The organism is Gemmatimonadota bacterium (assembly GCA_009692115.1).
Taxonomy (GTDB): domain Bacteria; phylum Gemmatimonadota; class Gemmatimonadetes; order Gemmatimonadales; family GWC2-71-9; genus SHZU01.
This window is the reverse complement of record SHZU01000014.1, coordinates 1-57,671: the sequence shown is the minus strand read 5'-3', so window position 1 is coordinate 57,671 and position 57,671 is coordinate 1. Positions and strand designations below refer to the sequence as shown.

Annotated in this window: 50 protein-coding genes and 2 pseudogenes (1 of these 52 running past the window's edge); 32 read left to right on the top strand and 20 right to left on the bottom strand. The window is 65.6% G+C overall.

Translation table 11 applies throughout. The annotated features are described in order from the left end of the window. Positions 1-2,158, bottom strand: the 5' portion of a protein-coding gene (locus EXR94_13940; GenBank protein ID MSR03816.1) for a S9 family peptidase. Its footprint begins 65 nt before the window's first position; the window shows 2,158 of its 2,223 coding nt (coding positions 1-2,158); its start codon is at positions 2,156-2,158; the stop codon falls past the left edge of the window. 75 nt (positions 2,159-2,233) lie between these two features. Between EXR94_13940 and EXR94_13935 the strand changes: the two genes are divergently transcribed. Continuing rightward, complete coding sequence (locus tag EXR94_13935) at positions 2,234-2,461, top strand: hypothetical protein (protein MSR03815.1); 228 nt, start codon at positions 2,234-2,236, stop codon at positions 2,459-2,461. Between the two features lie 37 nt (positions 2,462-2,498). On the opposite strand, the gene EXR94_13930 is transcribed toward EXR94_13935, so the two are convergent. After that, positions 2,499-3,884, bottom strand: coding sequence for a class A beta-lactamase-related serine hydrolase (locus EXR94_13930; GenBank protein MSR03814.1), 1,386 nt, complete (start codon positions 3,882-3,884; stop codon positions 2,499-2,501). Positions 3,885-3,973: 89 nt separating this feature from the next. Between EXR94_13930 and EXR94_13925 the strand changes: the two genes are divergently transcribed. Continuing rightward, positions 3,974-4,180 (top strand): hypothetical protein, encoded by a 207-nt coding sequence (locus EXR94_13925; GenBank protein ID MSR03813.1) that lies wholly within the window; start codon positions 3,974-3,976, stop codon positions 4,178-4,180. A 13-nt stretch (positions 4,181-4,193) separates the two neighbouring features. Here EXR94_13925 and EXR94_13920 read toward each other — a convergent pair. From EXR94_13920 to EXR94_13900, 5 genes and pseudogenes are all read right to left on the bottom strand, one after another. Further along, positions 4,194-4,608 (bottom strand): annotated as a pseudogene (locus EXR94_13920) (uracil-DNA glycosylase family protein). Positions 4,609-4,654: 46 nt separating this feature from the next. Continuing rightward, a complete protein-coding gene (locus EXR94_13915) occupies positions 4,655-5,848 on the bottom strand; it encodes a class C beta-lactamase-related serine hydrolase (protein MSR03812.1) in 1,194 nt (397 codons plus the stop codon). Positions 5,849-5,936: 88 nt separating this feature from the next. After that, on the bottom strand, positions 5,937-6,365 hold the full coding sequence (locus EXR94_13910; GenBank protein MSR03811.1) for a hypothetical protein: 429 nt from the start codon (positions 6,363-6,365) through the stop codon (positions 5,937-5,939). Positions 6,366-6,717: 352 nt separating this feature from the next. Beyond that, positions 6,718-8,124 (bottom strand): serine hydrolase, encoded by a 1,407-nt coding sequence (locus tag EXR94_13905; protein MSR03810.1) that lies wholly within the window; start codon positions 8,122-8,124, stop codon positions 6,718-6,720. An 8-nt stretch (positions 8,125-8,132) separates the two neighbouring features. Next, positions 8,133-9,590 carry a class A beta-lactamase-related serine hydrolase gene (locus tag EXR94_13900; GenBank protein ID MSR03809.1) on the bottom strand — a complete coding sequence of 486 codons (1,458 nt, stop codon included), beginning with the start codon at positions 9,588-9,590 and terminating at the stop codon, positions 8,133-8,135. Positions 9,591-9,611: 21 nt separating this feature from the next. On the opposite strand from EXR94_13900, the gene EXR94_13895 reads away from it, so the two are divergent. From EXR94_13895 to EXR94_13880, 4 genes are read left to right on the top strand one after another with little or no spacing between them, the layout of a single operon-like run. Next, complete coding sequence (locus EXR94_13895) at positions 9,612-11,015, top strand: APC family permease (protein MSR03808.1); 1,404 nt, start codon at positions 9,612-9,614, stop codon at positions 11,013-11,015. After that, positions 11,012-12,958, top strand: a complete 1,947-nt coding sequence (locus EXR94_13890) for a hypothetical protein (protein MSR03807.1) — start codon at positions 11,012-11,014, stop codon at positions 12,956-12,958. Before EXR94_13895 ends, EXR94_13890 begins: the two co-directional genes overlap by 4 nt. Before the next feature lie 9 nt (positions 12,959-12,967). After that, positions 12,968-13,219, top strand: coding sequence for a hypothetical protein (locus EXR94_13885; GenBank protein MSR03806.1), 252 nt, complete (start codon positions 12,968-12,970; stop codon positions 13,217-13,219). 4 nt (positions 13,220-13,223) lie between these two features. Beyond that, positions 13,224-14,183: a hypothetical protein gene (locus EXR94_13880; GenBank protein ID MSR03805.1), complete on the top strand. Its 960-nt coding sequence runs from the start codon at positions 13,224-13,226 to the stop codon at positions 14,181-14,183. A gap of 2 nt (positions 14,184-14,185) precedes the next feature. Here EXR94_13880 and EXR94_13875 read toward each other — a convergent pair whose 3' ends face one another. Continuing rightward, complete coding sequence (locus EXR94_13875) at positions 14,186-16,051, bottom strand: hypothetical protein (protein MSR03804.1); 1,866 nt, start codon at positions 16,049-16,051, stop codon at positions 14,186-14,188. 49 nt (positions 16,052-16,100) lie between these two features. Between EXR94_13875 and EXR94_13870 the strand changes: the two genes are divergently transcribed. The 4 genes from EXR94_13870 (at position 16,101) to EXR94_13855 (ending at position 21,474) form a co-directional block, all read left to right on the top strand. Beyond that, positions 16,101-16,952: a VOC family protein gene (locus tag EXR94_13870; protein ID MSR03803.1), complete on the top strand. Its 852-nt coding sequence runs from the start codon at positions 16,101-16,103 to the stop codon at positions 16,950-16,952. 105 nt (positions 16,953-17,057) lie between these two features. Continuing rightward, the gene (locus EXR94_13865) at positions 17,058-19,391 is read left to right on the top strand and encodes a hypothetical protein (GenBank protein ID MSR03802.1); all 2,334 of its coding nucleotides are present in this window, start codon (positions 17,058-17,060) and stop codon (positions 19,389-19,391) included. Between the two features lie 145 nt (positions 19,392-19,536). After that, the gene (locus tag EXR94_13860; GenBank protein ID MSR03801.1) at positions 19,537-20,286 is read left to right on the top strand and encodes an SDR family oxidoreductase; all 750 of its coding nucleotides are present in this window, start codon (positions 19,537-19,539) and stop codon (positions 20,284-20,286) included. Positions 20,287-20,295: 9 nt separating this feature from the next. Further along, positions 20,296-21,474, top strand: a complete 1,179-nt coding sequence (locus EXR94_13855; GenBank protein MSR03800.1) for a pyridoxal phosphate-dependent aminotransferase — start codon at positions 20,296-20,298, stop codon at positions 21,472-21,474. Between the two features lie 37 nt (positions 21,475-21,511). On the opposite strand, the gene EXR94_13850 is transcribed toward EXR94_13855, so the two are convergent. After that, entirely contained in the window at positions 21,512-21,844 is a 333-nt protein-coding gene (locus tag EXR94_13850) for a Gfo/Idh/MocA family oxidoreductase (protein ID MSR03799.1), read from the bottom strand. An 84-nt stretch (positions 21,845-21,928) separates the two neighbouring features. Further along, positions 21,929-23,260, bottom strand: coding sequence for an MFS transporter (locus tag EXR94_13845; GenBank protein ID MSR03798.1), 1,332 nt, complete (start codon positions 23,258-23,260; stop codon positions 21,929-21,931). Positions 23,261-23,358: 98 nt separating this feature from the next. On the opposite strand from EXR94_13845, the gene EXR94_13840 reads away from it, so the two are divergent. Continuing rightward, on the top strand, positions 23,359-23,616 hold the full coding sequence (locus EXR94_13840; protein MSR03797.1) for a hypothetical protein: 258 nt from the start codon (positions 23,359-23,361) through the stop codon (positions 23,614-23,616). Here the strand turns inward: EXR94_13840 and EXR94_13835 are convergent. Both EXR94_13835 and EXR94_13830 read right to left on the bottom strand, forming a co-directional pair. Continuing rightward, complete coding sequence (locus tag EXR94_13835) at positions 23,613-25,232, bottom strand: D-aminoacylase (GenBank protein ID MSR03796.1); 1,620 nt, start codon at positions 25,230-25,232, stop codon at positions 23,613-23,615. The genes EXR94_13840 and EXR94_13835 overlap by 4 nt on opposite strands. Before the next feature lie 22 nt (positions 25,233-25,254). After that, entirely contained in the window at positions 25,255-26,430 is a 1,176-nt protein-coding gene (locus tag EXR94_13830; GenBank protein ID MSR03795.1) for a class A beta-lactamase-related serine hydrolase, read from the bottom strand. A 238-nt stretch (positions 26,431-26,668) separates the two neighbouring features. Between EXR94_13830 and EXR94_13825 the strand changes: the two are divergent. The 5 genes and pseudogenes from EXR94_13825 to EXR94_13805 all read left to right on the top strand — a co-directional run bounded on the left by EXR94_13825 (position 26,669) and on the right by EXR94_13805 (position 30,931). Then, positions 26,669-26,758: pseudogene (locus EXR94_13825) on the top strand (metallophosphoesterase). Between the two features lie 157 nt (positions 26,759-26,915). Next, positions 26,916-27,182, top strand: a complete 267-nt coding sequence (locus EXR94_13820; GenBank protein MSR03794.1) for a ribbon-helix-helix protein, CopG family — start codon at positions 26,916-26,918, stop codon at positions 27,180-27,182. Beyond that, complete coding sequence (locus EXR94_13815; GenBank protein ID MSR03793.1) at positions 27,179-27,556, top strand: PIN domain-containing protein; 378 nt, start codon at positions 27,179-27,181, stop codon at positions 27,554-27,556. The genes EXR94_13820 and EXR94_13815 overlap by 4 nt, the downstream gene beginning before the upstream one ends. A gap of 80 nt (positions 27,557-27,636) precedes the next feature. Further along, positions 27,637-29,742 (top strand): 3-hydroxyacyl-CoA dehydrogenase, encoded by a 2,106-nt coding sequence (locus tag EXR94_13810; protein MSR03792.1) that lies wholly within the window; start codon positions 27,637-27,639, stop codon positions 29,740-29,742. Between the two features lie 13 nt (positions 29,743-29,755). After that, complete coding sequence (locus EXR94_13805; protein MSR03791.1) at positions 29,756-30,931, top strand: acetyl-CoA C-acyltransferase; 1,176 nt, start codon at positions 29,756-29,758, stop codon at positions 30,929-30,931. Positions 30,932-31,054: 123 nt separating this feature from the next. On the opposite strand, the gene EXR94_13800 is transcribed toward EXR94_13805, so the two are convergent. Genes EXR94_13800 through EXR94_13790 form a run of 3 tightly spaced genes read right to left on the bottom strand, consistent with a single transcriptional unit; the run spans position 31,055 to position 34,828 of the window. Then, complete coding sequence (locus EXR94_13800) at positions 31,055-32,677, bottom strand: serine hydrolase (protein MSR03790.1); 1,623 nt, start codon at positions 32,675-32,677, stop codon at positions 31,055-31,057. Continuing rightward, positions 32,634-33,926 carry an MFS transporter gene (locus tag EXR94_13795; GenBank protein MSR03789.1) on the bottom strand — a complete coding sequence of 431 codons (1,293 nt, stop codon included), beginning with the start codon at positions 33,924-33,926 and terminating at the stop codon, positions 32,634-32,636. Before EXR94_13795 ends, EXR94_13800 begins: the two co-directional genes overlap by 44 nt. Then, entirely contained in the window at positions 33,848-34,828 is a 981-nt protein-coding gene (locus EXR94_13790; protein ID MSR03788.1) for an MBL fold metallo-hydrolase, read from the bottom strand. Before EXR94_13790 ends, EXR94_13795 begins: the two co-directional genes overlap by 79 nt. Before the next feature lie 201 nt (positions 34,829-35,029). Between EXR94_13790 and EXR94_13785 the strand changes: the two genes are divergently transcribed. Together EXR94_13785 and EXR94_13780 are read left to right on the top strand one after the other, a co-directional pair. Further along, entirely contained in the window at positions 35,030-38,119 is a 3,090-nt protein-coding gene (locus EXR94_13785) for a SusC/RagA family TonB-linked outer membrane protein (GenBank protein MSR03787.1), read from the top strand. Then, entirely contained in the window at positions 38,119-39,432 is a 1,314-nt protein-coding gene (locus EXR94_13780) for a RagB/SusD family nutrient uptake outer membrane protein (GenBank protein ID MSR03786.1), read from the top strand. The genes EXR94_13785 and EXR94_13780 overlap by 1 nt, the downstream gene beginning before the upstream one ends. 111 nt (positions 39,433-39,543) lie before the next feature. Here the strand turns inward: EXR94_13780 and EXR94_13775 are convergent, their stop codons facing one another. Further along, positions 39,544-41,418, bottom strand: coding sequence for an amidase (locus tag EXR94_13775; GenBank protein MSR03785.1), 1,875 nt, complete (start codon positions 41,416-41,418; stop codon positions 39,544-39,546). On the opposite strand from EXR94_13775, the gene EXR94_13770 reads away from it, so the two are divergent. From EXR94_13770 to EXR94_13755, 4 genes are read left to right on the top strand one after another with little or no spacing between them, the layout of a single operon-like run. Then, positions 41,381-42,898: an aspartate aminotransferase family protein gene (locus tag EXR94_13770; GenBank protein MSR03784.1), complete on the top strand. Its 1,518-nt coding sequence runs from the start codon at positions 41,381-41,383 to the stop codon at positions 42,896-42,898. The genes EXR94_13775 and EXR94_13770 overlap by 38 nt on opposite strands. Positions 42,899-42,903: 5 nt before the next feature. Continuing rightward, the gene (locus EXR94_13765; protein MSR03783.1) at positions 42,904-43,809 is read left to right on the top strand and encodes a 3-keto-5-aminohexanoate cleavage protein; all 906 of its coding nucleotides are present in this window, start codon (positions 42,904-42,906) and stop codon (positions 43,807-43,809) included. Then, positions 43,806-44,594 (top strand): SDR family oxidoreductase, encoded by a 789-nt coding sequence (locus EXR94_13760; protein ID MSR03782.1) that lies wholly within the window; start codon positions 43,806-43,808, stop codon positions 44,592-44,594. The genes EXR94_13765 and EXR94_13760 overlap by 4 nt, the downstream gene beginning before the upstream one ends. Before the next feature lie 6 nt (positions 44,595-44,600). Next, the gene (locus tag EXR94_13755; protein ID MSR03781.1) at positions 44,601-45,356 is read left to right on the top strand and encodes an enoyl-CoA hydratase; all 756 of its coding nucleotides are present in this window, start codon (positions 44,601-44,603) and stop codon (positions 45,354-45,356) included. 278 nt (positions 45,357-45,634) lie between these two features. Here the strand turns inward: EXR94_13755 and EXR94_13750 are convergent, their stop codons facing one another. Genes EXR94_13750 through EXR94_13740 form a run of 3 tightly spaced genes read right to left on the bottom strand, consistent with a single transcriptional unit; the run spans position 45,635 to position 48,800 of the window. After that, a complete protein-coding gene (locus tag EXR94_13750; GenBank protein MSR03780.1) occupies positions 45,635-46,693 on the bottom strand; it encodes a tartrate dehydrogenase in 1,059 nt (352 codons plus the stop codon). Beyond that, the gene (locus EXR94_13745; GenBank protein MSR03779.1) at positions 46,690-47,487 is read right to left on the bottom strand and encodes a hydroxypyruvate isomerase; all 798 of its coding nucleotides are present in this window, start codon (positions 47,485-47,487) and stop codon (positions 46,690-46,692) included. The genes EXR94_13750 and EXR94_13745 overlap by 4 nt, the downstream gene beginning before the upstream one ends. 2 nt (positions 47,488-47,489) lie before the next feature. Further along, complete coding sequence (locus EXR94_13740) at positions 47,490-48,800, bottom strand: aspartate aminotransferase family protein (GenBank protein ID MSR03778.1); 1,311 nt, start codon at positions 48,798-48,800, stop codon at positions 47,490-47,492. Between EXR94_13740 and EXR94_13735 the strand changes: the two genes are divergently transcribed. The 9 genes from EXR94_13735 to EXR94_13695 are packed head-to-tail and all read left to right on the top strand — an operon-like array spanning position 48,751 to position 56,973. Further along, the gene (locus tag EXR94_13735; protein MSR03777.1) at positions 48,751-49,287 is read left to right on the top strand and encodes a RagB/SusD family nutrient uptake outer membrane protein; all 537 of its coding nucleotides are present in this window, start codon (positions 48,751-48,753) and stop codon (positions 49,285-49,287) included. The genes EXR94_13740 and EXR94_13735 overlap by 50 nt on opposite strands. Next, positions 49,181-50,710 (top strand): amino acid permease, encoded by a 1,530-nt coding sequence (locus EXR94_13730; GenBank protein MSR03776.1) that lies wholly within the window; start codon positions 49,181-49,183, stop codon positions 50,708-50,710. The genes EXR94_13735 and EXR94_13730 overlap by 107 nt, the downstream gene beginning before the upstream one ends. After that, complete coding sequence (locus tag EXR94_13725) at positions 50,703-51,152, top strand: MaoC family dehydratase (protein ID MSR03775.1); 450 nt, start codon at positions 50,703-50,705, stop codon at positions 51,150-51,152. Before EXR94_13730 ends, EXR94_13725 begins: the two co-directional genes overlap by 8 nt. After that, positions 51,149-51,556 (top strand): dehydratase, encoded by a 408-nt coding sequence (locus tag EXR94_13720; protein MSR03774.1) that lies wholly within the window; start codon positions 51,149-51,151, stop codon positions 51,554-51,556. Before EXR94_13725 ends, EXR94_13720 begins: the two co-directional genes overlap by 4 nt. A gap of 10 nt (positions 51,557-51,566) precedes the next feature. Next, a complete protein-coding gene (locus tag EXR94_13715; GenBank protein ID MSR03773.1) occupies positions 51,567-52,754 on the top strand; it encodes a lipid-transfer protein in 1,188 nt (395 codons plus the stop codon). A 23-nt stretch (positions 52,755-52,777) separates the two neighbouring features. Beyond that, on the top strand, positions 52,778-53,608 hold the full coding sequence (locus tag EXR94_13710; protein MSR03772.1) for an SDR family oxidoreductase: 831 nt from the start codon (positions 52,778-52,780) through the stop codon (positions 53,606-53,608). Positions 53,609-53,613: 5 nt separating this feature from the next. Further along, positions 53,614-54,426, top strand: coding sequence for a 3-keto-5-aminohexanoate cleavage protein (locus EXR94_13705; GenBank protein MSR03771.1), 813 nt, complete (start codon positions 53,614-53,616; stop codon positions 54,424-54,426). Continuing rightward, complete coding sequence (gene ilvD / locus EXR94_13700) at positions 54,423-56,108, top strand: dihydroxy-acid dehydratase (protein ID MSR03770.1); 1,686 nt, start codon at positions 54,423-54,425, stop codon at positions 56,106-56,108. The genes EXR94_13705 and ilvD overlap by 4 nt, the downstream gene beginning before the upstream one ends. Next, a complete protein-coding gene (locus EXR94_13695; GenBank protein ID MSR03769.1) occupies positions 56,101-56,973 on the top strand; it encodes an NAD(P)-dependent oxidoreductase in 873 nt (290 codons plus the stop codon). The genes ilvD and EXR94_13695 overlap by 8 nt, the downstream gene beginning before the upstream one ends. A 60-nt stretch (positions 56,974-57,033) precedes the next feature. Here EXR94_13695 and EXR94_13690 read toward each other — a convergent pair whose 3' ends face one another. Then, the gene (locus tag EXR94_13690) at positions 57,034-57,261 is read right to left on the bottom strand and encodes a hypothetical protein (protein MSR03768.1); all 228 of its coding nucleotides are present in this window, start codon (positions 57,259-57,261) and stop codon (positions 57,034-57,036) included. 206 nt (positions 57,262-57,467) lie between these two features. Here EXR94_13690 and EXR94_13685 point away from each other — a divergent pair. Continuing rightward, positions 57,468-57,671 (top strand): hypothetical protein (locus EXR94_13685; GenBank protein ID MSR03767.1); only part of this gene is annotated, 204 nt, incomplete at its 3' end.

Here is a 57,671-nt window from a genome sequence, read left to right as displayed (position 1 = left end):
TCCGGCCCCAGAGATACATCCACCGGTCGTAGATCAGGGTCTCGTGGGTGTCGTCCGGCACCACGATCAACTCGTAGGGCACGTTTTTCTGCCGGAGGAGCTGGACCAGCCCCACGGTCTGGCTGAATGGGACGTTTCGGTCGTCATCGCCGTGCCAGATCAGCACCGGCGACTTCCACCCATCGATGGCCGCGATGGCCGACGATTGATAGCTGACGTCGGTCGAGTCGAGGGTCGAGCCCCAGAGGTGGACGCCCGCCATGTCGACGCCGGCGGCGAACATGTCGGAGTTTCGGGCCAGTGCCTGCGAACTCAGCACCCCGCCATACGACAACCCCCAGATCCCAACTCGCGCCGGGTCGACATCGGCCCGCTGCTGGAGATATTTCCCCGCTGCGACCACGTCCTGATACTCGGCGTTGCCGAGCCACCCCGACTTCGGAGCCGTCCGGAAGGTCTTCCCGTAGCCGATCCCGGTCCGGTAGTTCACCGACAGCACCACGTAGCCCTGGGTCGTGAGCCACTGGTTCACGGCGTAGGCAAAGTGGTAGAAGTCCATGTAGTGGTAGCCGAGGAGCATTTGCCGGCTGGGCCCGCCATGGACGAAGATGATGGCGGGGCGTTTTTGGCCCGGCTTCTGGTCCTTGGGGAGGAAGAGCTGGTTGTGGAAGCTCAACCCGTCGGCCGCTTTGAGGACCACCGGTTCCGGTACGACGGACTCCGCCACCGGGAATTCTTTGCTCAACATCGGATAAATGACCCGCGCCCGGCCGCTTGCGATGTCGATCACGCTCACCGAGAGCGGGCGGGTGGCCGAAGCGGTGAGAGCGGCGACCTGGCGGCCGGACGCGATGGCGGCGGGGTACATCTCGATCTCGTCGCCCTGGGTGATTCGGACCGCCGGGCCTCCGGAGGTCGGTGCCTTCCAGAGGTGGCGGCGGTCGATGTCCAGGGCGTTGCTGGCGTAGTAGAGGGTGGCGCCGTCGGGGGAGAGGTCCGTGGTTTCGAGGGCGCCTTCGCCGGGGCTCAGCTCGATCGGGGTGGTGGTGCCGCCGCCGGCGGACACCGCGTAGTAGCGGATCCACTCCTCGGGCTCCTGCTGGAAGATCAGGCTTAAGCCCGCCCAGGTAATTCGCTGAATGGCCTGGAAGGTCTTGCCGTTAGGCAGGGTGTGCCAGACCTCGACCCCGGTGTCGCCGGTGATCGGCGCCACCATGAGGGCCAGGCCGTAGCCGCCCTTGAGGGTGGCGCGGTAGAGGCCGTCGGCCGGCTTCTCGTCGGAGTCGGGCGCCTGACCTGGGCCTCGGCTGTTCGGGGCCCGGGCCGCCCGCTGCCCGGCGGTCGGCGGGGCCTGCGAGATGATCCCCGGGAGCCCCGGCACCGCCTGCTGGCCATAGGGTGTGCCCGGACGCCGGATGAACGCGATCCGCTTCGAATCGGGCGACCAGGTCGGGCTCGCGTCGAAGTCGACGCTCGGCGAGGCGTAGGCCAGGGTCCGGGCTCGCACGTCGTAGACCCCGATCAGCGAGTGATAGTCGCGCACGCTGACGAACGCGATCTTGGATCCATCCGGAGACCACTCCGGACCCCCATTTCGTCCCCACGCTTTGATCGTCGGGAGCAGGGTCTTGTCGACCGCCGCCGTGGTCCCGGTCCGGCTCGATGGCACCACCACGATCTGCCCGTCCCTGACCAGCGCGATCGAGCGGCCGTCGGGCGAGAGCACCGGGGCGCCGCCTTCGATGACGCGCCAGGCGCCGGCTCTACTGGTCCGGGCGGCCCAGATGGCCCGCTCCGGTCCCCGCGGATCGCTGCTCGGATTGGCGACCCAGCCCTCCCGGTTGGGAGCGCTCCCCCGGACGAACGAGACGATCGCGCCGTCATCGGCAATCGCGAGATCCGAGAGCACCACCCCGTCGTCGTTCATGAAGCTGGTGAGCCGGACCGGCTGCCACGCCGGAGCCGCCGCGGTGAAGACGTTCCGGCGGCCCCGCTCCTCGGCGAGCCAGGCGATCCGGTCGGCCTTCCGGGCGGAGACTAGCTCGGAGGGGAAGCCGGGGCTCATGAACTGATCGATGGTAGGCTTGCTCTGGGCGGCGGCGCTCGCGACCGAGAGGGCGGAGAGCAGGCACCAAAGGAATGGCTGGACTCGACTCATGAAGTGCTCCATGGTTTTGGTCATCGCTCCGGAGGCCGGGTGCCGCGCAGTCGCTTGATTTCCACCAAGACGAGAATGTCGACCCGCGGCGAATCTCCGATGATGGTCCCGAACTTGGCGACGATCTCCTTGGCCGCCCATTCGCGGGTAAAGCCGAACCCGACATGGCCGAGCGCCTCGAGGACCCGGGTAGCGTTCTCCTCGGTGGGCTCGATCAGGATGTCGATGTCGCAGGTGGCGCGGGCGCTGCCCCAGAGTTGGAGCGCCCGGGCGCCGACGAAGAGGTACCGCGCCTTTGCCTGATTGAGATGATAGCAGACCTCGGCCTACTCCGCTCGGTTCAGGGAATCCGCTTTGCCACCATCGGGCTCCCACCGAGCACGATGACCAACTGCCGTGCTCCGGCGGCCCGATCGAGCCGGACGATCGCATCCGGCATGGTCTTGATCCGAAACTCGCCGTTTCCCTGATATAGCAGGCGGCCCGGGGCGCCGCCGCCGATTGAAATGTCGAGACCCTGCGGGCCGTCGGTGACGACCAACGTCGTGCCGCTCATCTCGTACTTCCCAACCAACTCCGCCCGATTGGCGGCCGGCACCGGTAGGTCCGCCATGGTCGGCAAGGGCATGCCGAGCACCACGCGGGCCACGAGTTCACCGATCCGGACCGCCGGTCCACCGCCCGAGTTGGTGAGTACGGTGACGGTCAACTCGTCGTCCGGGTAACGGGCCAGCCACGAGGCAAAGCCGTTGATCCCGCCGCTGTGGGCGAACGACCGGTGGGATTCGAACGGCCGGAGGCTGACGCCGAACCCGTAGCTGGTCGGCTTGCCGTCGTTCAGGGTGGCGGGGGTTCGGACCTGGTCGCGCGAGGCCGCCGAGACCGGACGAGCCTCGTCAAACGCCCGCTGCCACCGGACCAAGTCGAGGACCGTGGAGCAGAGCGATCCGGCGGCACCGGGGACGTTGAGGCTCAAGGGCGCCGCGTTGGACACCGTGCCGGCGGCAGCCTCGTACCCCGCGGCCCGGTGGGGGACGATGGCGCGATCGTCACAGTACGAGCTCGACGCCAGGCCGAGAGGCTGGAACACTTTCTCCTCGACATACTTCCGGTACGGCATCCCGGTGACCTTCTCGATGATCACACCGAGGAGAAAGAAGGCCGAGTTGTTGTAGGCGTACTTCTCGCCGGGTTTGAAGTCGAACGGCATGTCCTTGAACAGGGCGAGCATCTGGTCGTTGGTGAGGTCGAGCCGGCTCGACTCGCTCCAGAATTTGGGGCCGAGGCTGGTGTAGCTCTTGATGCCCGAGGTATGGGTCAGGAGGTGGCGGATGGTGACCCGATTGCCCTGGGTGGGATAGTCGGGCAGGTATTTGGTCATCTCGTCGTCGAGCCCGATCTTGCCTTGCTCGACTAGTTGCATGATCGCGGCTGCCGTGAACTGTTTCGTGACCGACCCGATCCGGAACACGGTCTCGGCGCTGGTCCGGGAGTTTGACTCGACGTTCTCGAGCCCGAAGCCGCGGGCCAGCAAGATCTGGCCGTGATGCTCAACCGCAACCGCGGCCCCCGGCGTCTGGGTGCGAGCCATCTCCGCCGTGACGATCGAGTCGATCCGGGCCAGCAGGGCGGAGGAGCCGGCGGGTTGCTGGGCCGCGAGGGCACCGGGCACCAACAGCAGCAGGCAGGCGAGTCGTCTGGTCATGGATTCTCTGGGGGGATTCATGGGTACTCAATGTAGTACCGGGCTCTGCCGGTTGTCGCCGATTCCCCCGGGTAAAATATTCCGGTCCCGCTCTCCCATAGGGCATGATCATGGCGATGAGTTCCAAGGCACCCGAAGGCATCAGCCAATACATCGCAGCCTGCCCGGCCGCGGTCCGGCCCACCCTCATCGATGCCGGGCCGAAAGACAATCTCAAGTTCCCGCTCGATCAGCCGTTCCCGCACGCGTTGCTCAAGCGGATCAGGCGTCACCGCGTGAAGCAGGACCGGATCAAGAAGGCCTGGGCCAGTGGGTGATCCGGCGCGAACTCTACTTCAACGCCGCCGACACGCGGCGTCGCAGCGCCGGGATGACCTCGGCCTCGAACCAGGGATGCCGGCGGAGCCAGATGTTGGTGCGGGGGCTTGGGTGGGGCAGGGGAATCGCGGACGGGCCGTAGGTTCGCCACGCCATCACGGTCTCGGTCAGCTCGAGGTGGCGGAGTCGGTCGAGCAGTGGCTTCCGCCACGCGGGGGCACACTCCGGTCTCGGCGGGAGGTCGCCGGCCGCTCGGATCGTCGAACGGCACCCCGGTCGCATGGACTTTGCTTCCCGGGGCCTGGCCCGCGATCAGGACCCGCGCCTCGGGATGGATCTGGAGCACCGGCCCGACGCCGTGGGGCAGATGCGCCGCGCAGATGGTGCACCCGCGGACTTTGGTGAGCAGGGCCGGGAACGACTTCATGGCAATGCACCTAGGGGTGCCAGGACGCGATCGTGGTGCCGATCCGCTAGCGGTCTACCGGGACCGCCTTCACCAGCCGCTCCATGACCCGCCGCAACGGGAGCGATGTGCCGCCGGGCAGGATGTTCCATCCGTTGAACACCACCACCAAGTCGCGCTCCGGAAACGCCATCGGAAGCTGGCCACCGAAGCCCGACCCCGACCAGACCAACTTGGTCGTGTCGGCCGGGTTCTGGTGGAGCCACCACTTGAGGCCGTAGTAGGGCGTCCCGGCCCGGTTCCCGGCTCGCACCGCCGGCGTGACCGACGCCTTGACCCACTCCGCCGAGACGATCCTGGTGCCCTGCCACACCCCGCCGCCGAGGAACAGTTGCCAGATCTTGGCGAGATCGCGGGCCTCGAGGTAGAGACCGCCTTCGGTGTCGATCAAGCCGGTCGGAATCCGTTTCCAATGCCAGTCCGCGATGCCCAGCGGTCCGAACAGATGCTTGGCGGCGTACTCTTCGATGTCCTGGCCGGTGGCCCGCCGAAAAATATGAGCGAGGAGTTCGGTTTCGCCGCTGCTGTAGTTGAATTCCGCGCCGGGTTCCCGGGCCATCGGCAGGTTGATCGTGTACTCGACCCAGTCCCGGCTCGCTTCCATCGCCGCGCCGTTGTTGCGGGGGTCGATGTAGGGCAGGTTCTCGTTCCAGTCGAAGCCGCCGGTCATGGTGAGCAAATGCCGCACGGTCATTCGCCGCTTCCGGTCGTCGATATTGGTGATGGCGGTGGTATCGAAGAAGCTCAAGACCGGGGTGTCGACCGAGGGGAAATCGCCGCGGAGGACGGCGGTCCCGATGACCACCGAGGTGATGGTCTTGGTGACGGACTGGAGGGTGTGGAGCCGGCCCCGCCGGTAGTAGGGATGCCACCAGGGGTTGAAATAATTGTAGGGCCCGGTCGGGTCGCCGGCGTTGAGGGCGTTCTTGGTCTTGGCCGAGTCGGCGTAGATGGTGGCGTAGTCATGCTGGTAGCTCTTGTCGAAGGCGATCTTGCCGCCCCGAATCACCAGCATCCGGTCGACGTTCCCGTAGTCGCCGCGGGTGATTTCGGCATCGAGGCTATCGAGCGTCCGGCCGTTGATGCCGGCGGCGGCTGGTGTGGTGGCCGGCCATCCGGACGAAGTCGGTCGCTGGCCGGCGACATACCCAGGGAATCCAACGATGGCCAGCAGCGTGGCGAGGCGGAGCAAGGGTGCCATGGGCGATCCCGGTGGAGAGTGATGATGTCCTAACCTGGCACCACGGGTATCGCGCCGCCAGGCCACCCCGCGACGAGCTTCGTCCCGGTCAGGTCGCTCCCACCCCGTGCTCGGTTTGCCGCTGGTACTCGGCGGCGTCGAAACTTCCAGCGGACTCGGCCACCAAGCCGTCGGTCCCGATCTGCCAGCGTTCGACTCCGCTGATCCGGACCCGGTGCCCGGTGCCGCCGGGCCCGGTGTTGGTGCCGGTGAGGGTCCAGTGGTAGCGGATCCGCGCGTCGGCGTCGATCAGATCGTCCATCGTCACGACCAGATCGGGAAAGGCGGTCATGAAGTCCTGCGCCGAGGCGGTGATGGCTACGCGTCCGATGGCGGGGGCGGCGCCGTTGATGGCGAGCGAGCCGGTGGGCGAGAAGAAGGCGGCCACGCTGGCAGCGCTCTGGCTGCACCAGGCGGCGGTGTAGCGGGCGGCGAAGTCGCGGAGCGTTGCTAGGCGAGAGGTGGGGTCCGGAGCCATGTCCCTCCATGGGGTTGAACTCAGAGACCAAAGATACTCCGGGGCCGGTGTTCCGACGCTGGCCCCTTGACGGGGGTCGGCCTTGGTTGATCTTGTCTAATCGCGGCTCCGCCAACCTCCACCTTTCGATCGGACAGCCCGAATGCCCGATGCGCCCCGCGCCGTCCCTCGGTTGCGATTCATCAATGTCCAGCCCGAGGCCCTCGCGACCTTTGAACTGGTCCGGGAGTAGTCCTCCATCATCTCATCGAGTTGCTCCGATGTGACAAGTCGCGGCTCCGCCCCGATGTTGATCGGGGGTTGCGAGCTCCGTCACCGGCCAGACGATCCCGGCGTCGTGCTCAAGCGGCGGCTACTGGCTCCGCTTGGCTTCCAGCGCGGAGGCACCGCTTCCAACCACCAACTTGTCGATCGCCCCGGTTGGCCCCGCGACGAAGGTGACAATCAACTCCTGGCCTCTGACGAAGAAGGTCGTTGCGGTCTCGGGGAGAAGCGCCATGGGAGCGTCGGACCCGTGTTGCCGGAGGACTAGGCCGGCGCCTTCCCGGGTCACGACCAAGCTGATCCCGACGCCCAGGTTGTAGGTGCCGACGTAGCGGTCGAGCACTTTGGGGTCGACCGTGATGGCCTTCCGTTCAACCGCAACCGGCGGGACGTACTCTTCGCCCCGGAGCAACTTGAGCGCGGCCTCACCGATGGCGGGCGGCGCCCCCGAGTTCGACATGTAGTAGACGCCGACCTTGGCGTCCACGTCGCCCATCATATAGCTGCTCTGCCCCGGAATCCCGCCGCTGTGAGAAATAATCGTGTGGCCGCTGGACTCCTTCCGGACGCTCCAACCAAAACCGTAGGTCCCGCCGTAGGGCGGCTCGTGGGCCAGCTTGGCCGACGCCTCGGAAATGATCCGCTTGCCGCGGAAGGTGCCGCCGTTCAAGTGCATGGCCAGGAAGCGAGCCATGTCCTCCGCCGTGAGGTAGATGTCGCCGGCGGGGTAGACGTCGAAGTGGACCTGGGCAACGGGTACTGGCTTGCCGGTGGCGCCGCCCGCGTTGTACGGCAATGCCATCAACTCCACCATCTCAGCCGAGGGATACACTGGATGCGGCGTGGCGACGCCGAGCGGCTTTAAGATGTTCTCGATCAGGTACTTTTCGTACTCGGTGCCGGAAATGTTCTCGAGCAGAAGCCCGGCCAATCCGAAGGCGAAGTTGTTGTACTCCCACTTGGCTTCCGGCGCGCGGATCGAATAGAGCCCGGACACCATCTGCTCCAGGGCCTTCGGCAGCTCGCGGCCCCAGAGCGGCTTGGTCACGGCGCCCGCGTTCAACCCCGACCAGTGCGAGAGGATGTGGCGGGTGGTGACGGGCTTGTCGCTTTGAAGTCGGTCTTGGACTTGGATATTGCCGAGATACTGGTTGACCGGGGCATCGAGGTCGAGCTTCTTCTGCTCCAGGAGCTGCAGCAACCCCGTAGCGGTGGCGGATTTGAAGGTCGAGCCGGTGCTGTAGATCGTCTCCGGGGTGGCGGGCGTCTTGGTCCGGACGTTGGCGTAGCCGAACGCGGCTTTCCACACGATCGAATCGCCCCGGACCAGGGCAATTGAGATCGACGGAACCCCGCGCTCCCGGATGGCGGTTTCGATCAGGCCGGTCAGCACCGTCTTGGTCTTTTCGAGGTTGAACTGGCCCGTCTGGGCGGCGGCCGGGGTGCCGGCGAGGAGCCCAAGCAGCACGATGGCGCGGACGATAGGACGAAGCATGGAAAGTCTCACTTGATTCTCGGCATGAGGTAGTTGGTCCGCGCCCGGGTTGGCCGGCCGTCGGGACCGAGGTCGAAGGTCATTCGTTCGCCTAACGCGCCGTCCGGCCGGATTTCCCGGAAGGTGTGGTCGCCCGTTTTGCGGTACTTCGTGATGGTCTTGACCGGATTGGCGCTCGGCACCTGCATCGTGGCCAACCCGCCCTGCCACCGGATCACTTCCATTTCGCCCCCGAAGCTCAAATAGGTACCGAGGTACCGATCGAGCGCGGGGTCGGCCGCGGCGATGGTGCGGGCCGTGTCGGCCCGGGCTTCCTTGACGGCGGGGCCGAGGAACTCGTAGGCCTGCTGGGCCAACCCGGACGCGTCGGTGTCGAAGGTGTTGGTCATGACGATGGTGGCGATCTTCTCGTCGGGCTTCATGGTCAACTGGGTTCGGTAGCCCGGGCAGCTGCCCCCGTGGCCAACGAAGGTCTTGTCATCATGGCGCCAGACTTCGAACCCTAAGCCCCAGGTGGTCTTCCAGCCCGGATCCAGGAAGTGGACCCGCTGCATTTCCCGGAGGGTGGTGGCGGAGAGGACGGTCGTGCCGCCCTCGGCGAGCAACCGGAATTGCCACGAAGCGAACTTGGCGAGATCGAGGGCGGTCGACGCGTAGCCAGCGGCCGGCGCCATGGCCTTGGTCTGATAGAACGGCATCGGGTGACGGTTGCCGTCCCGGTCGATACCGCTGTAGCCCATGGCCAATCGTTTCCCGCGTTCCGCCGCCGGCATTTCGGAGAAGGTGTTGGTCAAGCCCAAGGGGCCCAGAATGTTGGTTTGGACGTAGTCGGCGTAGGGCCGGCCCGAGGCGGCCTCCACCACGGCGCCCAGCATCGTGAAGCCGAGGTTGGAGTACTGGAAGTACTGCTCGGGCCGGTAGGCCACCTCGCGGCCGGCCACGTCGCGCTTGAGTTCGTCGATGGTCGGGAAGGCCATGTTCGGCTCGACCCAGAGGGTGTCGGCAAACTCCCGCTGCAATCCCGAGGCATGGGTCAACAGCCCCTCGACGGTGATCGGGCCGTCGGCCGGGTAGGCCGTCTTCGGCGCGAACCAGGGGACGTGCTTGGCCACCGGATCATCGAGGCGGAGCTTGCCTTGGTCGCGGAGTTGGAGCGTCGAAATACTGGTGAACAGTTTTGAAATCGAGCAGATGCTGTAGAGGGTGTTCGGGGTGGCCGGCGTCTTCCGGGCCCAATCCGCATACCCGGTGCCGCCCTGCCAGATCACGTCTTGGTCGATGACCAGCGCGGACGCGATGCCGGGGATCTTCTTGAAGGCCCGTTCGCCGTCGAGCCACTTTTCGTAGGCCGCGAGGGCTTCTTTGACCCGGGGATGGGTGGCGATTGCTTGGCCGTCGAGGGCTCGGGCGCTACCCCAGAAAAGGGCGAGCGTCAGAACGCCGAGCCGGAAGGCGGGAGTCAACATGAGTTCTCGGATCGTAGATAAATGAAGATACGGCCCTTCTCTGGTCCATCGCTAGGTGTTGGTGATACTATTGGCACCGCCTCGGCCACCAAGGACTCACGACCAGTGAACGACCAGCAGAGTTCCGGTGGCCTCGCCCGGACGATCGGCCCCTTCGGCCTCGGGGCCAGCGTCATCAATCTCATCATTGGATCGAGCATTTTCGTCTTCCCGGCCACCATTGCCGCCACGCTCGGCGGGCCCGGCATTCTGGCCTACGTGGTGGCCGCGGCGCTGATGGGCCTGATCGCGCTCTGTTTCGCGGAATCGGGCAGCCGAGTGACGGGTACCGGGGGCATGTACGCGTACGTCGAGACGGCCTTTGGCCCGTTTACAGCGTGGCTGGTTGGCCTCCTGACCTACCTCGGGGTCCAGTTGGTGGCGACAGCCGTGGTCGGCACGGTGTTCATCCGGTCGTTGTCGGTGCTGGTTCCGGTGGTCGGGGAAGGCATGCCCCGGGCGCTGATCCTGGTCCTGACGTTCGGTATTTTTGCCTGGATCAACATCCGCGGCGGGGCCCGCGGCGGGGTCCGAGTGGTGGAACTGGTCACCTTCGCCAAGTTGGCGCCCTTGATTCTACTTGGGATCATCGGCCTGGTGGCGTTCCGACCCGAGTTTGTCCGATGGGACGTGATCCCGCCCGCGGCCGACATCGGCCGGATGGCGATGCGACTGCTTTATCTCTTTGCCGGCCTCGAGTCGGCCTTGGCAGTCAGCGGCGAGCTCCGCGACCCGGCCCGGACGGTTCCGCGGGGAATTCTTGGCGGGCTGGTGGCGGCGACGATCATTTATCTCGGCGTCCAATTCGCGGCCCAAGGCCTCCTCGGCCCGGAACTGCCGACTCATACCCAGGCCCCACTCGCCGATGCGGCGGCGGTGGTGTTCGGTGACGGCGGACGGACCTTCATTCTGCTGGCCGCCGTGATTTCGACGATCGGGTTTCTTAGCGCGGCGATGCTGATTGCGCCGCGGACGCTCTATGCCATGGCGCTGGCCGGCCGGATTCCGCGCGCGATTGCCGCGGTGCATCCGCGGTTCGGCTCGCCGGCGGTGGCCATCATGGTGCATGCTGCCTTGAGTTGCGTCCTGGCCATCGTGGCGGATTTCGACACCTTGACGGCCTTGTCGTCGAGTGCGTTACTCCTGATCTATTTCGTCTGCTGCGCCGCCACGCTGGTGCTGCAGCGGCGGCGGATCGGCGAGGATGGCGCGCCCTTCAGGCTGATCGGTGGCCCGGTCATTCCGCTCGCGGCCATGGGCTTGGTGGTGGTGCTCGCCACCACGTTGGAGCGGCGGGAGGTGGGGGCGGTAGGTGTCACGGTCCTGCTTGCCGCGGTAACCTACTTCGCATCTCGGAAGGCGCAGGGGGCGCCAGATCATCTATGAAGACAGCCGTCACGTTGTTCCTGCTGGTGGCATTGGTCCGGGGCCAAGCCGGGGCCCAGGTGGCTTCGGTTGAAGTGTCGCCGGCCTCGGGCACTGTGGTCGCGGGCCGTTCGGTGCAGTTGACGGCCCGCGCCAAAGACGCGGCGGGCAACGTGATCCCGGGCGGCACTGTGGTGTGGCTCTCGGGGCCGTTCGAGATTGCCGCGGTGGACCAAAGCGGGATGGTCCGCGCGTTCCGGCAAGGTAGTCTCAAGGTGTTGGCTCGGGTGGGCGGCAAAGTCGGTTCGGCCGAATTCACGGTGCTGCCGAAGCCGGCCGTCAAGGTGACGATTGGTGCTGAGGGCGGCCGACTCGTTCCAGGCGGCGTGGTCCGCCTCACGGCGACCGCCACGACCGAAGACGACGAACCCTTGCTCGGTCCCGCGATGGTGTTTCGGTCCTCGTCGCCCGGCGTCGCGTCGGTCGATCCGTCCGGCGTCGTGACCGGCCGGGCGCCGGGGTCCGCGACCATCACCGCCACGACCGCCGGCGTGTCCGGATCACTCCGGGTCGAGGTGATCAAGAATCCGGTGGCGCGGCTCGAGGTCACCGGACCAGCGGGGGGACGCACTGGTGATGTGCTCCGAATGAGTGCCCGGGCGTTCGATCGATCGGGCGGGTTCGTGGCGGACGCCCCGGTGCGGTGGGTGGTGAGTGGCGGCGGGGCCACGGTCTATCCGGACGGCGCCTTGGTGGCCGAGCGGGCCGGAGCTTATCTCGTGAACGCGATTGCCGGGGCGGTGACCGCCGCCACCACCGTCACGATTCTGCCGCGGGTCCACGATCGGACCTTCGAGACCGTGGGGTCGGTGGTGTTCAGCGACCTCCAGGCAGCCGAAGGGTGGGCCATCGGCAGCGTGTATTACGTGAGCACCATCGCCGACCGGATCTACGCCTTCGACATTTCCAATCCGGCCGCTCCGGTCAAGACCGATTCCGTGATGTTCGACGCGAGGATCATCAACGACATCTCGACCACGGCCGACGGCAAGATCGGCGTGGTGTCCCGGCAGGGCTCGTCTGTGCGGAAGAACGGGATTGCTTTCCTGGATTTGTCCGCGCCGCTCCACCCGAAACTGTTGTCGGAGTATACGGCCACCGTGTCCGCCGGCGTCCACAGCGCGTTTGTCGACGGGCACTATGTCTATCTCACCGACGACGGGACCCGGGGCATGAAGGTGATCGACTTCCAGGACCCGGCCAATCCGCGGGAGGTCGGGAAGTGGACCTTGGATAACCGGCATGCCTATGTCGACCCGACGGGGCAGACCGCCGGCCGCTACCTGCACGACATTCAGGTCAAGGATGGCCTGGCGTACTTGGCCTACTTCAAGGACGGCGTGGTCATTCTCGATGTCGGGAGCGGGATCAAGGGCGGGAGTCCCGCCAACCCCGCCTTCGTCAGTCGCTACACCTACAATACCACTGAGTTCTATCCGCCCGACATGCTGGCGGGGACGCATACCGTGTTTCGCTACGGGAAGTACCTCGTCATCGGCGATGAAGTGTTTCCCCAGCTGTTCGACTCCGACAGCCGGGACCGGATCAAGACCCTGGGCCGGCTCCACGTGCTCGATGTGACCGACATCGAGCACCCGGTGAAGGTGGCGGAGTACAGCGTGCCGAATGCCGGGAGCCACAACATCTGGATCGAGAACGACGTGCTGTACGTGGGGAACTTCGAGGCCGGAGTCCGCGCGGTCGATGTCAGCGGCGAACTCCGGGGTGATCTGTACGCCCAGGGCCGGGAGATCGGCTCGATCTGGGCGGCGTCGGCCAAGGGCTTCCGGCCGAACGTCCCGATGAGCTGGGGCGCCCAGCCGCACCGGGGATTCGTCTATGCGACCGACATGAACAGCGGGATCTGGGTGGGCCGTCTGGCGCCGAAGCGCCTCACACCCTAAGGGTACGCGATGATGGCGGCCCCGATGATGATGGCCTTCGGCCAGGAAGATGCCCGCCGCCGGGTCGGGTCGGTCAAGATGGGCGTGCCCTATACCGGAGGATGGGAGGAGTTCGACAAGGAGTCCAAGGACGCCAAGATCACCGCCATCACCCGGTATCGCTATGTCATCACGGTCGAGTCCCGGAACGGCGCCGAGGATCCATCGGCCCTGGTAAAGCGGGTGGCGGAAGCCATCGCCACCAAATTCGAGGGCAAGTAGTCAAGTGATGATCCGCTGTGCGGTCGGGTGGCTGGTCGGGGCGCTGGCCGGCGGATCGGTCAGCGCCCAACAAGTTCCCGACACCGCGTTCCGGCCGCCGGTCCGGCGGCCCGCCTATCCGATCGGGGCGGGCCCGACGCTCTGCCTCGACGAGGCCCACCACAACTTTCACACCCTCGACAACCGGTTCCGGGCCTTTGGTGAGTTGGCTCGGCGGGACGGGTTCCGAGTCTCGGCCAATCGAGCGGGGTTCGATTTCGACGGGTTGTCCCGGTGCCGGATTTTGGTCATCTCGAACGCCCAGCCGAACGACAGCAGTTGGGACACCTATCCAACCCCGACGCCGTCGGCGTTTACCAAAGATGAAATCAAGTCGGTCTATCTGTGGGTGGAGCAGGGCGGGTCGCTGCTCCTGATTGCCGATCATATGCCGCTGGCGGGCGCCGCGGCCCAACTGGCGACGGCATTCGGAATCTCGTTTACCGATGGGTTTGCCGTGGCGGGGTTCGAAGGAGGCGATGCGGAGCGCCAGGCCGCCTTTGCCCTCCCGACCCTCTTTACCTCGAGCGATGGCACCCTCCGGCCGCACCCGATTGTGAGAGGTCGCGATACCACCGAGCGGATCACTCAGGTGCGGAGCTTTACCGGACAGGCGTTTCGGGTGGCGGTAGGGCGGGCCGCCCCGGTGCTGATCCTGCCGGCGTCGTTTGTGTCGCTCGAGCCCCGGATTGCGTGGCAATTCGGCCCCGACACCAAAAGGCGGCCGGTCGGCGGTTGGTTGCAGGGCGCGACGATCCGGGTCCGCGGCGGCCGGGTGGCCTTCTTCGGCGAAGCCGCCATGTTCAGCGCCCAAGTGGCCGGACCTGAGCAGCGGCCGATGGGTATGAACGCCCCGATGGCGGAACAAAATTCTCAATTTGTCCTCAACGTACTCCACTGGCTGGCGCGGATCCTCGAGCCGTAGGCTTAGGGGGCGCCTCCGGTCAGTCTGGCGTTCAAGTCGGCCGCGGAGTACCACCGGCCTTGGGCCATGACCCCGCGACGGTCCCGGAGGTTGCCTAACGACTCGAGCGGATTGCCGCCCACCAGTTGGAGGTCGGCCACCTGTCCCGGTGCCACGGTGCCCTGGGTCAGGGCGTTACCCAGAAACTCGGGTCCGGCCCGGGCGGCCATCCGAAGGACCTCCGCCGGCGAGAACCCGCCGCGCTCGAAGAGCATCAGCTCGTCGTGATAGGCGTACCCCTGGAGCCACGAGTCGGTCCCGATCATCAGCTTGGCGCCACCGTTGGCCAGGGCCCTGGCCAACTCCAGTTGGGGCACCAGGGCCCGCCCTGCCTCGGCAAAATCGGCCTCGGTAAAGTCGGCCAAGAAACTGATCTTGGAACGGTCCGGAGCCCCTTGGCCCGGAAACAGTTTGACCTCGGGACGTTGGGCCAGGGCCCGGTACGCCGAATCGGGCAGCATCATGTGATACGCCACGACGAACGTGGGAGTATTCCAGACTCCGGCCCGGACCGTTTGCTCCACCAGGCCCGGAAACCGCGACCGGTCGATGTAGTTCCACGCCACGGTGCGGGACCGGAGGGTTGCCCCGGGCTGCACGGCTGCGTCCTTCGGCACCAACTCGGCAATGTATCCTCGCAAGTGCTCGATCGAGGCCTGCTTCGCGGCGAGGGCGCCGGTGAGTCCGACCTCGAACGGAACGTGGCCGGCCACCGGCATGCCCAACCCCCGGGCTACCCGAACGATGGTGTCGTACACCGCCTTCGGGACGCTGTTATAGACCTTGATGAAGTCGTAGCCGGCCCGATGCTGGGCCGCGATCTCGGCGCGAGTTTTGGCGGGGTCGGTCACGACGGTCATGGATGGCTGCAACGGCGGGCTCCCGTCGATGATGGCGCCCGACGTGACGATGCGGGGTCCGGCGAGCGAGCCGGCCGCGACCGCCTTCCGCCAACCTAACGTGGCGGTGTCGCCCCACATCACCCGGATGGTGGTAATCCCGTTGGCCAGGTAGGTGACCAGGTCGAGCGGCCGGCCGGGGTGGGTGTGCATATCGGAAAAGCCGGGCAGCAGAAACTGGCCCCGCCCGTCGATGACCCGGTAGTTCTTCGACGACGGGGCCTGCTTGGCCGGGCCGATCCAGAAGACTCGGCCGTCTTTCACGAGCACGGTCTGGTGCTCGAGGACGCCAGGCTGGTCCATCGCGAGCACGGCCACATCTACGAAGGCCGTGGGTGGTGGTGGCGCTTGGAACAGCATGCTATTCCGCTTGATCTGGGTGATGGCGATTGCCGGGGTTAGCCGTTGGCCGTCGGCCGGGCTTTGCTGGATCTTTCGGACGATGTCGAGGCCAGCCACGACCTTCCCAAAGGCGGCAAAGCCCTGCCCGTCGGGATTCCGCTTGCCGCCGAAGTCCAGTTCGGGCTGATCGGTGACGCAGATGAAGAATTGATCTCGGGCCGTGTCCGGGCCGGTCCGGGCCATCGAGATCGTCCCGGCCCGGTGCTTCAGGCCGGTGACGGTGGTCCGCTCGAGCAGGATCGGTCCGGACTGTTTCTGGAGGGTCGTGTCCCCACCGGCCTGGATCACTTCGATCTTGACCGCGTCATTGGGCTGGTTGGCCATGGTGACGGTTCGATGAAACGAGCCCCGGTCGGAGAACTTCGCGTCGACATACCGGAGAAAGTTCTGGGCGGAAACCGGGGCGTGGACCGTGTCGATCTCGACTTCGATCTGGCCCAGGGTGGTCTGAATGACGACCCGCGGGAGGGTTTGCCCCGCGAGGACGCTTGGGATGAGGACCGCGAGGAGCGATCTTAGCCTCGGCATGGTGACTCCAGAAGGTTGGCTTGCCTAGATTACCCTGAAAGCCGTTTCGATGCGATCCCTCGACCATTTTGCCCATGCAGTTCAGAACCTCGATCTGGCCGGGGCCGCCTTTGAACGGCTCGGCTTCCAGGTCTTGCCGGTGGCCCGCCACGCCGAGCTCGGTTCCTGCAACCGGATCTTCCAGCTCCGGAACACCTATTACGAAATCGTGGCGGATCTCGATTGGAGCTTGCCACTGCTTCGCGATCGGATGATGCCCCGGTTTCAATGTGGCGACGGGATGGCGATCGTGAGCCTCACCTCGGACGACTTGCCGCGCGACCGGGACACCGTGGCGGCCCTGGGCCTGGCGCCGGATCCGATCCTGAACGCCCGGCGCGCCATTCCAATGCCGGACGGCACTACCGACGAAACCAACAGTCATTGCTTCTACGTCTGGCGGGATGGGCGCCGCCGGTATCTGACCCTTTTTCTGTCCCACCACTACAAGCCGGAGACCATCTTCGTGCCGGTCTACCAGCGCCACCCGAACGGAGCGATCGAGGTCACGGGACTCACCTACGTGTCCGAGAACCCGGCGGGCGATACCAAGTACTTCGGGGCCATGTTCGGGGCTCCGCCGGTGCGGGCCTCCCCGACGGCGGTGGCGTTCATTACTCCGCGGGGGGAACTGGTCGAGATCATCGCGCCGCCTCTGCTGGAGGACCGGTTCGGAGCGGCGGCGCCCGCCTGGTGCGGACTGTTAGGCGGCTACGGGGTTGCGATGGAATTCCGGGTCGAGAACCTCGGGCGGAGCCGGGCACTGCTGGCCACCAACGGCGTCCCGGCGATCGACGAGGGAAGCCGGCTTGTGATCCCGGCCTCCCACGGGGCGGGGATGGTCTTGACCTTCGTGGAGTGACGGGTCCGGAGTGCAACCGTGTTACTCCAGAACCCGTTCGCCCGTAGGTATCTTGGCCTACCCGCGGCAATCCGGCGACCACCGATAAGTCTCTGAGGAACCGAAATGTTGTGCTTGCTTCTGACCGTCCTCGCCGCGGCGCCCGATACTCTTGTGGATGCCTATTCCGGAGCCGCCGGCCGTCTGAAAGTGGCCCTCCCCCGGATCGACGCCGGCGTTGTCATCGACGGCATCCTGGATGAGCCCTCGTGGACTCAAGCCTCGCGGCTGACCGAGTTCTCCCAATACGCGCCGGCCGATGGCCGCCGGGCCGAGCAGGATACCGAGATCCTGGTGTGGTACTCACCGACCGCATTGCATTTCGGGGTTCGGGCCAAGGCTCGCCCCGGGAGCGTCAGGGCCACCCTGGCCAACCGGGATCGGTTGGCGGATGAGGATCGGGTCGAGTTCTACCTCGGGACCTATAACGACGGCAATCAAGCGCTGGTCTTTGCGGTCAATCCACTCGGCGTCCAGCAGGACGGCACGATGGCCGAGCAGGGCCGGAGCAACGGCGGCCGCGATACCACCGACTTGAGTCCCGACTTCGTGTTCGCCTCCCGGGGCCGGTTGACCGCCGATGGCTTCGAGGTGGAAGTTCGGATTCCCTTCAAGACCCTTCGGTACCAACCCGCCGAGTCACAAGACTGGGGTCTCCACATCATCCGGCGGACCCAGGCCTCGGGGCATGAAGATTCCTGGGCCCCCGCTATTCGCGGCGCGCCGAGTTTCCTCCGGCAGGGGGGCACTCTGCTGGGTCTGACCGGGCTCCGACGCGGCATCGTGATGGATCTGAACCCGGTTGTTACCGCCCGGGCCACCGGCGCGCCCACTTTGCCGTCGGGCCGGTGGGGGTACGACAATGCGGCGGAACTCGGGGGCAACGTACGGTGGGGTGTCACCCCCAATCTGACCCTGAACGGCACCGTCAACCCGGATTTTTCCCAGGTCGAAGCCGACGCCAGTCAGATCGTGAACGATCCGCGGCGGGCCCTGTTCTTCGCCGAGAAGCGCCCGTTCTTTCTGGAGGGAATCGAACAGTTCTCGACGCCGAACCAGCTGATCTACTCCCGGCGAATCGCCGCGCCGGTCGGTGCCGCGAAGCTCACCGGCAAGGTCTCGGGGACGACCGTGGCCACCATGCTTGCCCTGGACGGCCGGGAGACCTCGCGGAGCGGCATCGACCAGCCGTTCTTCGCCATCGCCAGGGCCCAGCGAGACTTGGGGGGCGGATCGCGGGCGGGCCTGGTCTTCACCAGCCGCACCGAGCCGCGATTCAGCAGTCACCTCGGCGGGGTCGACACTCGCGTCGTGCTCCCGGGCGGCACCGCCCTCTCGGCCCAAGTCGTGGGCAGCGTGACGACGCGCGACGGGCACCGGGATGTGGCGCCGCTCTGGCAGCTCGACGCTCGGCGGGCCGGCCGGCATTTCGGATTCCAGGCCAAATTCGAAGGTGTCAGTGATGCCTTTGAGGCCGCGGCCGGTTTCATCGGGGTTCCGGATGCCGTGACGATCTCGGGCGGGCCGTCGTGGACGGTCTACGGGAAGCCGGGTGCGTTCGTGGCCCGGGCTACCGGCGGGGTGAGCGCCAACGGCCGATGGACCTACGATGATTTCGTCGAGGGCCGAGGGTTCCAGGACCGGCAGTTCTTTCTCACCGGGAGCTTCGAGTTCCGGGGCGGCTGGAGTCTCAGGGCCTTCAATTGGTTTGAGTACTTCGGCTACGACCGGCGTCTGTTCCAGGGGTACGCCCTCGAGCGCCACGGCGCGGCCGGCATCGTCGATACGGTCGCTCCCTACCCGGGGGGCGCCACCGTTCACAACTATGGCAGTAGTGTCACCCTCGGCACGCCGTGGGTCGGTCCGTTCTCCGTCGATATCAACGCCACCTTCGGAGCGGACGTGAACTACTTCGAATGGTCGCCCGCCAACATTCTCTTCGTCAACTCGACGATTCAGTTTCAGCCAACCAGCCAAATCCGGGCCCTCGGGACCTACGTGCTGACCTACTTCCAGCGCCGATCCGATGGATCGGTCGTCTCGGTGACCCATATCCCGAGGCTTCGGGTCGAGTACCAGCTCAATCGGTCGCTCTTTCTCCGGGTCGTCGGCGAGTACCGGGCGTCGAAGCGGGACGCCCTCCGAGATGATGGCCGGACCGGCGATCCGATTCTGTTCCTCGATCCGCGCGACGGGATCTACAAACGTGGGCCGGCTTCCCAAACGGAGACCAACGGATTTCGGACCGATTTTCTCTTTTCGTTTCAGCCGACGCCCGGCACCGTGTTCTTCGCCGGGTACGGCGGGAGCTATCGCGACACCGGCCGGTTCAAGTTCGGCGACCTCGCCCGGACCGGTGACGGGTTCTTTTTAAAGGCCAGCTATCTGTTCCGGATGTAGGGCATGATCCTCGCCCTGGTCACGCTGCTCGCCGCGCCCGGCCCCGGCTGCCTGGCCCTCTACCTCCGCCTCGGCCAATGGTTCTAACCCCCCGCCGAGTGCCGAGCCCCGAGTGCCGAGTGCCGAGCCCCGAGTATATTCGACCATGGTTCCCCAAGATTTCGCCGGCCGAGTGGCCCTGGTGACCGGCGCCTCGCGCGGCCTGGGCCGGGCGGCGGCGGAACGGTTGCTCGAGCGCGGCGCCTCGGTGGCCGTCAACGTCCGCGACCCCTCCCGGGCCGAGGCGATCGCCTCCGAGTTGGGTGACCGAGCCTTCGCCGCCCCCGGCGACATCACCGGCGCCGGGGTGCCCGAGGAGTTGGTCGCTCGGGTCGTGGCGCGGTTTGGCCGGCTCGACATCCTCGTCAATAACGCTGCTCACGCCCTCGGGACCCGGCTCGATGAATTGACCGCCGAGGAGTGGCGGCTGGCCTTGGAAGTGAACATGACGGCGCCGTTCCTCCTGACCAAGGCGGCCCTCCCGACGATGAAGGGCCAGCACTATGGCCGGATCATCAATATCTCGTCCACCGCCGGACGGATGGTGAGCACGCTCGGTGGCGCCCACTATACCGCGTCGAAAACCGGCTTGCTCGGCTTCACTCGGGCCGCCGCGAAGGAACTCGGTCGGTTCGGGATTACCGTCAACGCGGTGTGCCCGGGTATGATCGACACGGAACTCACTCGTGAGACCGCGACCCCGGAGCGATTGAATCAGCTAGCGCAGGGATACCCGGTTCCGCGTCTGGGGACGGCCCGCGAGGTCGCCGATCTGATTTGCTTTGCCTCCTCCGAGGCGGCCGGCTACATCACCGGTGCCTCGCTCGATATCAACGGTGGCGACTTGATGATGTAGGAGATTGGAATGACCGGAGACTTGGCCGCACGGCTCGACCTGTTGTCAGGTGAAGGCGCGCTGGACGTATTCCGGCGCGCCACGGAAATCGAGCGGACCGGCCGTTCGGTCGTCCATCTCGAACTGGGGGCGCCCGACGTCGCCGCCCCTCCGCATGTGACCGAGGCGGCGATTGCCGCGCTCTGGGCCGGCGATGCCCGCTACGTCGCCCCGACCGGCATTCCAGAACTTCGCGAGGCCATTGCGGCCGATCTCGCCTCCCGTGGCGTTCGGTTCGATCCCGACCAAGTCATCGTGACGCCGAGCGCCAAGTCGGCCGTGTTTTACTCGATGCTGGCCACGGTCAGCGCCGGCGATGACGTGCTGGTGCCGGACCCGGGGTTTCCGATTTACCCGTCGGTGGCCCGGTTCGTCGGCGCGACGCCGGTGGGCTACGGGGTTGACGACAACAACGCCCCCGATGTCGATGATATCGAAGCACGGATTACTCCCCGGGCCCGGGTACTGGTCTTGAACTCGCCGAACAATCCGACTGGCGGCGCCCTCACCAGAGCGGCCACCGAACGGCTCGCCGCCTTGGTGGCGCGCCATGGACTCACCGTGGTTTCCGACGACATCTATTCCCGCTTGGTGTACCAGGGCGAGCGAGCGGCGTGCCTGGCGGCGTACGAGGGTGCCCGCGACCGGACCATCGTCGTCGATGGATTTTCCAAGACGTATGCCATGACTGGGTACCGGCTGGGCTACCTGGCGGTTCCCAGGCCTTGGGTCGAGCGACTCACGACCCTCGCGATCAACGGCTATACCTGTGTCGCGCCGTTCATCCAGCGGGCCGGGGTGGCCGCACTGACTGGTCCCCAGGAGAGTGTCGCCGCCCAAGTCGCGGTGTATCGGGTCCGGCGCGACCTGCTGGTGGCCGGGCTCAATGCGATTGACGGGGTGCGCTGTCCAGTCCCGGCCGGAGCGTTCTACGTATTCCCCGACTTCTCTGAGTTGCTGGCCCGTCATCAGATGAAATCCCGCGAGCTGGCCGTGCACCTCCTCGAACACCATGGGGTTGCTACGATCGACGGCCTGGCCTTCGGTTCCCGGGGCGAAGGACGGCTCCGATTGTCGTTCGCATCGGCGAGTTCCGATCTCGAGTCCGCCATGGAACGAATCCGGGACGGCGTGGCCGGGCTGATCTAAAACGGACTCGTTTGCGCCGGACCCCGATCCTGTTCCCCTAACGGCAGCGCAACCCACCGCGGTAGTCGTGGCAGACCGGTTTTTCGACCAGGCAATGCTTCCCGGCTTCGAGGGCCTCGAACACCAGGTCCTGATGGTCGCCCCGGGTGACGATGTCGACGACGCCGATATCGGGCCGGGACAGGATCGAGCGGTAGTCGGTGGTCACCTCAGGAATCCCGAACTCGCGGGCCCGCCGCTCGGCCAAATCCCGGTCGAGGTCGCAGATGACGAGGAGTTCGGACAGCGGCGAGCGTTGAAAATCTGGTAAATGCGCGGAGGCCGACCAGCGGCCGGCGCCAATGACGGCAACGCGAAGAGTGGGTGTGATCGGCGGATGATAATGGGGGCCTGACCGGACCTCGCAATCTCGCGGGAGTCGATCCGGTCAGTGCCCTTCGTCGAGATTGCCCCCCTACGGCCGAGCGCCGAGCGCCGAGTCCCGAGTGCCGAGAACCACCTGCCGGCGCCCGAGCCAGAGCCCGATCAAGAGCCAGAGGCCGGCGAGCGGGGCCGCCACCAACGCCACCCCGGCCATTCCGAGTCCGAGTGAGCCGAGCAAACGATCGCCCCATGCCCCCACCTGATCGCCGAATCGGTACACGAACGTATCGATAAACGATTTGGCCTTGTACTTGTCCTCGCGACTCACGACGGTGTAGAGCACCTCCCGCGAGGGCCGCGCCACGGCGTAGTTGCCGGCGCCCCGAAGTATCATGAACCCAATCAGCACCGCCACGCTGGGCACCAAGGCAACGCCGAGGAATCCCGCGACGGAAATGGCCGGCACGATCGTCAACATGACCGCAATGCCCAAGCGCTTCATCAACCGGCCCGTCAGCAGGGCTTGGACCACCACGGTCAACGTCTGGACCGCCAGCGCGATTTGGGCGAGCAAGGCGGCTCGCGCGGCGCGATCCTCCTGGTAGGCACCCTCGACGATATGGGCTTGTTGGAAGTAGAGAAACGTCGACCCAATCGTGTAGAGCAGCATGTATCCGCAAATGCCGAGTAGGTAGGGCGACTTGAACACGTGACTGATGCCGGACAGGGCGCCTCCCCCGATCGCGGCCTCGTCCGGAACCGCCTCGCGCCCCTCGCCTCCGTCGCGGAACAGCTTGGCCAGTCGCCCGGCGCACTGGACCGCGACCTCGAGGAGAGCGGCCGAAACCAGCAACAACCCCGCGGTGCCGACTCCTTTCACTAAGGAGGCTGTGGTGAAGGACCCGATGATACCGCCGACGGTCCCCCCGACGCCGATGAAACCGAAGAGTCGCTTACCCTGCTCAGACCGAAAGGCATCGGCCATGAAACCCCAGAACACCGACACGACGAACAGGTTGAAAACGCTGGCCCACAGGTAGAAGGCCCGTCCAACCCAAACCTGCTGTGGGGGTTCCGGGAATGCGGTGAACAGGGCAAAGAACACGACCAGGTTCACCAGGAAGAAGCGGTAGGCAATCGGAACGAATCGCTTCCGGGGCAACTTGGCGACCAAGGCGGCGAACGCAGGACTGACCACCAGCATGGCGATCATCGTGCCGGTGAAGAGCCACGGCAGATTGCGAATCCCGCCGGCGATGCCCGCTTCATCGCGGATCGGCCGAAGAATGAACCAACTTGCCATGACGCAGAAGAAATAGGCCGAAGCCCAGAGGACCGGGGCCAACTCCCCGGGTTTGGCGTCGATGAGCCGGCCGAGCAGGCTGGGATTTTCTTGGGTTTTCGGGGTGGTCATCGCGGCCATTTCAGGTTGATGGGTGAAAGAGTATACGTCAGATACGAGCGGAGGGTGAGCCGGGGTTCACCCGCCGGAACCCGTCGCCCAGAAAGTTCACCGACAGGATGACCACCAGGATCGCGGCCCTGACCGATGTCCTGGAGCAGGCAGCCGGCCGGAAGGTCTGCCGTCGGCGGATTCCGCTGGCGGTGCTCCGGTACGGGGCGGCGTTGGTTCGGCCGTTCAACGAACTGGCAGCCCGGTTCATGCCCATCGGGTACTGGTCGGGCCGGGAAGATCACCGGCTCGACCATTGGCAAAAGACCGCTGATCGTTTCGGGGTTGCCCCGATGACCGTCGAGACCTTCCTCGAACGACGCTAATTCTTGCCCGGACCGTACAGCACCATGCCGGGCTTGGCGCCGGTATGCTTGCCGTGCTCGGTGACGACTTGGCCGTTCACCAGCACGTAGTCGATTCCGCTCGGATACTTCACCGGCTCGGCCCAGGTCGCCTCGTCCTCAATCTTGTCGTAGTCGAACACCACGACATCGGCCCAATTGCCCTCTTTGAGCGAGCCGCGGTTGGCGAGCTTCATCCGGGTGGCGGGCCACGAGGTCATCTTTCGAATCGCCTCCGGCAGAGTCAGAAGCCCATCCTTTCGGACGTACTGCGCGATGATCCGCGGGTGGGTTCCGTAGGCGCGTGGATGGGGCAGTCCGGTCCCATCGATGGCGCCGGGGTCGGCTGACGCCCCTGCGTCGCTGCCGATGCTGACCCAGGGGAACTTGAGCGCCATCTTGACGTCGTCTTCACCCATCATGTGATAGATCGCGGTAACCCGGCCTCCCCCGGCCAGTACCAAGTCCCAGGCGGCATCGCGGGGGTCTTTCTTCATTTCCTTGGCGATCACGGTCAGCGATTTCCCGACGTACTTGGCGTTCTCAGGGTTCCGGGCGTTGCCTAACACGATGCCGTCCCAGCCGCCGGCCGCCTCGATGATGTTCCACCACCCCGGCGAGCCGGTCCTGGTTTCCTGCTTGAGCCGCTTCCGGATCTCGGGGTTGGTGAGCCGGGCCCGGAGTGAATCCATCCCGCCTTCGAACGCCCACGACGGAATCGTGGCCTCGAGCCCGGTGCCGCCGGCGGTGTAGGGGTACTGGTCGGCGGCCACATCCACACCCCGCGCCCGGGCCGCGTCGATCAGGTCACCGGCCGCCCGCATCAGTTTGCCCCAGCCCGGCTTGTATGCCGCCTTGAGGTGAAAGACCTCGACCGCCACCTTGGCCTCCTCCCCGATCCGGATGGCTTCGGCAATCGACTCGATCAGTTCTTTCCCTTCGCCCCGGATGTGGCTCGCGTAGGTGCCGCCGTAGGGCGCGATGGCCTTGGCCACCTCGATCAGCTCTTCGGTCGTGGCGTAGCTCGATGGAGGATAAATCAGCGCCGTCGTCATCCCCATCGCGCCGGCCCGCATCGCGGTATCCACGATGGCGCGCATCCGGGTCAACTCGTCAGCAGTCGGCTTCCGGGCCGATGGGCCGAGCACCGGGTTTCGAGCTTGGGTCTCACTGAAGTACGACCCGAAATTCATGCTGATGCCCTGGCGCTCGAGCGTTTGGAAATACTCGGTGATCCGGCCCGCCGGGACCGGAAAACCGCCTTCGCCGCCGATCGACGTCGTCACGCCTTGCAGCACTTTGTTTTGCGCCAATCCGTTCCGGAGCAAGACGCCGCCCGACTGATCCATCATGTCGATCCAGCCCGGCGTGACGTACTTGCCGGTGGCGTCGAGTTCCCGGGTGCCGGCCTCTGGAATCCGTCCGATCTTGGCGATCTTGCCGCCCCGGATCCCGATGTCGGCGGCGATCCAGGGGTTGCCCATGCCGTCGAGCACCCGTCCGTTCCGGATCACGATGTCGTAACCCTGGGCGTGGCCCACCGTCCCAAGGGTCAGGAGGGAGAAGACGATCCGGGCGGTGCGGGAACCCGAGGTCATGCGAAAACTCCGTTGTGAGATGTTATCGGGGAATCGGCTTGTCGAGCGAGTCCCAGCCGTAGGCGGCCGCGACCCGCTCTTCGATTTCCCGGATGATGGCCCCGCCGTTGTCACCGTTGGTCATGACCACCACGCCATAGCCCTTCCGGACGTGGGCCACCAAGTCGCAGCGAAAACCCCAGTTGCCACCGCTATGCATGAAGTACCAGCCCTCGCCCCGCTTCTCGACCATGAAGCCGACCGCAAACGGTCCCATCCCGGTCGGGGCGATCATCTCGCGGGCGCTGGCCTGCGAGAGCACCTTGCCCGCGGGACCTTGGATGGCCCGCTGGGTTTCGATCGCGACTTTGGCCAGGTCGCTCGGCGTCGTCCATAAACCGGCGGCGGCCTGTTCGGGGTAGACGTGCCACTTGGCTCCCATCGCCTTTCCGTCGCCGCCGTGGGCCCGGGCAGTCCGCTCGGCGATCGCCCCGGTCGGGGGCTGCTCGTAGGAACTCGCGGTCATCCCGAGCGGGTCGAGCACTTTCTGGCGCATCAACTCGGCAAATGGTTGTCCGGTCAGGTCGGTCAACGCGAGCTGCATCATCTCGGTGCCGCCGCCCGAGTACTTCTGGCCGGTGAACGGCGGCCGGACGAAGCGCACGGCCCCCACGTTGGACGGCGATTCGCCGTTGAGGATTTGGGGTACGGTGGGGCGCGGGGCATCGGGGTCATAGCCGGGAAACCCGAACCCGTCGTCGGAACCGGAGGTATGGCTCAAGAGCGACCGCGGCGTGACCGGCTGCGATCGGGTCAGCTCGCTCTCAGGCACTCGCCAAGACTTGAGGAGCGAGTTGATGTTCTGGTCGAGCGAAAAGCGGCCCTCTTGGGCCAGTCGGACCGCGGCCATGGCCATGACCGGCTTGCTGATCGACGCGGCTTGGAAGGCGGTGGTCACCTCGACCGGCCGGTTGGCCGTCACGTCGGCGAGGCCGTACCCCTTGGCCCAGTGAATCTTGAAATCCTTGATTACCGCCACGCTGGCGCCCGGGACCTTGAACCGCGCCAGCAGCTCCGGGATGGTCAGGCCATCGAAGCCCTGCCGGTTGGGAGACTGGGCGGCCTCGATCCGGGCGATGAATGGAGCCGGGTCGTCCTGCGCCCCCGCTGGGGCGGGAAGAGCAAGAACTGAGGCGAGCAACAGCGCCGCCCTGATCAATCGAGCCAGAGGCATTGGGACTGGTCTCCTGGAGACGTGACAAAGGTCGGACGGAACTCGCATCGGAAGATACGGCGAGGGTCGAGCGACGGCGAGGGTCTGGTCGGGTCTGGTCTGGTGGATTCCAGGTGCAGGCCCCCCTGGGGAAAGCGCCCGGTTCGGCCTAACGTCCGTGCCACCGCCCCAAGGCTGTTGCATCACATATCCGCCGCTCACTCCGGCCCTGATCGCGGACCCCGTGCGAATCGTTCTGATCAGCGATACCCATGGGCTCCATCACCACATGCCGCCCGTGCCAGCCGGTGACGTCGTCGTGCACGCCGGCGACTGCACCCGGCGCGGAAACGGCGGATCGACTTTGAGAACGACATGACCAAGCGAGAGCGCGAATTCCGGCGCCGAGAACAGGAGCGCTGGGAGAAACACCAACGAGAGATGGCCCGCGACTGGGACCGCCGGTAGGACAATCTAGCCGAATTGAGCATATGGCCATACCTTCAAGTATGGCCATATCGCGAATCAAAGGAACCTACACGCTTGATGCCGAGACCGTCCGGGTGCTCAACGCCCTCGCCAAGCGGTGGGGAACGTCGAAGTCGGATGTCCTCCGACGGGCGATTCGGGTCGCCGCCGCCGGTCTCGAACCACCGGGCGCTACGGTGCTCGATCAATTGCAGGGACGGGTTGCCTTGACGAATGCCGCGGCGGGGCGTTGGGCGGCGGCGGTCAGGACCGAGCGGCGCACCCGGTGATCATGGTCGATACCAGCTTTCTGATCCGGGCTCTGGTTCCGGGCACGGGCGAGGACCGGGCATTGCGCCGGTGGCTCCGCGACGGTCAGCGGCCGATCACCAGCGCCGTCGCGTGGGCTGAGTTTCTCTGCGGCCCGCTCGAGCCCGCCGAGTTTGACCTTGCCGCCCTGATCGTCGTTGACCGGGTCGAGTTTGCGGCCGAAGACGCGGTTGCCGCCGCTGGCTTTTTCAACGCCACCGGTCGCCGCCGGGGAACCCTGATCGATTGCATGATCGCGGCCACCGCGATCCGGGCCGGGGCTGCGCTGGCGACGGCCAACCCCGCCGACTTCAAGCGACTCGAGCCGCTCGGCCTTACCCTCGCCGCCTACTAGTCGGGTCGCGCCGGGGGCAGATCCGGATCTATCTTTCTGGGTTGCAGGATTCGCATAGCCCAGAGAGGAACCAGGTCCGGATGAGCGCCTCCTACGAGGTCCGCGACGGCATTGCCGTCATCACGTTAAACAACCCACCCGTCAACGGGCTCAGCATCGCCACCCGCTCGGCGGTTGCGGCCGGGATCGACCAGGTCGAAGCCGACGCATCGGTCACCGCCGTCGTGATCACCGGGGCCGGCAAGGCGTTTTCCGGCGGGGCCGACATCCGGGAGTTCGGGACCCCGAAGGCCCTGGCCGAGCCCAATCTGAACAGCCTGCTCCGGCTGGTGGAGGGGTGCCGGAAACCCGTGGTGGCGGCGATCCACTCCGTGGCCATGGGTGGGGGGCTCGAGTTGGCGCTGGCCTGCAACTACCGGGTGGCGGCACCAGGGGCCAGCATCGCGCTGCCTGAGGTCAAACTGGGCTTGCTGCCCGGGGCGGGGGGAACCCAGCGGCTACCCCGGGTCTTGGGCGTCGAAACCGCGCTCAACCTGATCGTGAGCGGCGAGCCGGTGAAGAGTGAACTGCTGGCCAAACTGCCGGGGCAGAAGCTGTTCGACCGAATCATCGACGGCGATCTGATGACCGGCGCCCTGGCCTTTGCCGCCGAGATGGGGGCCAAGCATGCCGGCGGGGCCCCTCTCCCCAAGGTGCGCGACCTGCCGGCCAAGCACCCGAACCCCGACGCCTACTTCCAGTTTGCCCGGAACACCGTCAAGGCCATGGCCAAGAATTTCCCGGCACCGGCCAAGTGCGTCGACGCGGTCGAAGGGGCGGTCAAGTTGCCGTTCGAGGCTGGCATGCAACGGGAACGGGAGCTGTTCCAGGCGCTGTACTTGACCCCGGAATCGGCCGCGCTCCGCCATGGGTTCATCGCGGAGCGGGCCGCGAGCAAGATTCCCGATGTGCCCGAGGGCACCCCGGTCCGGACCATCGCCTCGGTCGGCGTCATTGGCGCCGGCACCATGGGTGGCGGGATCTCGATGAATTTCCTGAATGCCGGCATTCCGGTGACCATCGTCGAGACCAGCCAGGAAGCGCTTGACCGCGGCTTGGGCGTCATTCGGAAGAACTATGAGGGCCAAGTCAAAAAGGGTAAACTCGATCCCGCCAAGTACGAGCAGCGGATGAGTCTCCTCACGCCGACGTTGAGCTACGACGATCTCAAGAAGGCCGATCTGATCATCGAAGCGGTGTTCGAGGACATGGGCGTCAAAGAAACGGTCTTTAAGAAACTCGACCAGGTGGCCAAGCCGGGCGCCATCCTGGCCAGCAATACGTCGACGCTTGACATGAACAAGATCGCCTCGTTCACGAAGCGCCCCGCCGACGTGCTCGGTCTCCACTTCTTCAGCCCGGCCAACGTGATGAAGCTGCTCGAGGTGGTCCGCGGTGCCGCCACGGGTAAGGACGTGCTGGCCACGGTGATGGGTATGGCCAAGACGATCAAGAAGACCGCGGTGGTGGCGGGCGTCTGCGACGGGTTCATCGGCAACCGGATGGTGGAGCACTACTTCCGGCAGGCCGGGTTCCTCCTCGACGAAGGGGCCACCCCGTCGCAGGTGGACCGGGCGCTCGAGAAGTTCGGGTTTGCCATGGGCGTGTTCCGGATGAGCGACTTGGCCGGCAACGACATTGGCTGGGCCATCCGGAAGCGGCGCTATGTCGAATATCCCAAGATGAAGTACAGTAAGGTCGCGGACGTGGTGTGCGAGGCGGGTCGGTTCGGCCAGAAGACCGGGGCCGGCTGGTACGATTACCAGCCGGGCCAGCGGGACGCGATTCCGTCACCGGTGGTCGACCAGATCATTGCCGATTACCGGAAGTCGATCGGGATTGTTGCCCGGAAGATTTCCGATGAGGAGATCGTGCACCGGCTGGTCTATGCTTTGGTCAACGAAAGCGCCCGGCTGCTCGAAGAGGGCATTGCCAACAAGGCGAGCGACGTCGACATCGTCTACCTGACCGGCTACGGCTTCCCGATTCACCGGGGCGGGCCGCTGTGCTACGCCGACAGCCAAGGTCTCTTCAATGTCGCCGAGACCATGAAGCGGTTTGCCCAAAACCCCAACGACGATGCCGCCTTCTGGCAACCGGCGCCGCTGCTCGCGAAGCTGGTGGCCGACGGCAAGAGCTTTACTTGAGAGGAATGACGACATGAGCCGTGCTGTGATTGTCTCGACTGCCCGTACCCCGCTCACCAAGAGCTGGAAGGGCGCGTTCAACATGACCCATGGAGCCACCCTCGGTGGTCACGTCGTCAAGGCTGCCCTCGACCGCGCCGGGATCGACCCGGGCCTGGTCGAAGATGTGCTGATGGGGTGCGCCAATCCGGAAGGGGCCACCGGGGTCAACATCGCCCGCCAGTGTGCGATTCGGGCCGGCTTGCCGGTGTCGGTGGCGGGCATGACGATCAATCGGTTTTGTTCGAGCGGGCTGCAGACGATTGCGTTGGCCTCGCAGCGGATCATGGCCGGTGAGGGCGACGTCTACGTCGCGGGCGGACTCGAAAGCATTTCCTGCGTCCAGCAGGAAGTGAACACGCATATGATCGCCGACAGCTGGATTGCCGAGCACAAGCCGGAGATCTACTGGCCGATGCTCCAGACCGCCGAGACGGTGGCCAAGCGGTATGCGGTGCCGAAAGAGCGGATGGATGAGTTCGGGGCCGCGAGCCAGCAGAAGGCCTGTGCCGCCCAGGACGCCGGCAAGTTCAAGGACGAGATCGCGCCGATCACGGTGACGGCCGGGGTGGCCGATCCGGTGAATGGCCTTCGGACCAAGGAAGTCACGTCGAGCGTCGACGAGGGACTTCGGCCGGGCACGACATACGACGGCATCAAGGGTATTCGGACCGCCGTACCGGGCGGCGTAGTCACGGCCGGCAACGCCAGCCAATTCAGCGATGGGGCGGGGGCGTGTGTCGTGACGAGTGAGAAGTTCGCCGAGCAGCATGGGCTCAAACCGTTAGGCCGTTTTCTGGGCTTTGCGGTGGCGGGGTGCGAGCCGGATGAGATGGGGATCGGGCCGGTGTTCGCGATTCCGAAGGTTTTGAAGCGCCTGGGCCTCACGGTCAACGATATCGACCTCTGGGAGTTGAATGAGGCGTTTGCGGTGCAGGTTCTCTATTGCGCCGACACCGTCGGGATTCCGATGGACCGGCTCAATGTCAACGGCGGGGCCATCGCGATGGGGCATCCGTACGGGATGAGTGGCCAGCGGCTGACCGGCCATGCCTTGATCGAGGGGAAGCGCCGGGGCGCCAAGCGGGTTTGCGTCACCATGTGCATTGGGGGCGGCATGGGGGCGGCCGGGGTGTTCGAGGTGCTCTAAGTCGTGAATTGTGAACCCCCTGGTGGTCCCCCGGGGCCCCGAGGCCGGCCGTCATCGAGGTCTCCCTGCGCTGGGCCCCTCCCGGCACGGACACCGCGCTCGCGATTGATCTTCCTGGCTACTTCAGGGAGGTGTGGGCCGAGTAGACTGCCGTCTCGTAAACACGGTCGGTCCGACCGTCGGCTCGACCGGCGCTGAGATCGACCCGATCGACCCATCCCCATCGGTATTGAACGTCACTCGCCACCGGAACCGGTTGTGCACCGGGTTCCCGGCTGCCGGCGCGAACCGGAACACGTCATAGTGGAAGTGGGGTAGCGGGAACTCATAGGCCCCGAACTTGAGGCGGAGGCCGTCGCCGTCTCGGCTCACCACCATGTCGCCGTAGGCTGGATGGCTGTAGCGCCCGACGTAGGCGTCGAGCGGGTGGGACGGCGTCGTGTTCGGCACCCGGCTCGCCACTTCGGCGGCCCGCTGGTTCTGGGTCATGGCGCGCATCCGGCCTCGCCGGTCGAGAAACCGGGCATTCCAATTCGCCGGCGGGAGGCCGAGGAGCCGGTCGTAGATCAGCCAGGGCAGGAAATCCCTGAGGATGGTGCTGTACATGTTGGTGAGCACCACGACGCCGAGCGAGTCGTTAGGCAGAAAACTCAGCTCGAGCGAATAGCCGTCCCAGTTGCCGGGGTGGTGGACCAGCTTGTGGCCCCGGTAGTTGGTGACCAGGAGGCCCATGCCGTAGGCCTCGTCGCCCAACTCGGGGAATTCGCCGGCTAGCGTCGTCATTGGTTGCTGCATGGCCATCTGGGGCGATTGCATGGCGCGGGCGTCGGCCCGGGCGATGAGGTCACGGCCTTCGAAGGTGCCGCCCTGCATCTGCATGATGAGATAGCGGGTCAGGTCGTCGAGGCTGGCGTGGACCCCGCCGGTCGGTGCGATCGCGTCGGTGCTCCGCCACGGGACCGGCATCAGGGTGTCCGCATCGTGGAGGGCGTAGGGAAGCGCGATATTCGGCGACTGTTGATAGGCCGCGATCGAGGTGCCCGAGTTGGTCATCCGGAGCGGCGTGAACACCGCGGCTTGCACCAGGTCTTCCCACGTGCTGCCGTTCACCTTGCCGGCCAGGTAGCCGGCCGTCGTGAACATCAGGTTCTGGTACTGCCACGTGGTTCGAAAGTCTTTATTCGGCTGGAGATATCGAAGCCGCTGGTAGAGGTCCTCCCGGCTATAGACGCCGATACCCCACATCAGATCGTGTCGCGCGAGCCCGGAGCGATGGGTGACCAGATCGCGAATCGTCATCCGCTCGGTCACCACCGGATCAGACATCCGGAAATCCGGGAGATAGTCCCGGACCTGGCGGTCCCATTCGATCTTGCCCTGCTTGGCCAGCGCCGCGAGGGCGGTGACCGTGAACGACTTGCTGATCGAGGCGATGGCGAATTTGGTGTCGGTGGTGACTGGAAGCTTGGCGGCCACGTCGCGGAGACCGTACCCCGCCATGTGAATGACCTTACCCTTGGACACAACCGCCACCGCCATGCCGGGAACGTTCCACTGGACCCGGATCGAGTCCATCAGCGCGTCGAACCCGCGGCCCCACCCCGGCTGCTGGGCAACGGACGGCCGAGCGAGCCCAAAGAGGATGGTGACGAGGGCCGCGCTGATGATGCCCGGGGTCTTGGCTTCGCGCTTCATGGTTGCCTCAATACTTGATCCGACGAGAGAGGAGCCCGAGTACCACCGCATTGAGCAGGCCGGCCACGACCACCACCATCAGCCCGCTGTCGTAGCTGCCGGTGACTTCGACCACTTTCCCGACCAGGGCCGTGCCGCCCGCCCCGCCGAGGATGATGGCCAGGCCATTGTAGAGACCGGTGGCCGCCCCGACCCGTTCCGGGGGGAGGATCCGCTGGACCAGGGCGAATTCCGCAGTTTGGTACGCGTTCTGGAAAAACAGCGAACCGGCCAAGAACGCGACCGTGACTGCCAAGCTGGTCGAGTGAGCCGCGAGGTACACGCCGATACCCGCGAGTCCGCATCCCACGCTGGCAAACTGGGCTCGGCGGTCGGTTCGATCCCCAAGGACGGCCCACACCGGAATGGCTAACGCACCGAGCCAAAACGGTGCCGACGCGCTCGCGGCCAAGTCGGCAAAGGGCACCTGGCGGCCCTTGGCGAGGTAGGTGGGAAGCCAGGTCAGGATGCCATAGATGACAATGTTACTGAGAATCCCGGCCACCAGCACCAGCCAGTAGTTGCGGTTCCGAAACACGGCCCAGAGCGGGGCGCCGTCGGTCCCGTCGCCCTGGCGGTACGGCCCATCGTCGCGGAGGAGCCAGATGACCGCGGGCAGCGCCACGAAGAAGCCGAGTGCCCCAAGGACGAGGAACATGCTCCGCCACCCGAAGTGCTCGATCAGCGGCACCATGGCGAATGGGCCCGAGACCACCGCCACTTGGACGCCCATGATGAACAGGCCATTGGCGCGCGACCGCTCATTGAGCGGAAACCACCGGCTCACGATCGCGCTCGACATCGGGAAATGGATTCCCTCGGCCACGCCGAGCAAGAACCGGAGTGCGGCGAGGGCGATGACGGTGGCGCCAAACGGGGCATTCAAGGCCGTCGCGAGGGAAAAAGCGACGACTGACCACGCCAGTGCCTTCCGCGGCCCGAACCGCTCGGCAATCGGACTCAAGATCAAATTGGCGAGTCCGTAGCCGAGAAAAAACAACGAAATCAACCGGCCGCCGTTGGTCCCAATCTCGGTGGTGGACCACCCATGCTCCTCGGCGATCTTCGGCAGCGCGAGCGACAAGGCGGAGCGGTCGAACCAATTGATCATCGTGACGATGAGCAGGGCGATCGGCATCCGCCACCGGATCGGCGAGGGAGCGGGCTCTCTGCTCGGGCTGGTCATCGAGGGGCATCTCCGGTGGTGGTCCGCCAATAGCGGGCGAGTCCGTGCCAACTGTTGATGGCGGTGGTACCCCATTCGTACATGACGGCGTCGGCCGGCGCAAGCCGCTCCCGGATTTGTGCCGCGACCCACCCGACGAATTCGGTGGCGTGCTGCTCGTCGGAGCGGCCGGTGTCGGCCAGCGAGGTCCGGACCCGGTCGGACCAGAGCGCCAATCGCGATTCCAGTTCGTCGAGGTGGGCCCCGACCGGGTTGGAACACCCGAAATGGGTCGAGAACAACCGGGCGGGATCCCAGCGCCGAAACTGATCGATGCTAGTCTGCCAGCCGGCGAGGTCCCCGTCCGGGGGTGGGGTAACCGGCGAGACGTAGTTCCGGTTCGAGTACCGATTCCCGCCGGCGTCACCGACGAATGCGGTGCCGGTGGCGTGGTCGAGGAAGCTCACGTGGTGCGAGGCGTGGCCGGGAGTATCAGCCACGGGAAACCGTCGGTCGGCGAACCGAAGGGTTTCGCTGCCGGTCAGCGCGATCACGTTCGGTGCCGGCACCGGGAGAAACTCGCCCCAGCGGCGATCCATATCCTCGCGGTAGAGCCGCCGGGCGCTGTCGAGGAGGCGGGACGGGTCGATCAGATGGTGGGCGCCCTTCTCGTGCACATACACTCGGATGGCCGGGTTGTCCCGGAGCAATGAGCCGACGGCACCGGCGTGGTCGAGATGGATATGGGTCAGCAGAATGGCGGAAATGTCACCCACGGCAACGCCGAGATTGGTGATGCCCTGCCGGAGCGCCGGGAGCGCACACGACGGGCCTGGGTCGATCAGCAGCGTCCCCACACCGGTGTCGATCACGCCGACGGCGATGATCTCGGGCCGGCCGAGGTAGTGAACGTCGACAAGATGGGTTCCGGGGGCGACCAGGGTCACGAGAAGAAGACGCCGGGCGCGACGGTTGGTACCAACCAGCGGCGGTTTCACATCGCGAGGACATTCCCGTCGAGCGGTCGTGGATCGGGGGGGGTCGGGGGGGGGTTGCGGATGCTGACTAAATGTGTGTTGTTACTTGGCAACCTCAGATTTTTCATTTAATGCGATTCGTCGCGTTCCCTTCGCGGCGCCGAATGCCGTGCGACCGTGTTACCGTGTCCCGTGTTACCACATCCACTGGGAGGACGTTCTATGGTCCGACACTTGAGGCTCCGATCATCCCGATTGGCAGCCGTGCTCGTCCCGGCTGCGCTCGGTTGGCTCCTTCTCTTCGGACTCGTGCCGTCGGTCTCGGCCCAGGCCGGAACGATCACCGGCACCGTGGTCGAGGCGAAGTCGGGGCGGCTGCTCGTCGATGCAGTGGTCGGCGTTCAGGGCACCGCCGTCCGGGCGGTCACCAATGTCAGAGGCCAGTTCACCCTCACGGGGCTCACGGGGTCGACCGCCCAGATCACGGCCCAACGCGTCGGTTTCCTAGCCGTCACGCGGCAGGCGCCGGTCGGCGGCAGTCCGGTCCGGATCGAGCTCACTGAGCTCGCGGTCAAGCTCGACGAACTTGTCGTCACGGGCACCGTGGGCGAGGCCACCTCGCGAAGCCTCGGGAACACGATCGGGAGGGTCGACGTCGCCAATACGGTTGTGATTGCGCCGCCTACCAAACTCCAGGACATGTTGTCCGTCAACGTGCCCGGAGTCCGGGTCGTCCGGGCCGCCGGGTCGGTGGGTTCCGGTGGGATTACTCGGATCCGCGGTACCGGAAGCCTGAGTCTTTCCAATGAGCCGCTGCTGTACATCGATGGCGTCCGGGTCTACAACGAGGCGGCGGTCGCAACTCAGGGATTTCAGAACTTCAGCGGCGAGTCGCCCTCTCGCATCAACGACTTGAATCCGGAAGAGATTGAGTCCATCGAGGTGCTCAAAGGGCCCTCGGCGGCTACGATCTACGGGACCGAGGCCTCCAACGGGGTGATCCAGGTCATCACCAAGCGGGGCCGGGCTGGGAGACCGGTATTCGAGACCCATGCGGCCTCCGGGTTCACCTGGTTGCAAGATCCCGAGGGCCGGTATCCCTCCGCTTATTACATGGACCACGACGGAAGCGTCAAGGAACACAACGTCCAGAGGTTCCGGTTGTCCAAAGGCTACCCCGCGATCTTCTCCACCGGCGTTCCGACGAGCCTTGGAGGCAGCGTGAGCGGTGGCACTGAGCGAATCACCTATTTGTTCGCCGCGGATTTCAATCGTGAGGAAGGGTACGTCAGCTACAACTCGCAGAACAAATACAATGCCCGCGCCAACCTCAGCTACCGTTCGACCAACGATAAGTTCAAGATTGATCTGAGCCTCGGCACGCTCCGTTCGGCGACCCACAGCGCCCAGGCATTCCAGCCAATCACCACCTCCATCGTGTGGGCTTGCGTCAACAACAGCTGCCGGCCCACTCAGGCCAATCCGTCCACCACCGGCTTTAACGACCCGAATGGTGGTCGCGGCTTCACCTTCTACCGGCCCGAGGACTACGCGGAGACCAACGCGTACGACTACATCGATCGGACCAACTTCAGCGCGAAGTTCACTCACCAGCCCTTTTCCTGGCTTCAGCACCACCTGACCGTCGGGCCGGACTTCGTCAACAATAACTCCGATAATCTGGTCGAGCGGCACGCGGACTCTCGCCGGCCGTTCTTCAGTGCCAGCAACGGTCAGAAGACCCAAGGGGAAAACCGAACGACATACCTCACCATCGACTACGGCGCTTCGGCAACCTGGCAACCCACCGCCGGACTGACGACCACGTCATCGGTTGGAACCCAGTATTACTATAAGCAATTGGCGTCACTCTACGGCGAGGGCCTGAACTTCGCTATTCCCGGTCCAGGCAATATCAATGGGGCCGCCCAGCGCTCGGCCTCCGAGTCATTTCTAGAGAACAAGACGTTTGGCGTGTACGTCCAGGAGCAGCTCAGCTGGAAGAACCGGAGGTTCTTCACCGCGGCGCTTCGGGGCGACGGCAACAGCGCCTTCGGCAAGAGCTTCAAGGCGGTCTACTATCCCAAGTTCAGCCTCTCCTGGGTGGTCTCTGAAGAGCCGTTCCTGGCCGATAAGAGCTGGATCCCGCAGCTCAAGATCCGGAGCGCCTGGGGCAAGGCGGGTCAGCAGCCGGACGTCTTCTCCGCGCTCCGGACCTACCAGGCCAAGGTCGGCCATCTTGGAGGCGGGGTGGTAACCCCCCAGAACTTCGGCAATTCGGACCTCAAACCCGAAGTGGGGCAGGAGTTCGAAATCGGCTTCGATGCCGGCCTGTTGAATCAGCGGGTGGGCATCGAGTTCACCTACTACGACAAGAAGATCGACGATGCGATCTTGAATATCCCGCTCAAGCCGTCAGGCGGGTTTCCGGGCTATTCGTTCGTGAACATCGGCCAGACGAGAAACAAGGGAATCGAGCTCGCGGTCGACGTCAGTCCGGTTGCCGCCAAGAACCTCGGCCTGGATCTCCGGTTCACGATGGCCAAGAACGACTCCAAGATCACCAGCATGGGGGGCCTGCCTCCGGCGATCGCCACCTGGGCCTCCCAGTACAATGTCGAAGGCTTCGCTCCAGCATCGTTTTTCTTGAAGAGGGTGGTCAGCGCTACCGTGGTCAAAGTGGCGAAGGAAGTGCCGACGGCAACTAACATCATGTGCGAGGGTGGTAAAGATCTGGGTGCGGGTAACGGCGCCATCGTCCCGTGCGCCGATGCGCCCCGGATCTATCGGGGCAACCCTACGCCGTCGTGGAGTGGCAGCGGCAGTGCTACCCTGACCATCAGCAAGCGACTCCGCCTGCTCGCGTTGGTTGATTATCTCGGTGGCAGCACCACCGACGTCGGCGATGTCGGTTTTGGACACCTGTTCTTCTTAAACTCCAAGTCGATCCTCACCGGCGACGATCCGATCCTCACCGGCTACTACGGCTTGCTCCAATCGGGATACGGTGGCGCGGGGGATGCCGCCGGTCTCTTCAATTCCGGCTTTGCCAGGCTCCGGACCGTGTCGGCCAGCTATGAGTTGCCGGCCCGTCTTTCCCGCTGGGTCGGCGCCTCACACGGCTCCTTTACCGTATCCGGTGAGAACCTCGCGTTCCTCTGGCGGGCCCAAACGGAGGGACACGGGACCAAGTGGATCGATCCCGAGATTCATCCTAATTTTGCGGGCGACGTCACTGGCAGCCAAGGCTACGCTCAGGAGTCGTTTGCCCAAGCGGCGAGGATTCGGATGTCACTCCGGTTCACATTCTGATGACGACACACTGCGTCAGGGAGACATACCACATGCGGACCAATCACCATGTTCCTGGGGGCCTGACCAGGCTCCTCCGCCCCGCTACCGGACTCGTGATCGCGATCGTCGGACTAGCGCTCGGGGCCTGTAGCAACCTGCTCGATGTCAAGTATCCTGGTCGGATCCCGTTCGACCAACTCAACAATCCGGCGCTCGCCGAGGTTCTCGCGAACGGTGTGGTCGGCGATCTCGAGTGCGCTTACAACAACTACGTCGGCGGAACCTCTGTCCATTCCGATGAGTATGAATCGGCGAGCGACAACGGACTCCTCGCCAACTGGGGCGAGCGCAACATTACCAGCGAAAACGGCGATTACGCCGTCGGTCAGTGCGAAGCGGGCTCCTCGGACTTCGGATTGCATGTGCCGATGCAGGTAGCTCGCTTTCAGTCGGAGGACGTGTTCAAACGCCTTGCCGCATGGACCGATGCCCAGGTGCCGGGCCGAGTGGGGCTCCAAGCCATGGTGCGGGCGTACGGTGCCTACGCCTATACCTTTCTCGGTGAGACCTATTGCACCGTCGCCCTCGACGGCGGAGCGCCCGGGCCCCCGGCCGCCGCGCTCACCATTGCCGCGGCCCGTTTCGCTGAGGCCATCGCCCTGGCCGGGCAGGCCGGATCGGGGAGCGCGGATCTCATCAAGTTGTCGAACGTTGGCCTGGCCCGGGTCAACATGAATCTCAAGAATTGGGCGCAGGCGGCCACCTTCGCTGCCAGGGTTCCCGCCGGCTTCGAGTTCTTCGCGGATCGCGGTATCGAAAACGACCGCCGGTGGAACAAGCTCCACTACTTCGCGACCGATCTGGGCGCCTTCGTGGTCTCGAATGACTATCGGACCATGAACGATCCGCGGGTTCTTGTGAAAAATCTCAATAAGCCCGCCTTTAATCCCTACATCAACCTCTGGGTCACCACCAAGTACTCCGGAATCGCCGATCCCATTCGGTTGGCCAGCTACCGGGAAGCTCGCCTGATCCTCGCCGAAGCCAACGCGATGCTCGGGGATGTGACGGGAGCAATGGCCATCATCAATGCGAGACGGGCCGAAGTCGACTTGCCAGCGCTGGCGGTGGCGGGCGTCAACCAAGCAGCAGCCGTGAATATTATCATCGAGGAACGGCGCCGGGAGTTGTCATTCGAGGGAGGGCATCGCATGAACGATCTGATCCGGAAGAACATCCCGTGGAAGGTGGGGCGGAATCCGTTCACCAACCGCCCCTACGGCGCTACCACCTGCTGGCCGACGCCGGTCGCGGAGACCAACGGTCGCTGAGTCTGGTCCCGGAGCGGAGGGGCCGGATGCTCGGCTCCTCCGCGTCTCCGATCGGTGGTCCACCCCCGCCCGTGCTTCCGCCCGATACCCTCGACCTTCCCTAATCCGATTCTACTTCGGCGCCGGCAAGGCCACCGACGCCGACGGGAGACCGCCCGGCTCGCCGGCCGTGAAGAGGTCCATGGTGAGCGCGCCCGCGTCGAGGGCGGTTCGATTGATCCCCGTCAGCACGAGCTCGCCGCTCTGGCGCAACTCGCCGGGGCCGAGTAACCGTTGGATGACCGGCCCGCTCGATCCAATCCGGGTGCGGCGCAGCACCACGGCGTCGACGGACCCGGCGGCCACGCCGGCCACCCTGACGTCATAGCGGAGCGTCCCGCGCGAGGGGTCGAAGCGGAAGATTCCCGTCGCCGAGCCGGGTCTGGCGCGGGCCGTGATGGTGAACGAGACCGCTGGCGGTGCTCGACCGGCCACCAGCGCGGGGGCGAAAGGCGGCGAGCGGCGCCGGGGACCTAACGCCTCAAAGGCGCCGGCAATGGCCACCAGCTTGGGATCCTCGAATGGACGGCCAATCAGCTCGAGGCCGACCGGAAGACCGTCGGCGGTAAAGCCGGCCGGCGCGGCCAGGGCGGGGAGTCCCGACTGCGCACTCAGCTGGCAGGTGCCGCCGGTCTGGGGATCGCCGATCAGGACTGGGCGACGCTGCATGGTCGGATACACCAGGGCGTCGAGCCGGAGGCTGTCGAGCACGGCGACGATCCGGTCCCGAAGCACCGTCCGCTTCGCCATCGCCCTGCGATACGCCTCGCTGTCGCGCGACGAGACCGTGTCCGCCCGGCGAAGCCGAGCCTCCATCGCGTCGTGGTAGAGGCCCCGATCCAGAAGCTCGGCGAGCGAGCCGGCCGGCGCGCCCGGGATCCGAGCCAGGAAATCGGTCAAGTCGTATTTGGTCTCGAAGTTGAGAACGCTGGTGCCGGCCACGATCGAGTCCAATCCCGGGATGGTGACCTCCACGATCTCGGCCCCGGCGGCCTTCATGGCCGCCGCCGCCGCTCGCACGGTGTCGCGAATGTCCTGATCGGCCTCGGCCAGGTAGGGGGCGAGGAGACCGAGTCGGACGCCGCGGAGCGAGGCGAACCGGAGGGCCGCGACGAACCGGGGAACCGGCCGGTCGCGAAGGACCGCGGTGTTTGAATCGGCCGGGTCGTACCCGACACTCACGTCGAGGGCAATGGCCAGGTCCATGACCGTGCGGGCCAATGGTCCCGCGATGTCCTGGGTGTGGGAGAGCGGCAGGATGCCGGTTCGGCTCACCAAGCCCTGGGTGGGCCGGAGCCCGAAGAGGCTGTTGTAGGCCGCGGGGATCCGAATCGACCCGCAGGTGTCGCTCCCCCATCCCACCGCCGCGAAACTGGCCGCCACCGCCACGCCGGTGCCGCCGCTCGACCCACCCGGGCACCGACGGGGGTCATAGGGGTTTTTGGTCTGTCCGCCTAACGACGAAATCGAGGTGATGCCGGCCGCCAGCTCGTGCATGTTCGTCTTGCCGATCACGATCGCCCCCGCTGCCCGGAGCCGGGCCACGATCGGCCCCTCGTCGTCGGTCACGAGGCCGGCCAAGCCTAACGATCCGCCGCTGGTTGGCATCCCGATCGTCGTGAAGTTGTCCTTGAGCGCGACCGGAATGCCGTGGAGCGGGCCCCGGACCCGTCCGGCCTTCCGTTCCCGGTCAAGGCCGGCCGCCTCGGCGCGGGCCCGGGGATTCGTGCGCAGAAGACTATTGAGCCCAAGCCAGCCGGCGTCGAAGGCGGCGACCCGGGCCAGGTAGGCGTCGACCAACTGGACGGAGGTGACCCGGCCGGCCGTCAGCGAGGCCTGGAGCTCGACGATCGATTGTTCGAAGACCTGAGCCCCGACGGGAGCCTGGGCGGTGGCCGGACCGGCGCCGATGGCGGCGATCAGGAGGTATGCTCGCGGGCTCGACATAGTGACACCTTGGATCGGGATGGACCTAATTCGCTGCCTGAAGATCGAAAGTCAAGCGACCGGATCGGTTGAGCGGATGTCGCCGCCCGCGACCGTTGGTACCAACGGGCGACGACCTCGTGTCCCGAGAAGCATCCCGTCGAAATCACTCCGAAGGAGCCTCATGACCTCGGTTTCGAGCCCCACCGAACAACTCTACCGGGAAGCCCTGAAATACATCCCGGGCGGTACCTCTCGGCTGCATTACCATTATACGCCCTTTCCGATCTACGCCCGGTCGGCGGGCGGGTGCCGGCTGATCGATGTCGACGGCGTCGAGCGGGTCGATTTCCTCAACAACATGACCTCGTTGATTCACGGTCACGCCCATCCGGCGATCGTGGCGGCGATCGTCGCCCAATTGGGGCGGGGAACGGTCTGGTCCGAACCCGGCGAAGCGGAGGTCTTGCTCGCCAAAGCGATGGTCGAACGAGTGGCCAGCCTCGACCAGATTCGGTTTGCCAACTCGGGCACTGAAGCGGTGATGTTGGCCGTGAAGATGGCTCGGGCGTTTACCGGCCGCGCCAAGATCGCCAAGTTCGAGGGAGGGTATCACGGATACTACGACTACGTCCAGGTGAGCTTCGGCGGCACGCCGGCCAATTGGGGGCCGGAGGATCAACCAGCCAGCGCTCCAACCACCGGAGGTTTGCCGCCGTCTCTCCTCGACGAGGTGCTGGTCGTTCAATACAATGATCGGGCCGCGGTCGAGCGGTTGATGCAACAGCATGGTGGCGAGCTCGCGGCGCTACTGGTCGATCCGATGTCGGTCCGGACCGGCGCCCCAATGCCGGAACCGGGTTTCCTCGAGTTTCTGACCGAGATCACCCGGCAGTACGGGGTGGTGTTGATCTATGATGAAGTGATCAGCTTTCGGGTGGGGTACCACGGGGCCCAAGGCCGGTATGGCGGTACGCCGGACCTCACGACATTCGGCAAAGTGATGGGGGGCGGCCTCCCAGTCGGCGCGGTCGGTGGCCGGATCGAGTTGATGGCGATGCTCGATCCGACCAAGGGCACCCCGAAGGTGCTGTCCGGCGGTACGTTCAGCGGTAACCCGCTCACGATGGTGGCCGGGCTCGCGGCCCTCGAGGATTGGACCCCTGCCGCCGTCGATCGGCTCAACGCCATGGGCGAGCGGCTCCGCCGGGAGGGCAACCAAGCCTTCCATGACGCCGGTGAACGGGGTCAACTCACCGGGGACGGTTCCTTGTTCCGGATCGTGCTGACGTCGGATCGAATCACCAACTACCGGAGCGGGGTCCGGAACGCCCAACCGGCGGCCCGAATGGCCGAGTTGCATCGCCGCCTGATGGGGTCCGGGATTATCATCGGGAAGACCGGCCTCGGCTGTCTCTCGACGCCGATGACCGACGCCGAGGTGGATTCCTTCGTGACGGCGCTCAAGACCGCGCTGGCCGGTATGACCCGAACCAAGTAGAGACCATGGCCAAGAAGACGATTCTGACCTGTGCCGTGACCGGGTCGCCCCCGACGGTCAAGAAAAATCCGGCCGTGCCGGTGACGCCGGCCCAAATTGCCACCGCCTGCATCGAGGCCGCCAAGGCGGGCGCGGCCATCACCCATATCCACGTCCGCGATCCCGAGACCGGCCTCGCCAGTATGCGGCTTGATCTCTACCGCGAGGTGGTTGACCGGATCCGGAGTTCGTCGGTGGACGTGATCATCAACCTCACCACCGGCCCGGGCCAGCGGTTTGCCCCCGGCGATGACGATCCCCGGACGCCCGGTCCCGGCACCAACCTCGCGGCGCCCACGATCCGGGTCCAGCACGTGGTCGAGCTCAAGCCGGAGATCTGCAGCCTCGATGTGGCCACGATGGCCTCGGGCGACGCGTTCGGCAGCACGGTCATGATGAACACGGTGAAGCACCTCCAGATCATGGCGGCGGCCATTCGGGATGCGGGCGTCAAACCGGAACTCGAGGTGTTCGACTCCGGGCATGTCCGGCTGGCCAGTCATCTCATCAAGACCGGGTTCGTCAAAGGGCCGGCCTTCTTCCAATTCTGCCTCGGGATCGAATGGGGGGCCCCCGACACGCCCGAAGCGCTTGGGTTTCTGCGGAGCCTGGCCCCGGCCGACGCGGAGTGGGCGGCGTTTGGGATTGGTCCCCGGCAGTTCCCGATGGTGGCGATGGCGGCCGCGGCGGGCGGCCATGTCCGCGTCGGCCTCGAAGACAATCTGTATTTGGACCGGGGCGTCTTGGCCCCGTCCAACACCGTGTTGGTGGAGCGGGCGGTCAAAGTCGTCGAGTCGATGGGGGGGAGCCTCGCAACTCCGGCCGAAGCACGAGATATTCTAGGCCTAACCGCCTCCGGAGCTTCGCCATGAGTACCCCCGTGTTCAAGTTGTTCGACCTGACCGGCCGCACCGCCCTGGTGACCGGGGGATCCCGCGGGCTTGGCCTGCAGATCGCCGAGGCCCTCGGTGAGGCGGGCGCCCGGGTGGTTTTGACGTCCCGGAAAGCGGCCGAACTCGAAGCGGCGGCGGCCCACCTCGGCAAACTGGGCATCGATGCAAGCTGGATCGCCGCCGACGCCAGCATACCCGCCGAAGTGAATCGGGTGGTGGCCGAAACGATGGCCCGGCTCGGTGATGTCGATATCCTGGTCAACAACGCCGGCGCGGCCTGGGGTGCCCCGGCCGAAGACCATCCGCTCGAAGCCTGGGACAAGGTGATGAACCTGAATCTCCGGAGCGTCTTCCTGTTCAGTCAGGCCATTGCCAAGCAGAGCATGATTCCCCGCCGGAAGGGCCGGATCATCATGACCGCGTCGATCGCGGGCCTGGGAGGAAATCCCCCCGGCCACGACACGGTGGCCTACAACACCAGCAAGGGCGCGGTCGTCAACCTGACCCGGACGCTGGCCGGCGAATGGGGGGAGTTCGGGATCACCGTCAACGCCCTGGCGCCAGGCTTCTTTCCAAGCAAAATGACCAAGGGCACGCTCGAGAAAATGGGCCCCGAAAACCTGGCCGCCCGCGCTCCGCTTCGGCGGCTCGGCGATGACGATGACCTGAAGGGCGCGGCGCTGCTGTTTGCTTCGGACGCCGGCAAGCACATCACCGGACAAATCCTGGCCGTCGACGGCGGCGTGTCCGTGATTCATTCCTGATCCGGGATGACATCCACGCCGTACGTTCGGTTCAGTATTGCCAACGGAGTCGCCACGATCGAGCTGGCCCCGCCCGAGAAGAAGAACGCCCTCACGAAGGCGATGTACGATGCTATCGCCGAGGGCGTTCGGACGGCCGGGCTCGACCCCCAAGTCCGGGCCATCCTCTTGACCGGGCAGCCGGGCATCTTCTGCGCCGGGAATGATCTGGGTGACTTCCTGGAACGATCGCCGGTCGAGCGGGATCCGCCGTTGCCGCCGTTCATGGCGGCGATGTTCGATTGTCCGAAGCCGGTGGCGGCGGCGGTGACCGGCCTCGCCGTTGGGGTAGGCGTCACGATATTGCTGCACTGCGACTTGGTCTACGTCTCGGACGAGGCCCGGCTCCTGATGCCGTTCGTGGCGCTGGGCCTGGTGCCCGAGTTCGGCTCGAGCCTGCTGCTGCCGAGATTGATGGGCCACGCCCGGGCCGCCGAGAAGCTGCTCCTAGGCGAGCCACTCACCCCGGCCGAAGCCGTCGCGTGCGGTCTGGCGACCGCTGTGGTGCCGGCGGCGGAGGTGGTGGCGCACGCGCGCCGGGTCGCGGAACGGTTCAATGCCCTGGCGCCCGAGTCGGTTCGGGAAACCAAACGGTTAATGCGGGCGCCGCTCGCCGCGCGGGTCCGGGAAACGGCGGAAACCGAAACCAGGATTCTGGCGGCGCGGCTAGGGAGTCCGGAGGCTAGGGAGACCATCCGCGCCATCCTCGAGAAGCGGCGGTAGTACTCCTCCAGTCGGTTGCTCCACCCGGAGCGTGGGTTTGCGGCGGGCCGGAGGAACAACCACGACAGGATGAACAGGATGAACAGAAACTCAACGGACGGCTTGGTCTCAAGATTCAGCCGCGGGCCAGTAGTTCTATCATCTTTTCATCTTGTTCATCCTGTCAACGCTGTTCAACCCACAGCCGTTGCTCTGAAGCCTGGCGAGTGCAGCGTGGAAAACCTGTCCCCCCCGTCCGTTGCGCCGAGCGCCGAGCGCCGAGTTGCCGAGTGCCGAGCCTAAATCGCGCCTTCAATGGCCCGCCCCAGGTCGACCGTGGTGGCGTTCCCGCCCAGGTCAGGAGTTCGGGGACCACCACTCCCAAGAACCGTTTCGATGGCCCTGATGATCCGGTCGTGCCCGTCGGTGTGCCCGAGGTGCTCGAGCATCATCGCCCCGGCCCAGATTTGCCCGATCGGGTTGGCGATGCCCCGTCCGGCAATATCGGGCGCCGAGCCGTGAACCGGCTCGAACATCGAAGGAACCCTCCGGTCCGGATTGATATTGGCCGACGGGGCAATGCCGATACTGCCGCAGACCGCGGGGCCCAAGTCCGACAGGATGTCGCCGAAGAGGTTTGACCCGACCACCACGTCGAACCACTCGGGATGGGCCACGAAGTGGGCGGTCAGAATGTCAATGTGGAACTTGTCGGTCGTGATCTTGGGAAATCGCTTCGCCACCTCGGCAAACCGCTCGTCCCAGTAGGGCATGCTGATCGAAATCCCGTTCGATTTGGTGGCCGAGGTCACCTTGGCCAGGCCCTTCTTCTCGGCCAGCCGGAAGGCATACTCGACGATCCGATCGACGCCGATCCGGGTAAAGACGGATTGCTGCACCACGGTCTCGCGGTCGGTGCCGGCAAAGATCCGGCCGCCGATCTCGGAATACTCGCCCTCGACGTTTTCCCGGACGATCCAGAAATCGATCTTCCGCCCCTCGGTGTTCGCCAGCGGCGACTTGAGACCGGGCATGATTCGGCAGGGCCGGATGTTGGCGTATTGGTCGAACTCCCGCCGGATCGGAATCAGGAGTCCCCAGAGCGAGACGTGATCGGGGACGCCGGGAAATCCGACCGCGCCAAGATAAATCGCGTCGAAGCCCCGGAGTTGGTCGAGGCCGTCGGCCGGCATCATCCGGCCGGTCCGATGGTAGGTCTCGCAACTCCAGTCGAACGGGGTCCACTCGAAGGACACCCCGATCTTCCGGCCGACGGCATCGAGGACCCGGACGCCTTCGGGGACGACTTCTTTGCCGATGCCGTCGCCGGGGATCAGGGCAATGCGGTATGTGGTCATGAGGCGAAGTGCTCTCGCAAGGTGTGGCGCCACCCAAACGAGGCGGCCGTGGTGGTTGCCGGAACGTACTCAGCGCCGGCCCAGCCGGCATACGAACTCGCGGCAATGTTCGAAAAGATGGCTGGGAAATCGATTTGGCCGGTGCCCGGTTCATGGCGGCCCGGCGCGTCGGCGAACTGAATGTGCCGGATCGAGGCGAAGTGGTCCCGGAAGGCCTTCGGGATGTCGACCCCGTTCATCGCCGCGTGGTAGATGTCGAACTGGAGGCCAACCCGGTCGGAGCGGCATTCCTGAATCAACCGAACCGTCTCCGCCAAGTCGCTGAGAAGGATCGTCGGACTCTCGACCACATTCAGCGGCTCAAGGAGCAGGGTCGCCGGGTGACCGGTTGCTTGTTCCACGGCCCAGGCCAGGTTAGCTCGATAGACCGCCAGACATTCGTCCCGGCTCGTGCCGGGCGGCACCCGAGAGGGGCCGAGGTGGATCCGGTTGGCGCTGAGGACCCGGCTGGCATCGAGGGCCCGAGTGAGCGCGGCGCGGAACTCGGCCTCGCGGCCGGGAACCCCGGACAGTCCGGGGCCGCCGGTGCGAAAGTCGCCCATGTCGACGTTGATCAGGACGACCTCGACCCCCGCATCGCGGGCCGCATCAGCCATCGCCGCCGGGTTGCCCTCGTCGATGACTTGGATTTCGACGCCCTCGAACCCAGCTGCGCGGGCCGCGCCGAACCGTTCCAGGATCGGAAGCTCCCGGAACATCATCGAGACACTGCAACTCGGATTGGGTCGCGCCATCGTCAGGCGGCGATCAACTTGGTGAGGGCCCGGCGGGCCGCCTCGATGGTGAAATCGATGTCGTCGTTGGTCATCGGCGTCGAGCCGATGAATCCGCCCCTGAGGGTCAGCACGCCCTCGGCCAGCAGCAGTTTCTGGTAGGCCTGGGTCTTGGCCAGGAGCCCGGACGCCATGACGGCCGAGAGCTGCCGGTAGTTGGTGACCGGTTGGTCGGTCATCATCAGCGCCGACATCGAGGTCCGTCCCTCGACTCGGCCGACGATGCCGAGGTCGCGGCGAACCCGCTCGAGCCCGTCGCGAAGTCGTTGGCCCTTGGCTGACAGATCATCGAAGGCTTCTCGAGTCAGCAGCGACATCCCGACATGGCCCGTGGCCATGGAGAGCGGGTTGGCGGTGAAGGTGCCGCTGTGCTTCACCTTGGGCTCACCGGAGTCGACATTGAACACCGACATCGCCTCGATGGTACCGCCGAGCGCCCCGATCGGCATCCCGCCGCCGATGATCTTGCCCATCGTGGTCAGGTCGGGGGTGATGCCGAGGAGGCCCTGGGTGCCGTGATAGCTGTTCCGGAGGGCAATCACCTCGTCGAAGATCAGCACGATGCCGAGCCGAGCCGTCTCATCGCGGAGCATGGCCAGATAGTCGGCTCGGGGTTCGACCATTCCCAGTTGGAGCCGGTTCGGGTCGATGATGACAGCGGCGATTTGATTGGCGTCCGCACGGAGCCGGGCCCGGGTGTTCTCGATGTCGTTTACGGGCAGGAGGACCAGTTCGTCGAGCAGGCTTTGCGGTGTCCCGACGTTGTTGGCCACCGCGGTCGGCCGGGCCGGGTCACCCCACCGGTCAGGTGGAGGCTGGAAGCTGGCCTCGATCAGATCGAATTGGCCGTGATAACCGCCCTCCATCTTGGCGATCTTCGGTTTCCCGGTGTAGGCCCGGGCCACCTTCACGGCAATCATCACCGCTTCCGAGCCGGTATTGGTGAACCGGACTTGCTCGACGCCGGGAATCCGCTCGACCAACAGTTCGGCGAGCCGGACTTCCCATTCGGTTGGCAGGATGGCCGAGAGAAGGCGGCCGGCCTGGGCGGCGATAACCTCGACGATTTCCTTCTTGCTGTGTCCGTGGATCAGGGCGGTGAAGTTGTTGACGAAGTCGATGGTCGAACGACCGTCGACGTCGATGATCCGGCAGCCGGCTCCGTAGTCGGCATACTGGGGGTAGGGCTTGGCGACGACCATGTGGCGGGTGTAGCCCGAGGGCATGACTTCGCGGGCTTGGTCGAAGAGCGCCTCCGATCGGGAACTTGGCATCAGTGACTTCCAGGGCGCGGGGGAAGTGGATCCGACGGCTGAGAATATGACCACCGCGTCATCTGGGCAAGAGGTTTCAGCGGAGCTTCGGGATATTGAGGAGCTCCTTGGCGTAGCGGAGCTCCCGGGCCGGACGGTGATCAATGAGTTGCACACCGCGGTCGGGATTCCCGGATACGACGCCGGCAACACGGCCACCCAAAACGAGGTGATCGCGCAGGTGAGCGATGAGCGGGTCCGAGAACTGTTCATGGAGGCCGGCGCGCGATACAATGATCATCTCCAGGTATTTCTCCGAGATTGTCAGGCTCAAGCGATGGCGGCGCATCGGGACGGGTTGACTATTCCGGCCGCAGCCCGGAGAATGGACTTCCGGGCCCATGCGGCCCGGTACCCGCAGCGTGCCGATACCGCCGACACCTACGATCGGGTGGAGCGTGGACTCCAGCGGGCCTACGATCAACTCGCGGGAAAGGTCCCTCAGTGATCCCATCGTGGCGTGGTTTTCGGATCGGTACGCTGTTGCTGTGCTGGACGGCGGGGCGGTAGCGGCCATGGCCACGGAGCAACCCGCGCTCACCCGGGGCCTCGGTCCGGTCGAAGCCATGGCGCTGGTGGTCGGGGGCACGATCGGCGCCAGCATCTTCCTGGTGCCGAGCGCCATTGCCCGGGAAGTGGGATCGCCCGGGCTCGAGTTGACGACCTGGTTGGTGACCGGACTCCTTGCCCTCTGCGGTGCTCTGAGCTTCGCCGAGTTGGCGGGGGCTATCCCGGAGACCGGCGGCACCTACCAGTTTCTGAAGCGGGCCTATCCCGGCACGCCGATCGCGTTTCTATTCGGGTGGATGATGTTCTTCGCCTATGCGGCGGGGGCCACGGCCGTGACCTCTTCGCTGGCGGCGCTCTATGCGGGCCAGTTCATCCCGGGCCTTGCCGAGGCGGGGCCGTGGGCCACCCGAGTGCTCACGGTCGTGATCATCATGACCTTTGCGATCATCAACGCGCTCGGTGTCACCGCGGGCGGGCGAACCCAGAACATCCTGACCGTCCTCAAGGTCGGCGGGTTGCTGACCGTGGTGGGCGCCTGCTTCCTGCTCGGCAACGGGAGCGTCGCCAACTTCCTGCCGGTGCTCCCAGCCGACAAGAGTTCGGCTGAGATGGTGAGTTCGGTCGGGACGGCGATGATCCTGACGATCTTCAGCTACAGCGGTTGGTATTTCATTACCCACGTCGCCGGCGAAGTCCGCGAACCGGCCAAAAATCTCCCCCGCGCCATCGTCGGCGGGATGGTAACACTGATTGCGCTGTACTTGAGCATCAACGCCGCCTATCTCTACGTCCTGCCGTTTGACCAGCTGAAAGCGTCGCCCCGCGTTGCGGCCGATGCCATGCAAGTCGTCCTCGGCCCGACCGGGGCCACGGTCATCGCGGTGGTGGTGTTCCGGTCCGGCATCGGGGGCGCCAACGCCCAGTTGCTCAACTACCCCAGGGTCACCTTTTCGCTGGCGCAGGACGGGCTGTTCTTCAGCCGGCTGGCCCGGGTCCATCCAACCCGCCGGACGCCGGCCACCGCGATCCTGGTGTTCGGGGTGATCGCGTCGGGGTTTGCGTTGGCCGGCACCTATCAGGAAATTCTCACCTACGTCGGCTTCGTGGGTCAGTCGTTCATGCTGCTCACCGTGCTTGGGTTGATGGTGCTCCGGCGGCGCGAGCCGAACCTGCCCCGGCCGTTCAAGGTGCCTGGGTACCCGGTGGTGCCGCTGGTCTACATCGCGATCCTGGTCTGGTATCTTGGGAATCTCCTGATCGCCCGGCTCGAATCGAGTCTGGTCGGGATCGGCATCGTGGCGGCCGGACTCCCGTTCTACTGGTATTGGTCTCGCAAGAAAAGGCTGGTGGCGAATGATTGATCGGGCCCATATCGGGAAGGTCTGGAAGCCCTGGATCGTCGACGTCGAGAAGGGGCGGCTCCGGCTCCTCGCCAAGGCGATCGGCGAGACTCGGCCTGTCTACCTTGACGAGGCGGCCGCCCAAGCCGCCGGTTATCGGTCGATGCTGGCGCCGCTGACCTTTGCCTACTGTCTCCTGGCCGACGACCCCGGCGGCCACGGGTATCTGGCCGAAATTGGCATCCCGGTCGAGCGGATCCTCCACGGCGAACTGCAGCTGAAACGGTTCGACTCGATCTGCGCCGGCGATCGGATCCGGGTGACCCGCGTCCTCTCGGACGTCATCGTCAAGAAGGGCGGAGCGCTCGAGTTTGCGGTCTTCGATTCGGACGTGACCAACTGCGATGGCGACCGGACTGTGGCCCGGATCCGGAATCTCCTGGCCGTGAGGAACCCGCAATGACCCGGGCTCAAGTCGGTGACGCCATCCCGTCCCTCACCCTGCCTCCGCTCTCCCGGGGAACCCTCGCGCTCTACGCCGGCGGGTCGGGCGACCATGTCCCGCTCCACATCGACGCGGCCTTTGCCAAGGGGGCCGGGTATCCCGACGTCTTCATGCATGGGATGCTCGGCTCTGCCTACGTGGTCCGGGCCCTGACCGAGTGGGTTTCCCAAGATGCGGTTCACGATCTTCAAGTCCGGTTCGTGGCCATTACCTACCCCGAGGAAGTGCTGACGGCTACCGGGGTCGTGGCGGAAGTGGGCGTCGACGGAGTGCCCAATCGGTGCCGGGTCGATCTCGAACTTCGGAATAGCGCCGGCGAGCGAAAGCTGGCCGGCTTTGCCATCATCGATCATCCCACCTGAGGCCCTGACCGTGTCGCGACCAGTGTATGTCGTCGGAGTAGGAATGGTTCCGTTTGCGAAACCGGGGAAGAGCGACGCCTATCCAACTATGGGGGCCAACGCCGCCCGGGCCGCGCTCGCGGATGCCCGAGTGCCCTACGAGCGGATCGAGCAGGCGTATGTCGGTTTTGTGTTTGGGGACAGTTGTTCGGGCCAGCGGGCGCTCTATCAGGTGGGACTCACCAGCATTCCGATCATCAATGTCAACAACAACTGCTCGACCGGTTCAACCGCCCTATTCCTGGCCCGCCAGGCGGTCGAGTCGGGCGTCGTGGAATGCGCTCTGGCGCTTGGGTTCGAGCAGATGGTACCGGGCCCGATCACGAAGATGTACACCGACCGCCCGACGCCGCTCGACGAGTTCGTGGCGGCGGTTGACCGGAAGGACGGGATCGACCTGGACGGCCCGATCGCGCCCCAGTACTTTGCCGCCGCCGGCCGTCAGTACATGAAGGAGCACGACACCAAGGCCAGTACCTTCGCCAAGATCAGCGTCAAGGCCCGGCGCCACGCGGCGGAGAACCCGTTCGCCTTGTTTCGGACCCCGGTCACCGAAGAGGAGGTCCTGGCCTCGCCGGCCATCGTGGCTCCGTTGACCCGGCTCCAGTGTTGCCCGCCCACCTGCGGGGCCGCGGCGGCCGTGCTCTGCTCGGAGGCGTTCGCCAAATCGCTTGGTTTGGATATGCGGGTCCGGATTGCGGGGCAAGCAATGACCAGCGACGTGCCCGGCACCTTCGATCAGGGCGACATGATGCGATTGGTCGGCTTCGACATGGCCCGCCGGGCCGCGGACCAGGTCTTCGAACAGACTGGCATCGGTCCGTCCGATGTCGATGTCGTCGAACTGCACGATTGCTTCACCGCCAACGAACTCCTGACCTATGAAGCGTTGGGCCTGACGCCGCCCGGCACCGCTGAACGGTTCGTGGTCGAGGGCGACAACACCTATGGCGGCCAAGTCGTGACCAACCCATCCGGCGGCCTGCTGTCGAAGGGGCATCCGTTGGGGGCCACCGGCCTCGCTCAGTGCACCGAACTGGTGTGGCACCTTCGGGGTGAGGCCGGCGGCCGCCAAGTGCCGGGCGCCCGGATCGCGCTCCAGCACAACCTCGGCTTGGGTGGAGCCTGCGTCGTGACCATGTACCGGACCACCAACTAGACTCTTTTCTGGAGATTCAGGGTATGCCGACATTGCAAGGAAAAGTGGCGCTGGTCACCGGCAGCGGCCGGGGCATTGGCCAGGCCATTGCCAAGAAGTTTGCCTCCGAGGGCGCCAAGGTGGTGATCAACGACCTCGATCCGGCCCCCGCGGAGGCCACGGCGGCCGCCATTCGGGCCGGCGGGGGCCAGGCCGTGGTCTGCGCCGGCAACGTGACCGATAAATCGTTCCCGGATCGGTGGATCAAGACCGCATTGGACAACTATGGCGGAATCGACATCATCGTCAACAACGCCGGCTATACCTGGGACAACGTCATCCAGAAGATGACCGACGAGCAGTTCGATGCCATCATCGATGTTCATCTCGGGGCGCCCTTCCGGATTCTCCGGGCCGCGAGCGAGTTTCTCCGGAGCGCCGCCAAGGCCGAGGCCGCGGCGGGCCGCGAAGTCTATCGAAAAGTGGTCAACATTTCCTCGGTGTCCGGCACGGGGGGTAATGCGGGCCAGGCCAACTACTCGGCGGGCAAGGCCGGCGTCATCGGGCTGACTCGGGCCCTTGCCAAGGAGTGGGGGCGGTACAAGATCACGGTCAATGCGGTGGCGTTCGGTCTGATCGAGACCCGGTTGACGACCGCCCCGGCCCACGGGGGGGCGACGATCGATATCGACGGGCGCCAGATTGCCGTCGGCATCAGTCCTGACGCGTTCAAGGCGGCGGGCACCGTGATTCCGCTTGGTCGGGCCGGGACGCCCGAGGAAGCGGCCGGGGCTGTGTATCTCCTCTGTATTCCCGAATCCAACTACGTTACCGGAGAGTGTCTGACCTGCGGTGGCGGCTATAAGATGTCGTGAGTCGAATGGACAAGCTGATCATTACCGTCGCGCCGAATGGCCCGGTGGCCACGAAGGAGCACACCCCCCACGTCGCGGTCACGGCCGATGAGGTGATCGAAACCGGGATCCAATGCTGGGAGGCCGGTGCCTCGATTCTCCACTACCACGCCCGCGACAAAGATCAGAAGGCCTGCCTCGACTACGACTACTTCGCCAGGGTGCTGGAGGGGCTTCGGAAGCACACCACTTTGATTGTCCAGATGTCGACCGGCTGGGGGCTCGACGACCGGGAAGGCCGGATCCGGATGGTGGACCTCAAGCCGGACATGATGAGTTTGAACGTCGGCTCGGTCAACTTTCCGCAGGGGCCCTACATCAACCGGACCGATTACGCCGAGTACTGGGCCGCCAAGATGAAGGAGTACGGGGTCCGGCCCGAAATCGAGTGTTTCGATGCCAGCCATATCGAGGCCGGCGCCCGGCTCTGGAAGATGGGGCTGATCGACGATCCGCCGTTCTTCGACTTCGTGCTCGGCGTCCAGAACGCATTGTCGTTCACCCCCCAGAACATGCTCACGCTGATGAACCTGCTCCCGGCCGGCGCCAAATGGAGTTGCATTGGGGTGGGGCGGGCCCAGTTGCCGGTGACGACCCTCGGCATCATCATGGGCGGTCATTGCCGGGTCGGGATCGAGGACAACATCTACTACTCCCACAAAGTGCTGGCCACCAACGTCCAGTTGGTTGAGCGGGCGGTTCGCCTGGCCAAAGAACTCCAGCGTGACATCGCGACCCCGGCGGAAGCACGCCAGTTGCTCAAGATCAAGAACTCCTGAGGCTTCCCGTGGCTCTCAATCGGTACAGCGCCCGTTTAACCCAGGCCCGGGCCCAGGTCGGCTCCCGGGCCATGCTGTTCGGCGCCGGCTTGACCGAATCCGACCTGGACAAGGCGCAGGTCGGCATTGCCAGCATGTGGTTCGACGGCAACCCCTGCAACATGCATCTCCTCGGCCTGGCCGATATCGTCAAGGAAGGGGTGATCTCGGCGGGAATGCTCGGGATGCGCTTCAACACCATCGGCGTGAGCGACGGCATTTCGATGGGCACCGAAGGAATGTGCTACTCGCTCCCATCCCGCGAGGTCATCGCCGATTCGATCGAAACCATCATGTCGGCCCAATGGTACGACGGGCTGATCGCGATTCCCGGGTGCGACAAAAACCTGCCGGGGTCGCTGATCGCGATGGTCCGGCTCGACCGGCCGGCCTTGATGATCTTCGGCGGCACGATCCGGCCGGGCCACCACGCCGGGGAGACCCTCGACATCGTTTCGGTCTTCCAGAGCTATGGCGAGTTTCTGGGTGGAACCCGGACCCAAGCGTCGGTCGACGCCGTCGTCCGTCATGCTTGCCCGGGGGCCGGGGCCTGTGGCGGGATGTACACGGCCAATACCATGGCCACCGCGGCGGAGGCCCTGGGCCTGACCCTGCCGTACAGCTCCTCGACGCCGGCCACCGATCCGCTTAAGCACGACGAGTGCCTCCGGGCCGGGGCGGCGCTCCGCGGCCTCCTCGAAACCGGGCTCACCCCCCGGCAGATCGTCTGCCGGGCCAGCTTCGAGAACGCGATGGTGGTGGTCATGGCGTTAGGCGGGTCGACCAACGCGGTGCTTCACTTGTTGGCCATTGCCCGGTCGGCCGGGGTGCCGCTTTCGATCGACGACTTCCAGGCGGCCAGCAACCGAGTGCCGTTCCTCGCGGACTTGAAGCCCAGCGGCCGGTACGTCATGGAGGACCTCCACCAGGTCGGGGGCACCCCCGCGGTCATGAAGTATCTCCTCGAACTCGGCCTGCTCGACGGTCGCTGCCCCACGGTGACCGGCCGAACGGTAGCGGAAAACTTGGCTGAACTTCCCGGCCTCAAGGCGGGCCAGGAAGTGATCCGGCCGATCGACCGCCCGTTCAAGCCGACCGGGCACATCGAGATTCTTCGTGGCAACCTGGCGCCCGACGGGGCCGTGGCCAAAATCACCGGCAAGGAAGGGATGCGATTCGAAGGCCCCGCCCGGGTGTTCGACGCCGAAGAAGACGCGATGGCCGCGCTCGAGGGGAAGGCAGTCCGACCGGGTGACGTGGTGGTGATTCGCTACGAAGGGCCGAAAGGCGGCCCCGGCATGCCCGAAATGCTCTCGATTACCGGGGCGATCATGGGCTCGGCACTCGGCACCTCGGTGGCGCTGATTACCGATGGCCGCTTTTCCGGCGGCACCCACGGCTTCGTGGTGGGGCATGTGACGCCCGAAGCGCAGGAGGGCGGGCCCATCGCCTTACTCCAGGATGGCGACCGGATCGCGATCGACGCCACCACCCGCACCATGAGCGCCGCGGTCGACCCGGCCGAGTGGGAGCGGCGACGGAAGGCGTGGCGGGCGCCACCGCTCAAGGCGAAGCACGGGGTGCTGCTCAAGTACGCCCGGGCGGTCGGGCCCGCGTCGGAAGGGTGCGTCACCGATGGCTGAGCCACTTCCGGTCGTTGGGTTCATCGGTCTGGGCCGGATGGGGCTCCCGATGTGCCGCAATCTGCTCAAGGCCGGGTTTCCGCTTCTGGTGTACAACCGGACCGCAGCCAAGGCCGATGGGCTCCGAGCGGCGGGGGCTAGGGTGTTAGGCAGCGCGGGTGATGTCGCGGCGGAAGCCGACGTGATCTGCGCCTGTCTCGACCGGGTCGAGACCTCGCGCGAGGTGTTTCTTGGCCCCGATGGTGTCGTGAACCGGGCTCGTTCCGGATCGATAGCGCTCGACCACGGCACCATCGGCCCCGATCTGGCCCGCGAGATCGGCGTCGGTCTCGGCGCCAAGGGGATGGGCTTTCTCGATGCCCCGATGAGCGGCGGCCCCGAGGGAGCGGAGCAGGGAACCCTGACGATCATGGCGGGGGGCACGGCTACGACCTTCGAGCGGGCGGGGCCGGTCATGCGGGCGTACGGCAAGACCGTCGTCCGGATGGGCGAGGTCGGCGCGGGCTCGCTCACCAAGCTGGTCAACCAATTACTGACTTTCGTGCACGGCGCAGCGGCAGCTGAGGCGCTCGCATTCGCTGAGCGGGCCGGCCTCGACCTCGCGGCGGTGGGCGAGGTGGTGAAGGTGAGTTTCGGACAGTCGAAGATGCTGGAGCGAACGTTAGGCAGAGTCCTGGCTGGGAACTTCGAGGCGGGTGCGCCGCTCCGTCTCTATGCGAAGGATCTCGGTCTGATCGATGTGGTGGGGCGGGAGACTGGGGCGCCGTTGCCGCTCACCGCCGCCGCCGAGGGGTTGTTGGCGGAGGCCGCCGCGCGGGGGTGGTCGGAGCGAGACATTGCGGCGCTGATCGGACTGTTCCGTTAACCGAAACGCCTCCCGTTCTCCTCGGAGTTCTGCCCCACCCAACGACCTGGCGCCCCCCTGCTACTTCTTGTCGTACACGACTGTCCCGCCAAGGATCGTCATCGCCACCCGCGCCGTCGGGCTCTCGTCTTCGGGAACCGTCATGCTGTTCTTGGTGGGCACTACGAGGTCGGCGAGTTTTCCCACCCGGATCGAGCCCTTTTCCTCCTCCGCCATCGCGGTCCCCAGCGCGAGGGTCGCGGTCACGGTCACGGCGAGCCCGGACGGACGGAATGGCGAACGAGACATGGGTTGGATCCGGTTGGGAGGACGCTTGCTTGGACGCCGTCCGGCCGTCCGGGGTCTAGACCGCTGATTCACGACGGCGCCACCAGGACACGGCCAGCCCAACCGAAATGTAGTTCGTGGTGCCGAGGCCGTCTTCCGCTCGGCATCGTCGGCGCGGGGCAGGTGCCTTGACGGAACTGGACTCAAGCGTCTATTGTGGACTTTCAATGTCAAAAGCCCCCAAGGCCACTGGCACCCGCACCGGTCAGACCACGGCCCAACGCCTCCTCCTCGCACGCACCCGGCCGCTCGCCGACGGCATTGCCGTCCTGCTGTTTCCGTTCGCCGAGGTCGTGATCCATGACCTCGAGACCCAGACCATCGTCCATATCGTCAACAGCCTCTCCCGCCGTGAAGTGGGCGACGCCACC

Coding starts and splice junctions, on each gene's coding strand:
- EXR94_13935 (MSR03815.1), top strand. CDS start 2,234: ATGTCGACCCGCGGCGAATCTCCGATGATGGTCCCGAACTTGGCGACG.
- EXR94_13930 (MSR03814.1), bottom strand. CDS start 3,884: ATGAATCCCCCCAGAGAATCCATGACCAGACGACTCGCCTGCCTGCTG.
- EXR94_13925 (MSR03813.1), top strand. CDS start 3,974: ATGGCGATGAGTTCCAAGGCACCCGAAGGCATCAGCCAATACATCGCA.
- EXR94_13915 (MSR03812.1), bottom strand. CDS start 5,848: ATGGCACCCTTGCTCCGCCTCGCCACGCTGCTGGCCATCGTTGGATTC.
- EXR94_13910 (MSR03811.1), bottom strand. CDS start 6,365: ATGGCTCCGGACCCCACCTCTCGCCTAGCAACGCTCCGCGACTTCGCC.
- EXR94_13905 (MSR03810.1), bottom strand. CDS start 8,124: ATGCTTCGTCCTATCGTCCGCGCCATCGTGCTGCTTGGGCTCCTCGCC.
- EXR94_13900 (MSR03809.1), bottom strand. CDS start 9,590: ATGTTGACTCCCGCCTTCCGGCTCGGCGTTCTGACGCTCGCCCTTTTC.
- EXR94_13895 (MSR03808.1), top strand. CDS start 9,612: ATGAAGATACGGCCCTTCTCTGGTCCATCGCTAGGTGTTGGTGATACT.
- EXR94_13890 (MSR03807.1), top strand. CDS start 11,012: ATGAAGACAGCCGTCACGTTGTTCCTGCTGGTGGCATTGGTCCGGGGC.
- EXR94_13885 (MSR03806.1), top strand. CDS start 12,968: ATGATGGCGGCCCCGATGATGATGGCCTTCGGCCAGGAAGATGCCCGC.
- EXR94_13875 (MSR03804.1), bottom strand. CDS start 16,051: ATGCCGAGGCTAAGATCGCTCCTCGCGGTCCTCATCCCAAGCGTCCTC.
- EXR94_13870 (MSR03803.1), top strand. CDS start 16,101: ATGCGATCCCTCGACCATTTTGCCCATGCAGTTCAGAACCTCGATCTG.
- EXR94_13865 (MSR03802.1), top strand. CDS start 17,058: ATGTTGTGCTTGCTTCTGACCGTCCTCGCCGCGGCGCCCGATACTCTT.
- EXR94_13860 (MSR03801.1), top strand. CDS start 19,537: ATGGTTCCCCAAGATTTCGCCGGCCGAGTGGCCCTGGTGACCGGCGCC.
- EXR94_13855 (MSR03800.1), top strand. CDS start 20,296: ATGACCGGAGACTTGGCCGCACGGCTCGACCTGTTGTCAGGTGAAGGC.
- EXR94_13845 (MSR03798.1), bottom strand. CDS start 23,260: ATGGCCGCGATGACCACCCCGAAAACCCAAGAAAATCCCAGCCTGCTC.
- EXR94_13840 (MSR03797.1), top strand. CDS start 23,359: ATGACCACCAGGATCGCGGCCCTGACCGATGTCCTGGAGCAGGCAGCC.
- EXR94_13835 (MSR03796.1), bottom strand. CDS start 25,232: ATGACCTCGGGTTCCCGCACCGCCCGGATCGTCTTCTCCCTCCTGACC.
- EXR94_13820 (MSR03794.1), top strand. CDS start 26,916: ATGGCCATACCTTCAAGTATGGCCATATCGCGAATCAAAGGAACCTAC.
- EXR94_13810 (MSR03792.1), top strand. CDS start 27,637: ATGAGCGCCTCCTACGAGGTCCGCGACGGCATTGCCGTCATCACGTTA.
- EXR94_13805 (MSR03791.1), top strand. CDS start 29,756: ATGAGCCGTGCTGTGATTGTCTCGACTGCCCGTACCCCGCTCACCAAG.
- EXR94_13800 (MSR03790.1), bottom strand. CDS start 32,677: ATGCGGTGGTACTCGGGCTCCTCTCTCGTCGGATCAAGTATTGAGGCA.
- EXR94_13795 (MSR03789.1), bottom strand. CDS start 33,926: ATGGGGTACCACCGCCATCAACAGTTGGCACGGACTCGCCCGCTATTG.
- EXR94_13785 (MSR03787.1), top strand. CDS start 35,030: ATGGTCCGACACTTGAGGCTCCGATCATCCCGATTGGCAGCCGTGCTC.
- EXR94_13780 (MSR03786.1), top strand. CDS start 38,119: ATGACGACACACTGCGTCAGGGAGACATACCACATGCGGACCAATCAC.
- EXR94_13770 (MSR03784.1), top strand. CDS start 41,381: ATGGCGGCGATCAGGAGGTATGCTCGCGGGCTCGACATAGTGACACCT.
- EXR94_13775 (MSR03785.1), bottom strand. CDS start 41,418: ATGTCGAGCCCGCGAGCATACCTCCTGATCGCCGCCATCGGCGCCGGT.
- EXR94_13765 (MSR03783.1), top strand. CDS start 42,904: ATGGCCAAGAAGACGATTCTGACCTGTGCCGTGACCGGGTCGCCCCCG.
- EXR94_13760 (MSR03782.1), top strand. CDS start 43,806: ATGAGTACCCCCGTGTTCAAGTTGTTCGACCTGACCGGCCGCACCGCC.
- EXR94_13755 (MSR03781.1), top strand. CDS start 44,601: ATGACATCCACGCCGTACGTTCGGTTCAGTATTGCCAACGGAGTCGCC.
- EXR94_13750 (MSR03780.1), bottom strand. CDS start 46,693: ATGACCACATACCGCATTGCCCTGATCCCCGGCGACGGCATCGGCAAA.
- EXR94_13745 (MSR03779.1), bottom strand. CDS start 47,487: ATGGCGCGACCCAATCCGAGTTGCAGTGTCTCGATGATGTTCCGGGAG.
- EXR94_13735 (MSR03777.1), top strand. CDS start 48,751: ATGACTTCGCGGGCTTGGTCGAAGAGCGCCTCCGATCGGGAACTTGGC.
- EXR94_13740 (MSR03778.1), bottom strand. CDS start 48,800: ATGCCAAGTTCCCGATCGGAGGCGCTCTTCGACCAAGCCCGCGAAGTC.
- EXR94_13730 (MSR03776.1), top strand. CDS start 49,181: ATGCGGCCCGGTACCCGCAGCGTGCCGATACCGCCGACACCTACGATC.
- EXR94_13725 (MSR03775.1), top strand. CDS start 50,703: ATGATTGATCGGGCCCATATCGGGAAGGTCTGGAAGCCCTGGATCGTC.
- EXR94_13720 (MSR03774.1), top strand. CDS start 51,149: ATGACCCGGGCTCAAGTCGGTGACGCCATCCCGTCCCTCACCCTGCCT.
- EXR94_13710 (MSR03772.1), top strand. CDS start 52,778: ATGCCGACATTGCAAGGAAAAGTGGCGCTGGTCACCGGCAGCGGCCGG.
- EXR94_13705 (MSR03771.1), top strand. CDS start 53,614: ATGGACAAGCTGATCATTACCGTCGCGCCGAATGGCCCGGTGGCCACG.
- EXR94_13695 (MSR03769.1), top strand. CDS start 56,101: ATGGCTGAGCCACTTCCGGTCGTTGGGTTCATCGGTCTGGGCCGGATG.
- EXR94_13690 (MSR03768.1), bottom strand. CDS start 57,261: ATGTCTCGTTCGCCATTCCGTCCGTCCGGGCTCGCCGTGACCGTGACC.